This is a genomic window from Rhizobacter sp. P5_A1 (genome assembly GCF_056400745.1).
The window spans coordinates 1-57,176 of record NZ_JBFUKR010000005.1 but is presented as its reverse complement, the minus strand read 5'-3'; the positions used below and the strand labels follow the sequence as shown (position 1 = coordinate 57,176).

Sequence of the window (57,176 nt, the reverse complement as noted above, 5' to 3'; positions counted from 1 at the left end):
CAGTGGCAGTGGATCACGGTGAAAGACACGCCGCCGCAGTTCCCTTTCTGAAGGAGATGACCCATGAGACACGCAATGCCAACTTCATCGCGGCGGGCCGAGCGCCGGGCCGCTCCCAAGCCGGCCCGCATCCCCTCGGGGGATCGGCCGACGTACCCGTCGGACGAGGGGCTGTCATGAACAAGACCATCGTCGTCACTGGTGCCTGCTCGGGCATCGGCGCCGACTTCGCCAGGCTCGCCCGCCTTCAAGGCGCGCGCGTGATCGGCGTCGATCGCAACGACCCCACGCTGACGCTGGACGGCTTCGTCAAGGCCGACCTCGGCGATAGCTCCGCGATCGACGCCGCGGTCGCGCAGCTGCCCGAGCGCATCGACGCGCTCGCCAACATCGCCGGCGTGCCCGGCACCGCGCCGGTCGAGCTGGTGGCGCGCGTGAACTACCTCGGCCTGCGCCACTTCACGGGCCGCGTGCTCGAGCGCATGCCGGCCGGCGGTGCGATCGTCAACGTATCTTCGATCCTCGGCGCCGAATGGCCGGCGCGGCTCGAACCGCACCGCGAACTCGCAGCGACGGCGAGCTACGCCGAGGGCGCGCAATGGCTGCGCGACCACCCGGTGCCGCAGGAGACGTGCTACCAGTACTTCAAGGAAGCGCTGATCGTCTGGACGCTGACGCAATCGCAGAAGATCTTCCTCGACCGATCGGTGCGCATGAACTGCGTCGCACCCGGCCCGGTGTTCACGCCGATCCTCGGCGACTTCGTTCAGATGCTCGGCGAGCAGCGCGTGCAGGCCGATGCGCACCGCATGAAGCGGCCCGCGTTCAGCGACGAGATCGCGCCGGTGATCGCTTTCCTGTGCAGCGATGCGTCGCGCTGGGTCAGCGGCGTCAACCTGGCCGCCGATGGAGGGCTTGCGTCGACCTACACCTGATCGACAGACTGTTCGATGCGCCCGTCAGAGGCGCGCCCGCACTACCCCAAAAGGAGACAACCATGCAACATCGCCGCACTTGGGTGGCGGTGGCGGCAGCGCTCGCGCTGCTGCCCGCCGCTCATGCCACCGAGATCCCGACGTCCGATCCCGATCTGAAGGTTCGACTCGACCTGACGCCGAAGTACAGCGTCGGCTATCGCCTGAAGAACCCGTCGGCCGCGCTCACGCAGCTCGACGTGGCCGTCGACCCGGGCACCGTCAACGAGGACGACGGCGACCACAACTTCAGGCGCGGGCTGATCTCGAATCGCCTGGACTTGCTGGCCGAATTCGATGTCACGGCGAAGAACTTCGGCGGGCGCATCAGCGGCAACGCCTGGCACGACAGCGTTTACCTGCGCGGCAACGACTACCAGGGCACGCCGCTGCTCGCCGGTGGCGTGCCGCTCGGGCCGGTCGTCTCGACCGCCAACAACGACAGCGGCCAGGCGATGGACGTGTTCCTCCCGGCGACCAAGCGCCGGCATGGCCGCGGCAGCGAGTTGCTCGATGCGTTCGTCTACCTGAAGGGCGACATCGGCAACATGAAGGGCACGCTGCGCCTGGGCCGGCACACGCTGCAGTGGGGCGAGAGCCTGTTCTTCGGCCAGAACGGCATCGCGAACGCCCAGGGCCCGGTCGACATCGCCAAGATCCTCTCGGTGCCGGGCTGGCAGTTCAAGGAAGTGCTGCTGCCGGTCGAGCAGGTCTCGGGCTCGCTGCAGGTGGCGGAAGGGCTCTCGCTGGGTGCGTACTACCAGTTCAAGTGGCGGCCGAGCAAGATCCCCGGGGTCGGCAGCTACTTCTCGAACCAGGACTACGTCGGCACCGGCATCGTCAGTTTCGGACCGGGCGTCAACCTCGCCTACGACTCGACCCGGGACCTGAAGCCCAACGACTCGGGGCAGGGCGGCGTGCAGCTGCGCTGGAGCCCGACCGGCAGCGACTACGAGTTCGGCCTCTATGCCGCGCAGTACCACGACAAGACGCCGGCCGTGCCGGTGTTCGACTTCGTCAACGGCAACGTGCACCTGGCCTACGCGAGCAACATCCGCACCTTCGGCGCGAGCGTGACCTCGTCGATCGGCCAGCTCAACTGGGCGCTCGAAGGGTCGGTGCGAACGAACGCACCGCTGACCAGCGACCCGGCCGTGCTCGGTCTCGGGCCCATCCTCACCTGCGGCAACTCGAAAGACGACCCGTGCTTCGCGGTCGGCCGCACCGCGCACCTGCAGCTGTCGGGCATCTACGTGCTGCAGCCCAACGCCTTGTGGCAGGGCGGGGCGCTGGTCGGCGAGCTGGCCTACAACCGCACGCTGAAGGTGACCAAGGACATCTTCGCCGCCTATGCGGGTGCCGGCCTGGGCGGCGCCGATGCGAATACGACCAAGGGCGCGTTCGCCTACCGGATGATCTTCGAGCCGCAGTACTTCCAGGTGCTGCCGGGGCTGGACCTGTCGGTGCCGATCGGGCTTGGCTACAACTTCGGCGGCCGCTCGTCGGCGATCTTCAACTTCGCCGGCGGCGCCTCGAACGCGGGCGACTACAGCATCGGCGTGAAGGGCAAGTACCAGAACGCCTGGAACGTCGCGCTGACCTACACCGACTACTTCGGCGCGGCGAAGACCTTCACCGAGACCACGGTCACCGGCGCCGGCTCGCCGCGCCAGCTCACGTTCGGCCAGTCGCTCAGGGACCGCGCCTACGTGGCCCTCAGCGTCTCGCGCACCTTCTGAATCGGAGTCAACTCATGCATTGCAAACACCTGCTGGCCGCGCTGATCTCTGGCGCGTGCGCGAGCCTCCCCATCGCTCCACCGGCCCAGGCCGCGGTCTCGGCCGAAGAGGCGGCCAAGCTCAAGACCACGCTGACGCCGCTGGGTGCCGAACGCGCCGGCAACAAGGACGCCAGCATCCCCGCGTGGGACGGCGGCATGACCAAGGCGCCGGCCGGCTACAAGGCCGGCGATCCGCGGCCCGACCCGTTCGCCAGCGAGAAGCCGCTGCTCTCGATCAACGCGAAGAACATGGACGCGCACGCCGCGAAACTGAGCGACGGCGTCAAGGCGCTGATGAAGAAGTACCCCGACTTCCGCATCGATGTCTACCCGACGCATCGCACCGCGGCGGCGCCGCAATGGGTCTACGACAACACCTTCAAGAACGCGACGCGTGCCAAGCTCGTCGATGGCGGGCAGGGCACAGAGGCCGCTTACGGCGGCACGCCGTTCCCGATCCCGAAGGACGGCTACGAGGTGTTCCAGAACCACCGCCTGGCCTGGACCGGCACCTACGTGCAAGCGCCGGTGCGGGTCTGGGTCGTCACGGCCGACGGCAAGCGCGCGATGGCCTCGGGCGGCACGCAGAGCTTTCGCAAGCAGTACTACGACCCCGAAGGCAGCCTCGAGAAGTTCGACGGCTACTACCAGCTCGGCAAGTTCCTGGTCAGCGAGCCGGGCTCGAAGGCGGGCGAGGCGATCCTTGCGCACGACAACATCAACGCGACCAACCCGCGCGGCCTGTGGCAGTACCTCGTGGGCCAGCGCCGCGTGCGCAAGGCGCCTTCGGTGGCCTACGACACGCCCGACTCGGTGACCTCGGGCATCGGCCTGTTCGACGAGGCCTTCAACCTGTTCGGGCCGATCGACAAGCACGAGCTCAAGCTGGTCGGCAAGAGGGAGCTCTACATCCCGTACAACAACAACAAGGCCGCGAGCGCGAAGGTCGCCGACCTGGTGACGCCGAACACGCTGAACCCGGCGCAGGTGCGCTGGGAGCTGCACCGGGTGTGGGAAGTCGAAGCCACGCTCGCGGCGGGCAAGCGCCACGTCGTGCCCAAGCGCAAGTACTACATCGACGAGGACAGCTGGCAGATCATCCTGTTCGACGGCTGGGACGCGAAGGGCGAACTCTGGCGCACCAACTACACGCTGACGCTGCTCGCGCCGGACATCCCGGCCATCGTCGGCAACATGGTGTGGGGCGGCTACGACCTGCAGACCGGCGCCTACTTCCTGAACATGGCGTCGAACGAACTGCCGACGCAGTACAAGCCGGTGGCGCCGATCCCGCGCTCGTTCTTCAGCCCTGAAGAGCTGGCCAACGAGGGCACGCGCTGATGGTCCGGCTCGCCGCACTGCTGCTGGCGGTCGTGTCCGCGGCATCGGCGGCGCCCGGCGCGCCGGAAGCGCCGGCCGCGCTGGGCGAGCCGGCGCTGCACAGTCCGAAGGCGCTGAACGCGGCGATGCTCGCGGTCACGCACGCCGGGCCGCGGCTGGTCGCGGTGGGCGAGCGCGGCACCGTGCTGCTGTCGGACGACGGCGCGAAGAGCTGGCGTCAGGCCAGCGTGCCGGTGCAGGTCACGCTGACCGCGGTGCGCTTCGTCGATGCGCGCATCGGGTGGGCGGTCGGCCATCTCGGCGTGATCCTGAAGAGCGACGACGGCGGCGAGAGCTGGGTCAAGCAGCTCGATGGGGTGCAGGCTGCGAGGCTGGTGGCCGCTGGCGGTGACGAGCGCAGCAAGCGCTTCGCCGACGAAGGGCCGGACAAGCCCTTCTTCGACCTCGACTTCATCGACGCGCGACACGGCTTCGCGGTCGGCGCCTACAACCTCGCATTCGCCACCGCCGATGGCGGCCAGCACTGGACGCCGATCCTGAGCCGCCTGCCGAACCCGAAGAGCCTGCACCTGTACGCGGTGCGCGCGGCCGCCGGCCACGTCTACATCGCCGGCGAGCAAGGCCTGCTGCTCGCGTCCGGCGATGGCGGCGCAAGTTTCGGCGCGCTTCCGGTGGCCTACAAGGGCAGCTACTTCGGCTTGCTGGCCGCGCGCTCGGGCTCGTTGATCGCCTACGGCCTGCGCGGCAACGCCTGGCGCAGTGCCGATCAAGGCGCGAGCTGGATTCGGCTCGACACCGGCCTGCAAACCTCGATCAGCGCCGCGCTCGAGCTCGACGGCGGCGAACTCGCGCTGCTGGCCCAGACCGGCGAACTGCTGCGCAGCCGCGACGACGGCCGCAGCTTCACGAAGACGCCGCCGAGTGGTGGCCCGCTGCCGGCCGCCGGCCTCGCTGCCGCCGATGGCGACGCACTCGTCGTCGCCAGCCTGCGCGGGATGCGCCGTCAACCTGCTCCCTGAGCTTTGAATCCCATGCATCCCGACACCTCCCTGGGCGCCCAACCGGTCATCGCCCGCCTCGAAGACTTCGACACCGCCTCGGGCAGCGTCGTCGAGCGCGCGTTCTTCAACCACCGCGTCTGGGCGATGGCGATCTGCCTGCTGCTCACGCTGCTGCTGGGCTGGCAGGCCACACGCCTGCGGCTCAATGCGAGCTTCGAGAAGACGATCCCGACGGCGCACGCCTACATCGTCAACTACTTCGCCAACAAGTCGAATCTCGCCGGACAGACCAACGCGATGCGCATCGCGGTTGAGACGACGGGGAACTCGATCTTCGACAAGGCCTACCTCGAGACATTGCAGAAGCTCAGCGACGAGATCTTCCTGCTGCCCGGCGTCGACCGGCCGTTCATGAAGTCGCTGTGGACCTCGAACACGCGCTGGGTCGCGGTCACCGAAGACGGCCTGGACGGCAACACCGTGATGGGCGACAGCTACGACGGCTCTCCCGCGGCGCTGGCCGAGGTGCGCACGAACGTCGAGCGCTCGGGCGAGATCGGCCAGCTCGTGGCGGGCGACTTCAAGTCCAGCATCATCTTCGTGCCGCTGCTCGACAAGAACTCCAAGACCGGCGAAGCGCTCGACTACGGCGGGTTGTCGCGCCAGGTCGAGGCGCTGCGCACCAAGTACGAGAGCGAGCGCATCCTCATCCATGTCACCGGCTTCGCCAAGGTCGTCGGCGACCTGATCGAAGGGCTGCAACAGGTGCTGATGTTCTTCGGCCTCGCGCTCGCGATCTGTGCCGCGGTGCTGTTCGGCTACGCGCGCTGCTCGCGCAGCACCGCACTCGTCGTGGCGTGCTCGGTGATTGCGGTGGTGTGGCAGTTCGGGCTGCTGGCCTTGCTGCACTACGAGCTCGACCCGTACTCGGTGCTCGTGCCGTTTCTCGTGTTCGCGATCGGCATGAGCCACGGCGCGCAGAAGATGAACGGGATCATGCAGGACATCGGCCGCGGCACGCATCGCGTGGTGGCCGCGCGCTACACCTTCCGGCGCCTCTTCGTCGCCGGGCTGACCGCGCTGCTGTGCGATGCGGTGGGCTTCGCGGTGCTGGCGCTGATCAAGATCCAGGTGATCCAGGACCTGGCCGCGGTCGCGAGCATCGGTGTCGCGGTGCTGATCTTCACGAACCTCGTGCTGCTGCCGATCCTGCTGTCGTACGTGGGCGTCAGCCCGGCCGCGGCGAAGCGCAGCCTGCAGCTGGAAGACGCCGCCGATGACGGCGGCGCCGCGCGGCCGTGGCTGTGGCGCCAGCTCGATCGTTTCACGCAGCGCGGCCCCGCGCTGGCGGCGATCGGCGCGAGCGTGCTGCTCGCCGCCGCGGGCTATGCGATCAGCCTGAACCTGAACGTCGGCGATCTCGACCCGGGTGCACCCGAGCTGCGCGCCGACTCGCGCTACAACCGCGACAACGACTTCATGGCGCGCCACTACGCGGCCAGCAGCGACATCCTGGTCGTGATGGTGGCCACGCCCGAGGACCAGTGCACGCGCTACGACACGCTGGCCCGCGTCGACCGGCTCGCCTGGCGCCTCGAGCAATTGCCGGGCGTCGAGTCGACGAACTCGATGGCGGCGCTGTCGAAGCTGGCGATGGTCGGCTACAACGAAGGCAACCTGAAGTGGTTCGAGCTGATCCCGAACGCCAGCGCACTCGGCGGCGTGCAGACGCGCGCGCCGCGTGAGCTGTTCAACCAGGGCTGCTCCTTCCTGTCGCTGTACGTCTACCTGAAGGATCACAAGGCCGAGACGCTGACACGTGTCGTCGATGAAGTCGAGCACTTCATCGCCGCGAACCCGGCGCCCGGCGGGCGCTTCATGCTCGCCGCCGGTTCGGCCGGCATCGACGCGGCGACCAACATCGTCGTCAAGCGCGCCATGCGCGAGATGCTTCTATGGGTCTACGGCGCCGTCGTGCTGCTGTGCTGGGTCACGTTCCGCTCGTGGCGCGCGGTGGTCTGCGCGGTGCTGCCGCTGGTGCTGACCTCGATCCTGTGCGAGGCGCTGATGGTCGGCCTCGGCATGGGCGTGAAGGTCGCGACGCTGCCGGTGATTGCGCTCGGCGTGGGGATCGGCGTCGACTATGCGCTGTATGTACTCAGCGTGATGCTGGCGCGGCTGCGTGCCGGCGACAAGCTCTCGGCCGCCTACCACCACGCGCTGCAGTTCACCGGCCGCGTCGTGATGCTGACCGGCATCACGCTTGCGCTGGCCGTCGGCACCTGGGCCTTCTCGCCGATCAAGTTCCAGGCCGACATGGGCATCCTGCTCGCGTTCATGTTCGTCTGGAACATGGTCGGCGCGCTCGTGCTGCTGCCCGCGCTGGCCCGCTTCCTGTTGCATCCGCGAGGCGCGGTGCAACCCTCGTTCGCCACGGAGACATCCCATGCTTGACCGGCAACTCGACGCCATGATGAAACAAGCCCAGGCCGCCGGCATGCCGGACCTGTGCGACCTGCCGCCCGGACCCTGTCGCGGCCTGTACCGCGAGATCCTCGCCGCGGCCGACATGCCGCCGGCCGACGTGGCGGTGGACAACCGCCGCATCGCCGCACCAGGCGGTGGCGCGACGACGATCGGCCTGCGCATCTACACGCCGCATGGCGATGGCGTGGCCGGGAGCCGTGCGCTGATCGTCTACTACCACGGCGGCGGCTACGTGCTCGGCGACCTGGACGGCTACGACCGCGTCGCGCGCCAGCTTTGCGCAGACAGCGACGCGGTGGTCGTGTCGGTCGACTATCGCCTCGCGCCGGAGCACCCGTACCCGGCTGCCATCGATGACGCGTGGGCCGCGCTGCAGTGGGCGGCCGAGCAGGGTCACGAGCTCGGCGCCGACCCGGCGCGCCTGGGCGTGGCCGGCGACAGCGCCGGGGCCGTGCTGGCGACCGTGATGACGTTGCTGGCGCGCGATCACGGCGGCCCGCGCATCGGCTTCCAGGCCCTGCTGTATCCACCGGCGGCCGGCGGGCACGACGGCGACTTCCCGTCGCGCACGGCCCACGCGGCAGGTCCGACGCTGACCTTGCGCACGATGGAATACTTCAACCGCCACTATTTCGGCGCGGCGGGCAAGGCCGACGACTACCGCGGGGCGCCCTTGCTCGCCGCCGACCTCGCGGGGCTGCCTCCGAGCCTGCTGGTGCTCGCGCAACACGACCCGCTGCGCGACGAGGCGAAGGCGTATGCCGACGCGCTGCTGAACGCAGGCAATGCCGTGTCGCTGGTCGAGTACCACGGCCTCGCGCACGGCTTCATCAGCATGGCCGGTGGCATCGACGCCGCCCGGCTGGCACAGCTGCAGTTCGCGCAGGCGTTGCGCACGGGTCTGGCGGCACGCCGAGAGGTCTGATCGGCCCCGCGCCGATCACGCGCTGAATACCTACAGGGCTCGCGCCGCGCCCAGCAGTGCCGGTGAGACCGCGGTATGGATCACGAAGGCCGGTATCGCTTCGAGATAGCCGCGGAAGCGGCCCTTGTCCTCGAAGCACGCGCGAAAGCGCGAGCGCATGAATGCATCGCCGAGCCGCGGCACGATGCCGCCGCCGATGTAGACGCCGCCGCGCGCGCCGAGCGTGAGCGCGAGGTTGCCGGCGACATTGCCGAGAAAGCCGCAGAAGAGATCGAGCGCCTCCACGCAGCGCGGATCGGACGACGCCAGCGCGCGCCGGCTGATCTCGGCCGCCGACAGCGGCGGGGCCGCCGGTGCGGCGTCGAGGATCGACAGCGCCGCGTGCAGCGCCTCCAGGCCTTGCCCGGAGACAGCGCGCTCGGCCGACGCGTGGCCGAAGCGGTCGTGCAGAAGCTGTAGCACCGCCGCCTCGCGGGCGTTGCTCGCGGCCAGCGTCACATGGCCGCCTTCGCCTTGCAGCGCGACCCAGCGCCCCGGTTCGGTGCTCGGCAGCAGGCCGGAGACGCCCAGCCCGGTGCCCGGCCCGATCAGCGCCAGCGGCGCGCCGGCGACGGCCGCGCCGCCGCCGAGCTGGCGCAGCTCGGTGGCCGGCAGGTCGGGGAGCGCGAGCGCCAGCGCGGTGAAATCGTTGATTACGACGAAGCGCTCGAAACCGAGCTCGCGCCGCACCGCCTCGATCGAGAAGGACCAGTGGCTGTTCGTCATCTGCACCCGGTCGCCGGTGATCGGGTTCGCAATGCCGATCGCGCACCACGGCGGCGCGGCGTGGCCGGTGCGACGCAGGTAGTCGGCCAGCGCGGCGGCGAGCGTCGGATGGTCGGCAGTGGGGATCGCGACAATGTCGCGCAGCGGCGCGCCGTCGGCGTCCTGCCAGGCGAAGCGCGCGTTGGTGCCGCCGACGTCGCCGAGCAGCCGCGCCGGGCGCACTGCTGCAGAACTGGGCTCGCTCACCGCGCGCTCGTCAGGTGTCGGCCAAGCCGGCGAGCGCCGACTGGCTGAAGCCGCCGTCGACATAGGTGATCTCGGAGGTGACGCCCGCCGCCAGGTCCGACAGCAGGAACGCGGCGACATTGCCGACATCGTCGATCGTCACGTTGCGCCCCAGTGGCGAGCGGCTGGACGCCTCGAGCATCCTGCCGAAGTCCTTGATGCCGGAAGCGGCGAGCGTCTTGATCGGCCCGGCCGAGATGCCGTTGACGCGCACGCCCTTCGGGCCGAGCGAGGCCGCCAGGTAGCGCACGCTGGCCTCGAGCGAGGCCTTCGCCAGACCCATCGTGTTGTAGTGGGGCATGCTGCGCAGCGCGCCGAGGTAGCTCAGCGTCAGCAGCGCCGCGCCGGCTCGCAGGCGCGGGGCGGCGGCCTTCGCCAGGGCCGGGAAGCTGTAACTGGAGATGTCGTGGGCGATGTGGAACGATTCGCGCGACAGACCCTCGAGGAAGTCGCCGGAGATCGCCTCCTTCGGCGCAAAGCCGATCGAGTGGACGAAGCCGTCGAATTCGGGCCAGACCTGGCCGAGGTCGGTGAACATCGCGTCGATCTGGGCGTCGCTCGCGACATCGCAGTCGTAGACCAGCGTCGAGTCGAACTCGGCGGCGAACTCGGAAACCCGCGCCTTGAAGCGCTCCCCGACATAGCTGAACGCGAGCTCGGCGCCCTCGCGGCGGCAGGCTTTGGCGATGCCGTAGGCGATCGAGCGGTTCGAGAGAACGCCCGTGATCAGAAAGCGCTTGCCGGCGAGAAATCCCATGTGGTCACCCCAGTATCGTGTGGGGCCGGATTTTGGCATGCGAGGGAGCGAGGATTCTGCTTCTTGACAGCCCGCTCGCTTGCCTGTATCAGCGGCGCGGAGTACAATCCTTGTTTTGCTGGATAGCTAGAACCGGTGAGGCACTGGCCGTGATGGCAGTGATCAAGCGGCGCGATCTTGGGCGGATTCATCCAGCCCATTTTTTTTGCGCGAATGCCTTTCGGGGCGAATTTTCGCTGAGTCGACTAAGAGGCTGGATCAACTTTTGACGGTGATGACGAATTGGCAAAGTGCGGTGGAACGCACTGTGACGGGCTTGGGTTACGACCTGGTCGACGCTGAAAAGAGCGCCGGCGGCCTGCTGCGCGTGTTCATTGATCATTTGCCGCCGTCGCAAGAAGCCATCACCGTCGACGATTGCGAGAAGGTCACCCGCCAGCTGCAGCACGTGCTCGAGGTCGAAGGCTGCGCCTACGAACGTCTCGAAGTGTCTTCGCCGGGGCTGGATCGCCCGCTGAAGAAGGCGGCCGACTACGCGCGCTTTGCCGGCCAGCAGATCGAGATCACGCTGAAGCTGCCGTTCAAGGGCCGCAAGAAGTTCAGCGGCGAGTTGCAGGCGCTCGGCGACGGCTGGCGGCTCGTGCTCGACGCGCCCAGGCCGACGCGTGGCGTGAAGCGTGCCGCCGCGGCGCCGAATGCGCCCGAGACCGATCAGGCACTGGATTTTTCACTGGACGAAGTACGGGAGGCGCACCTCGTGCCGGTCGTCGACTTCAAGGGCCGGCGTTTTGCCGCTCCCGAGGTCGCCGCCGGTGCAGGGCTCCCCGACGAGAGACAAGACGGAGGTCGTATTCAATGAACCGCGATTTGCTGGATTTTGTGGACGCCATCGCGCGCGAGAAGAGCGTCGACCTGGAGGTCGTCTTCGCAGCCGTCGAGGCGGCGCTTGCGTCGGCCTCGAAGAAGCTGCACGGCGGCGAGGTCGACATGCGCGTGTCGATCGACCGCGACAGCGGTGACTACGAGACCTTCCGCCGCTGGCACGTGGTGCCGAACGAGGCCGGCCTGCAGCTGCCCGACTCCGAGATCCTGCTGTTCGAAGCGCAGGAGCAGATCCCCGACATCGAGGTCGACGACTACATCGAAGAGGGCGTCGAGTCGGTCTCGATCGGCCGCATCGGTGCGCAGGCCGCGAAGCAGGTGATCCTGCAGAAGATTCGCGACGCCGAGCGCGAGCAGCTGCTGACCGATTTCCTCTCGCGCGGCGAGAAGATCTTCGTCGGCACCGTCAAGCGCCTGGACAAGGGCGACATCATCGTCGAGCAGGGTCGCATCGAAGGGCGGCTGCGCCGCAGCGAAATGATCCCGAAGGAAAACCTGCGCTCCGGCGACCGTGTGCGCGCCTACATCGCCGAGGTCGACCCGACCCTGCGCGGGCCGCAGATCCTGCTGAGCCGCAGCGCGCCGGGTTTCATGATCGAGCTCTTCGCGCAGGAGGTGCCCGAGATCGAGCAGGGCCTGCTCGAGATCAAGTCGTGTGCCCGTGACCCGGGTTCGCGCGCGAAGATCGCCGTCGTTTCGCACGACAAGCGCGTCGACCCGATCGGCACCTGCGTCGGCGTGCGCGGCTCGCGCGTCAATGCGGTGACCAACGAGCTCGCCGGCGAGCGCGTCGACATCGTCTTGTGGTCCGAGGATCCGGCCCAATTTGTGATCGGTGCCCTGGCGCCGGCGAACGTGCAGTCGATCGTCGTCGACGAAGAGCGCCACGCGATGGACGTCGTGGTCGACGAGGAGAACCTCGCGATCGCGATCGGCCGCGGCGGCCAGAACGTGCGGCTGGCCTCCGAGATGACCGGCTGGCGCATCAACATCATGACCGCGGAAGAGTCGGCGACCAAGCAGGCCTCCGAGTCCGATCATGTGCGCAAGCTCTTCATCGAGAAGCTCGACGTCGACGCCGAAGTCGCCGACATCCTGATCAACGAAGGCTTTGCGAGCCTCGAAGAAGTGGCCTACGTCCCGATGCAGGAAATGCTCGAGATCGAGAGCTTCGACGAAGACACCGTCAACGAACTGCGCACCCGTGCGAAGGATGCGCTGCTGACGATGGAGCTCGCGAAGGAAGAAGGCGTCGACGATGTCTCGCAGGACCTGCGCGACCTCGAAGGGCTGACCCCCGAGCTGATCGGCAAGCTGGCCGTCGGCGGCGTGCACAAGCGCGACGACCTGGCCGATCTGGCAGTCGACGAGCTGGTCGAGATGACCGAGGTCGACGAGGCGCAGGCCAAGGCGCTGATCATGAAGGCGCGTGAACACTGGTTCACGACCTGAGCGCCGGGCCGCACCGCTAGAACGACAGACTGCAGACAGACAGTAAACGCAAGGAACGCAAACCCATGGCTTCGACCACCGTCGCCCAACTCGCCGCCGAGCTCAATCGCTCTGCCGCGGCGCTGCTCGAGCAGCTGCAGTCGGCTGGCGTCAGCAAGGCGTCGACGGACGATGCGCTGACCGAGTCCGACAAGGAACGCCTGCTCGACCACCTGCGCACCGCGCACGGCACCGTCGCCGGCGCCGAGCGCAAGAAGATCACGCTGACCCGCAAGTCGACCAGCGAGATCAAGCAGGCCGATTCGAGCGGCAAGGCCCGCACGATCCAGGTCGAGGTGCGCAAGAAGCGCACCTTCATCAAGCGCGATGACGCGGCCCCCGTGGTCGAGGAGCCGGCCGAGCCGGTGATCGACGACACGGAACTCGCGCGCCGCGAAGAAGAAGCGCAGAGCCAGGCCGAAGCGCTGCGCCTCCAGGAGGCCGACCTCGCCGAGAAGCGCCGCCTGCGCGAAGAGCAGGAAGCGCGCGATCGCGAGATCGCGGCTGCCGCCGCGCGCGCGGCCGCCGAGAAGCTGGCGGCCGAGCAGGCCGCCGCGGCCGCCGCCGCAGCGAAGCCGAAGACCGCCGAACAGATCAAGGCCGATGCCGCGAAGCCGGCCGAGGCGCCGGTCGCGCCCGCGCCTGCCGAAGCCCCGAAGCCGTCGCTGCGCGTCATCAAGGCCGCGGACGTCGTCGACGAAGAGAAGCAGCGTGCCGCCGATCTGGCGAAGCGCCGCAAGGCCGCCGAAGACGAGGCCTCGGCGATCCGCGCGATGATGAACGCGCCGAAGAAGGTCCTGGTCGCGAAGAAGCCTGAAGAGGTCAAGCCGGCAGCGGTCGAGATCAAGGGCACGATTCACAAGAAGGTCGGCGTGCCGGGCGCCCCGGGCACGACCGCCGCAACGGCCGCGAAGCCGGGCGACAAGAAGGCCGTCAAGTCGGAGAAGCTCTCGTCGAGCTGGGCCGACGACGCGAAGAAGCGCAGTGCGCTGAAGCCGGGGCAGCGTGCGCCTGCCGGCGGCAACCGCCCGGGCTGGCGTGCGCCGCGCGTCGGCCGCCGCGGCGACCGCAACGACGGTGCACCGTCGAGCTTCATCGCGCCGCAGGAGGCGCAGGTGCAGGAAGTGCACGTGCCCGAGACCATCAGCGTCGCCGATCTGGCGCACAAGATGTCGGTCAAGGCCTCCGAGGTCATCAAGCAGCTGATGAAGCTGGGCCAGATGGTCACGATCAACCAGCAGCTCGACCAGGAGACCGCGATGATCGTGGTCGAGGAAATGGGCCACACCGCGCTGCCCGCCAAGCTCGACGATCCGGATGCGTTCCTCGAAGAGGTCGATGCCGATGCCCAGCACGAGATGCTGCCGCGCGCGCCGGTCGTGACCGTGATGGGTCACGTCGACCACGGCAAGACCTCGCTGCTCGACTACATCCGCACCTCGCGTGTCGCGGCCGGCGAGGCCGGCGGCATCACGCAGCATATCGGCGCGTACCACGTCGACACGCCGCGCGGCATGATCACCTTCCTCGACACCCCGGGCCACGCGGCGTTCACCGCGATGCGTGCGCGCGGCGCGAAGGCGACCGACATCGTGATCCTCGTGGTCGCGGCCGACGACGGCGTGATGCCGCAGACCAAGGAAGCGATCCACCACGCGAAGGCGGCCGGCGTGCCGATCGTCGTCGCGATGAACAAGATCGACAAGCCCGAAGCGAACGTCGAGCGCCTGAAGTCGGAGCTGGTGGCCGAGCAGGTCGTGCCGGAAGACTTCGGCGGCGATTCGCCGTTCGTCGCCGTTTCGGCGCGCACCGGCCAGGGCATCGACACGCTGCTCGAGCAGGTGCTGCTGCAGGCCGAGGTGCTGGAGTTGACCGCGGCGAAGGATTCGATGGCCAAGGGCCTCGTGATCGAAGCGCAGCTCGACAAGGGCCGCGGCCCGGTCGCCACCGTGCTGGTGCAAAGCGGCACGCTCAAGCGCGGCGACGTGGTGCTGGCCGGTTCGAGCTTCGGCCGCGTGCGCGCGATGCTCGATGAAAACGGCAAGACGATCACCGAGGCCGGCCCGTCGATTCCGGTCGAGATCCAGGGCCTGACCGAAGTGCCGCAAGCGGGCGACGAGTTCATGGTGCTGGGCGACGAACGCCGGGCGCGCGAGATCGCGACCTTCCGCCAGGGCAAGTACCGCGACGTGAAGCTGGCCAAGCGCCAGGCCGCGAACCTCGAGAACCTGATGGACCAGATGGGTCAGGGCGCGACGCAGACGCTGGCCCTGATCATCAAGGCCGACGTGCAGGGCTCGCAGGAAGCGCTGGCGCAATCGTTGCTGAAGCTCTCGACGGCCGAGGTCAAGGTGCAGATCGTGCACGCCGCGGTCGGTGGCATCAGCGAGTCCGACGTGAACCTCGCGATCGCCTCGAAGGCCGTGATCATCGGCTTCAACACGCGGGCCGACGCCGGTTCGCGCAAGCTGGCCGAGAACAACGGCGTCGACATCCGCTACTACAACATCATCTACGACGCGGTCGACGAGGTGAAGGCGGCGATGACCGGCATGCTGGCGCCCGAGCAGCGCGAAGAGGTCATCGGCACGGCCGAGATCCGCACGGTGTTCGTCGCGTCGAAGATCGGCACGGTCGCGGGCTCGATGGTCACCGCGGGCCTGGTGCGCCGCGGCGCGCGCTTCCGCCTGCTGCGCGAGAACGTCGTCGTCTACACGGGCGAGATCGAATCGGTGCGGCGCATGAAGGACGATGTGCGAGAAGTGGCGGCCGGCTTCGAGTGCGGTATCAAGCTGAAGAACTACAACGACATCAAGGAAGGCGACCAGCTCGAATTCTTCGAGGTCAAGGAAGTGGCACGAACGCTGTAAGGCGGTTTTGGTCTCATCCCCGAACCCCGCCTTCTGCAAAGCTGGCGGGGTTTGTGTTTGGTGGCCCCACGAAAGACACACCATGCGACACAAGCGATCCATACCCAACCGCGGTTTCCGCGTGGCCGACCAGATCCAGCGCGATGTGGCGGAGCTGATCCGCGATCTGAAGGATCCGCGCATCGGCATGGTCACGATCAATGCGGTCGAGGTCACGCCCGACTACGCGCATGCGACCGTGCTGTTCTCGCTGCTGATCGGCGATGCGGGCGAATGCGAGGCGGCGCTGAACGAGGCCGCCGGGTTCATCCGCAACGGGCTGTTCAAGCGGCTGCAGATCCACACGGTGCCGACCTTGCACTTCAAGTTCGATCGGACGACCGAGCGCGCGCTCGAGCTCAGCGAGCTGATCGCGAAGGCGAACTCGACGCGGGCGAAGGAAGACTGAGGATGTTGGGCCCCCACGTCGCTTCGCTCCTGCCCCCCGAGGGGGCGCAGGCCTCCCTTGGGGCGGCCCGGCGGGAGTCCTGATGCACCCGCAACGCGTCCGGATTCCCAAGCGCGCCGTGCATGGCGTGCTCTTGCTCGACAAGCCGATCGGCCTGTCGAGCAACGATGCGTTGCAGAAGGCCAAGCGCCTGTACCGCGCCGAGAAGGCCGGCCACACCGGCACGCTCGATCCGCTCGCGACCGGGCTGCTGCCGCTGTGCTTCGGCGCGGCGACGAAGTTCTCGCAGATCAGCCTGGATGCCGACAAGCGCTACCTGGCCACCCTGAAGCTCGGCGCCACGACGACGACGGGCGACGCCGAAGGCGAGGTGCTCGAAACGCGCGACGTGAACGTCACGCGCGCCCAGCTGCAGGCCGCCTGCGAGCAGTTCACCGGCCCGATTCTTCAGGTGCCGCCAATGCACTCGGCACTGAAGCGCGAGGGCAAGGCGCTCTACGAATACGCGCGTGCCGGCATCGCGGTCGAACGCGAGGCGCGCGCGGTGACGATTCACGCCCTCGACATCGTGGATGTCGAAAATCAGGGCGACCATGACACGTGGACCCTCGACGTGCGCTGCTCCAAGGGCACCTACATCCGCACGCTCGCCGAAGACATCGGCGCGGCGCTCGGTTGCGGCGCGCACCTGAGCGCGTTGCGCCGCACCGGCAGCGGCGCGCTGACCCTCGATGGCGCGCTGACGCTGGAACAGCTCGCCGCGATGTCGGACGCCGAACGCGACGCCGCACTGATGGACGCCGACAGTCTGCTCGCCGACTGGCCGGTCGTGTGCCTCGGCATGGAAGATGCGGGCCGTTTCCTCAGCGGCGTGCGCCGCCGCCTGCCGTTGCCCGACGCGCCGAACGTGCGCGTCTACGGCCCGGCGCCGCAGGCGACCCCCGGCGAACCGGGCGCGAACGTATTCCTCGGCGGCGCGCACATCAGCGCCGGCGAACTGATTTCAACAAGGCTTCTGAGCCCGGTGGAGGTGCAAGGCCTTCTTGTTCAAAAGACATGAACTCCAAAGAAGTGAAAGCTGCCACACCATGACCCGTCAGATCCGCAATATCGCCATCATCGCCCACGTCGACCATGGCAAGACCACGCTGGTCGACCAGCTGCTGCGCCAGAGCGGCACCTTCCGCGAGAACGAGAAGGTCGCCGAGCGCGTGATGGACAACAACGACCTCGAGAAGGAACGCGGCATCACGATCCTCTCGAAGAACTGCGCGGTCGAGTGGAAGGGCACGCACGTCAACATCGTCGACACCCCCGGCCACGCCGACTTCGGCGGGGAGGTCGAGCGCGTGCTGTCGATGGTCGACTCGGTGCTGCTGCTGGTCGACGCGGTCGAAGGTCCGATGCCGCAGACGCGCTTCGTCACGAAGAAGGCGCTGGCGCTCGGCCTGAAGCCGATCGTCGTCGTCAACAAGGTCGATCGCCCGGGTGCGCGTGCCGACTACGTGATCAACGCGACCTTCGAGCTGTTCGACAAGCTCGGCGCGACCGAAGAGCAGCTCGACTTCCCGGTCGTCTTCGCGTCCGGCCTGAATGGCTGGGCGACGATGACGCAGGGCGAGATCGGCACCGACCTGGCGCCGCTGTTCGACACCGTGCTGAGCCACGTGCCCGCGCACGCCGGCGAGGTCGATGCGCCGCTGCAGCTGCAGATCTGTTCGCTCGACTACTCGACCTACGTCGGCCGCATCGGCATCGGCCGCATCAACCAGGGCACGCTGAAACCGATGCAGAACGTCGCGGTCTACAGCGGCCCGGAGAGCACGCCGTTCAACGCGCGCGTCAACCAGGTGCTGAAGTTCGAGGGCCTGGAGCGCCAGCAGGCGACCGAGGCCGGCCCCGGCGACATCGTGCTGATCAACGGCATCGAGAACATCGGCATCGGCGTCACATTGACCGACATCGAGAACCCGGTGCCGCTGCCGATGCTGAAGGTCGACGAGCCGACGCTGACGATGAACTTCTGCGTCAACAACTCGCCGCTGGCCGGCCGCGAAGGCAAGTTCGTGACCAGCCGCCAGCTCTGGGACCGCCTGCAGCGCGAGCTGCAGAGCAACGTTGCGCTGCGCGTGAAGGAGACTGACGAGGACGGCATCTTCGAGGTCATGGGCCGCGGCGAACTGCACCTGACGATCCTGCTCGAGACGATGCGCCGAGAAGGCTACGAGCTGGCAGTCAGCAAGCCGCGCGTCGTGTTCCACATGGAGGGCGAGGAGCGCCTCGAGCCGATCGAGGCGGTCACCGCCGACGTCGAAGACCAGCACCAGGGCGCGGTGATGCAGGCGCTCGGCGAACGCCGCGCCGAGCTGGTCAACATGGAACCGGACGGCATGGGCCGCGTGCGCCTCGAGTACAAGATCCCGGCGCGCGGCCTGATCGGCTTCCAGAACGAGTTTCTCAACCTGACGCGCGGCACCGGCCTGATCAGCAACATCTTCGACAGCTACGAGCCCTTCAAGGGCGAGATCGAAGGCCGCAAGAACGGCGTGCTGATCAGCCAGGACGACGGCGAAGCGGTGACGTATTCGCTCGGCAAGCTCGACGACCGCGGCCGCATGTTCGTGAAGGCCGGCGACCCGTTGTACGAGGGCATGATCATCGGCATCCACTCGCGCGACAACGACCTCGTCGTCAACGCGGTGCGCGGCAAGCAGCTGACGAACTTCCGCGTCTCGGGCAAGGAGGACGCGATCAAGATCACGCCGCCGATCATCCTGACGCTCGAGTACGCGGTCGAGTTCATCGCCGACGACGAACTCGTCGAGATCACGCCGAAGTCGATCCGCATCCGCAAGCGGCACCTGAAAGAGCACGATCGCAAGAAGGCGTCGCGCGTCGGCGCCTGAGCTGGAGAAAAACGGCCCTGCGGGGCCGTTTTGCATGCCGCGGCCGCATGCAAGGCGTGCGGAATATTCGTTTGCGCACGAGGGCGCATGCGACGAGCATCCGCTTCATGCATTCCCTACTCGCATCCCTGCTCGGCGGGCCTCGCCCGACCCTCGGCGGCCGCTGCGTCGAACTGAACGACGGCCGCCGCGTCGAGGTCGACCCGGTGAACCCGCAGGACGCGCCGGCCGAGCGCGCGTTCGTCAACGCGCTGTCGCTGCAGTCGCGCTATCGCCGCTTCCACTTCGGGCTGCGCGAGCTGTCGCCCGAGCAGGCGCGCTCGATGACCGAGATCGACCAGCACCATCACGTCGCGTTCGTCGCTCGGCCGGAAGGCACCGAGGCGATCGTCGCCGACGCGCGCTACGTGCTGCGGGCCGACAGCGCCGATGCCGAGTTCGCGGTCGCGATTGCCGACGACTGGCAGGGCGCCGGCCTCGGCCGCGAGCTGCTGATGCGCCTCGCCGAGCATGCCGGTGCGCATGGCGTGCGGCGGCTGTTCGGCGACGTGCTGTGGGGCAACACCGCGATGATCGCGCTCGCGCGCGGGCTCGGTGCCCAACTGCAGCGCAACGTCGGCGATTCCACCGTCGTGCGCGCCGAGTTCGTGCTCGGCACGAATCCGCCGTCTGCGCTATCCTGCGCGTCCGCGTCGAATTCCTGAACGAGCGTTCTTGAATTTCGGCGTGGCCGAACCCATCTCGCCACCATGCGTACCTGCCGCACCTTTGACAAGCTGATTGCCACGATTCGTGCCCGCCGAAGTGCGGGGAGCTTGCGCTCGCCCTTTGGCGCCACGTCGGCAAGGTGCATCGCCACCGCTTTGCAAGTCAGCGGCTGAGCCTGCGGCGAATCTCGCCTGGGGCCCGGCCCTTCAGGCACTCACGAGATTCGCATGAACACCAACTCGAACAAGCTTCGCGGCACCGCCACGCGGGCGCTGCGCAACATCGGCATCATCGCGCACGTCGATGCGGGCAAAACCACGACTACCGAGCGCATCCTCTTCTACACCGGCGCGAACCACCGCGTCGGCGAGGTCCACGACGGCAACACGACGATGGACTTCGACCCGCAGGAGCGGGCGCGCGGCATCACGATCAACAGCGCTGCGACGACCGTGTTCTGGCACGGCGCGCAGATCAACATCATCGACACCCCGGGCCACATCGATTTCAACATCGAGGTGAACCGTTCGCTGCGCGTGCTCGACGGTGCGGTCGTCGTGTTCGACGGCGTCGCCGGCGTCGAGCCGCAGACCGAGACGAACTGGCGCCTGGCCGACAAGTACGGCGTGCCGCGTCTCGCGTTCATCAACAAGCTCGACCGCGTCGGCGCCGACTACCTGCGCGTCGTGCAGATGCTGCAGGAACGCCTCGGCGTGCGCCCGCTGCTGCTGCAGCTGCCGATCGGCGCCGAAGACACCTTCCGTGGCGTCGTGGACCTGCTCGACCAGCGCGCGCTGCTGTGGGCCGGCGGCGTCGCCGGCGAGCCGTTCGAGGTCGCCCCGATCCCCGACGCTTTGCGCGAGGCCGCGGCAACCTGGCGTGCGCGCCTGGTCGAGGCTGTCGTCGAGCACGACGACACGCTGCTGCAAGGCTGGCTGAACGGCCACGAGCCCTCGGCCGAACAACTGCGCGCGGGCATCCGGCGCGGCACGCTGGCGGGCGCTTTCGTGCCGGTGCTGGCGGGCGCGGCGTTCAAGAACCGCGGCGTCGAGCCGCTGCTCGACGCGGTCGTCGACTACCTGCCGGCGCCCGGCGAAGTCAAGGGCGACGCGACGCAACCCGATGCCGATGCGGACGGGCCGCTGGCCGCGCTCGCGTTCAAGGTCGTCACCGACGACCACGGCGCGCTGACCTTCGTGCGCGTCTACCGCGGCCAGCTGCGCCCCGGCGACACGGTGCTGAACACGAGCACCGGCCGGACCGAGCGTGTCTCGCGCCTTTACGAGGTGCACGCCGACAAGCACGAAGAGCGCGAGTTGCTGCAGGCCGGCGACATCGCGGCGATCGTCGGCCTGAAGGACACGCTGACGGGTCAGACGCTGACCGGCAACAGCGCGGCCGAGCGCAAGCACCCGCTGGTGCTGGAGCAGATCACGATCCCCGAGCCGGTGATCGATGTCGCGATCGAACCCAAGACGCAGGCCGATCAGCAGCAGCTCGGCAAGGCGCTGCACGCGCTCGTGCGCGAGGACCCGAGCCTGCGCGTGCGGCAGGACGCCGAATCGGGCCAGACGATCCTGTCGGGCATGGGCGAGTTGCAGCTCGAGGTGACGATCGAGAAGCTGCGCGCGCGGCACCGCGTCAACGTCGGTGTCGGTCGGCCGCAGGTCGCGTACCGCGAGACGATCACGCAGTCGGTCGCGCTCACGCACCTGCACAAGAAGCAAAGCGGCGGGCCCGGGCAGTTCGCGCAGGTCACGCTGCGCATCGCGCCGCTGGCGCGCGGCGAGGGCGTGCGCTTCGCGAGCGAAGTGGTCGGCGGCGCGATCCCACGCGAGTACATCCCGGCCGTCGAGGCCGGCGTACGGCGCGCGGCCGAGGCCGGCGTGATCGCGGGCTTTCCGGTCGTCGACTTCGAGGCGACCCTGGTCGATGGCGCCTTCCACGAGCGCGACTCGTCGACGCTGGCGTTCGAGCTCGCGGCCGCTGCGGCGTTCCGCGAGTCCGCGGCGCGCGCCGCGCCGCAGTTGCTTGAGCCAGTGATGGCCGTCGAGGTGATCACGCCGGCCGAGTACCTCGGCGATGCGATCGGCGACCTGCACCGCCGGCGTGGCTCGGTGCATGGCCAGCAGCCGCGCGGCAATGCGGTCGCGGTCGAGGCGCAGGTGCCGCTGAAGGAGATGTTCGGCTACATCGGGCAGCTGCGCGCGCTGTCGTCCGGCCGTGCGCAGTACTCGATGCAGTTCGATCACTACGCGCTCGCGCCGACCAGCGTCTCGGCGCAACTGCTGGCCGCGTGACGCGCTGATTCGGCGTGGGGGCAGGGCGCAACAAGCGCTCTGCCCCAATCCCGCACGCCAGATCCGACCCGACCGCGCAGCCAGCGCGGCTTCTTCTCGTCGTTCCGGTCATCGTGATGCTGCAGCAGTTTCTCGACGAGGCCGAGCTGAAGGCCTGGGGCTGGCGCATCCCGTTCGTGATCGGCGCCATCACCGCGGTCATCGCGCTGGTGCTGCGCCGCACGCTGCAGGAGACCTCGACCGCGGAGACGCGCGGCAACAAGGGCGCCGGCACCATCGGCGAGCTGTTCCGCCACCACAAGGCGGCGTTCTTCACGGTGCTCGGCTACACGGCCGGCGGTTCGTTGATCTTCTACACGTTCACGACCTACATGCAGAAGTACCTGCACCATGACCACTGACGGCCTGCTTCGGCCCGCGTAGGCCCGCTCCTACCGGTGGCACCGCAGCTAGCCGACAGACGCCCGCGAGAGGCTTGCCGAGACTGGGTTGACATGCACTCGCAGGAGAGACGCCATGTTGCAAAACCTGAAGGATCTGCAGGGCTACGCGCTGCGCGCGACCGACGGCGATATCGGCAGCGTCAAGGATTTCTACTTCGACGATGACCGCTGGGTCGTGCGCTACCTGGTCGTCGAGACCGGCGGCTGGCTCTCGAGCCGCAAGGTGCTGATTTCGCCGGTGTCGATCGGCACGCCGAACCACGACGAGAAGGTCTTGCCGCTGTCGATCACCCGCGAGCAGGTCAGGAACAGCCCGGACATCGACACCGACAGGCCGGTCTCGCGGCAGCATGAGATGGACTATCTCGGCTACTACGGTTACCCCGCCTACTGGGACAGCGTGGGTGCCTGGGGCGGCGGCACGATGCCGGGGCTGATGACGCCGGATGCCGGTATCGCGGGAACCGGCGCCGGCGTGCTCGAGACCGATCGTGCGGTCGCCGCCGAAATGGCGGCGCGCCACCGCAACGACGACCCGCACCTGCGCTCGTGCAAGGCCACGACCGGCTACCACATCAAGGCGCAGGACGGCGAGATCGGCCACGTGCGGGACTGGATCGTCGATGAGGAAGGCTGGGCGATCCGCTACCTGATCGTCGACACCAGCAACTGGTGGCTGGGCCACAAGGTGCTGATCGCGCCACAGTGGATTCAGGAGGTGAGCTGGTCCGACAAGATCGTCGCGGTCAACATGAGCCGCGATGCGATCCAGCACGCCCCCGAGTGGGATGCGTCGATGCCGCCGAGCCGCCTCGAGGAGATCGACATCTACCGCCACTACGACCGCACCGGCTACTGGTGACCGTCGTCGGGCAGCGGCCGCAGCCGCAGGCGGCTCTCGAAGTGACGCGGTGCGCCGGTCAGCGGGTCGGTGAACGCGAGCGAGCGCGCCAGCAGCTGCAGCGGCAGCGCCGCGTCGTCGGTGCCCGGCGGCAGCAGCTCCGGGTAGATGCGGTCACCGACGATCGGCAAGCCCAGTGCCGCACAGTGCACGCGCAGCTGATGGCGCCGGCCGGTCAGCGGCACGAGCCGATAGCGTGCGAAGTCGCCGCGGCGTTCGAGCAGCTCGATGCGGGTCTGCGCATTCGGTTCGCCGAGCGTCTCGCGCATGCGCATGAAGTGCACCGGATCGTCGACGACGCGGCTGCGGTGCAGCCGCGGCAGCGCGAGCTCGGCGCGCCATGGCGCGATGCATTCATAGACCTTGTGCACTTCGCGCTGCGCGAACAGCTGCTGATAGCGCCCGCGTGCCGCGGGGTCGATCGTGAACAGCACCAGCCCGGCGGTCTCGCGGTCGATGCGGTGCACTGGCGCCAGCGTGTCCAGCCCCAAGCTGCGCTTCAGACGCACCAGCAGTGTCTGCTGCAGATGGCTGCCCGAGGGTGTGACCGGCAGGAAGTGCGGCTTGTCGGCGACGACGATGTGCGCGTCGCGATACAGCACGGTCTCGAGGCATGGCAGCGGCGGCTCGTCGACCAGCGAGCGGTAGTAGTAGATGCGCAGATGCGGCTGGTGTGGCCGCGTCAGGGTGACGCGCACGCCGCGTTCGTCGACGACCTCGCCGGCGCCGATGCGCGTCGCCCAGACCGACGCAGCGATGGCCGGGAAGCGATCCGCCAGGCACGCGGCGATCGTCACCCACGGCCCGGCAGGCAGTGCGACGCAGCTCGGACCGACGCCGTCGCGGGTCGGCAAGGGCAGGGCGGCGAGGCTCACGTCACGCCGGCCAAGCGTTGCGCGCGTTGCAGGCGCCAACCCTCGTCGGCGTCGCCAGCGTAGACCTCGGCCGCGGTCGTCGCGGTCTCTTGCAGGCGCGCGTCGAGCGCGATGCGGTTGTCGAAGACGAAGCACTCGCCCTGCCAGTCGCCCTCGGCGCGGGGCGCATCGTTCGCAGTCTCGGCGAGGTGGCGCAGGATGCCGCCTTCGAGCTGCTGCACCTGCAGCCCGAAGGCATCGTGCATCCACGCCGCGGTCTTCTCGCAGCGGATGCCACCGGTGCAGTACATCGCGACGCGCTGGCCCTGCTCGCGCCAGGCCGGCGCATGTGCCGCGATGAACGCCGGCAGGTCGCGGAAGTTGCCGACCTGCGGGTCGACCGCGCCGCGAAAGCGCCCGAGCCGGTGCTCGAAGTGGTTGCGGTTGTCGATCACGACCGCGTCGGGATCGGCGAGCAGCGCACGCCACTGCACCGGGTCGAGCTGCAGGCCGCGGCGTCCGACCGCGTCGACGCCGTCGATTCCGAGCGGCAGGATCTCGGCGCGCAGATGCACCTTGATGCGCCCGAACGGCGGCGTGCGGCAGGCGCTGCGCTGGAACGCGAGGCCGGCGAATGCACCGCTGAAAGCCGCGTCGTTGCGCAGCGCATGCTCGAAGCGATCGAGCGCGGTTGCCTCGCCGGCGAGCACGCCGTTGATCCCTTCGCCGGCGACCAGCACGCTGCCGAGCAGCTCGTGCGTCAGCGTGCGCACGGCCTGCGCGATACGCGCCGGCTCGGGCAGCCGCACGAAGCGGTAGAACGCGATGTGGAACAGGGCAGGGCTCGTCATGGTGCGGCCCGCATTGTCGCGTGCCGAGGCGCCCGCCGCGGAACTCATGCGAGCGGCGCGAGCAGGCCGCGCAGATCCTCGGCACTGAACTTCACCGCCCCGGCGGCGTCCGAGCCGAGCACGCCCTCGGCGAGCGCGGCCTTGCGCTCCTGCAGCGCGAGCATGCGTTCCTCGATGCTGCCTTCGACCACGAGCTTGTAGACGAACACCGGCCGGTCCTGGCCGATGCGGTGCGCGCGGTCGGTCGCCTGGCGTTCGACGGCCGGGTTCCACCACGGGTCGAGGTGGATCACGGTATCGGCCGCGGTCAGGTTCAGTCCCACGCCGCCGGCCTTCAGGCTGAGCAGGAAGACCGGCACCGCGCGCGCCTGGAACTGTGCGACGACGGCGCCGCGCGCGCGCACCGGCGTGTCGCCGGTCAGCGCGAGGAACGGCAGCGCGAGCGCCTCGAGCTCGGCCGCGACCAGCGCGAGCATCTCGGTGAACTGCGAGAACACCAGCACGCGCCGGCCTTCGGCGACGAGCTCGGGCAACATGTCGCACAGCAGCGCCATCTTTGCGCGCTCCATCGTCGCCGGCATCTTGCTGCCCTTGACGAGGTAGGGGTCGCAGCAGACCTGGCGCAGCTTCAGCAGCGCATCGAGGATCGTGATCTGCGCGCCGGCGAAGCTCTGGCGCTGCAGCACGCGGCGCACTTGCTCGTCGGCCGCGACGCGCACGCTCTCGTACAGCGCGCGCTGCTGACCCTGCAGCTGCACGCGCCGGATCACCTCGGTCTTGCGCGGCAGCTCGGCAGCGACGTCGTCCTTGCGGCGGCGCAGGATGAAAGGGCGCACGCGCTGCGCGAGCAGCTCGGCACGCAAGGTCTCGCCGTTGGTCTCGATCGGCTTGCGCCACAGGCGCTGAAAGCTGCGTGCGTCGCCGAGAAAGCCCGGCATCAGGAAATCGAAGTGCGCCCACAACTCGCCGAGGTGGTTCTCGAGCGGCGTGCCGGTCACGCACAGGCGATGCCGTGCGTCGAGCCGGCGCAGCGCGGTCGCGGCGCGGCTCGCGGCGTTCTTGACCATCTGCGCTTCGTCGAGGATCAGCAGGTGCCAGGGCTGCGCCTGCAGCGCGTCGATGTCACGCCACAGCAGCGGGTAGGTCGTGAACACGAGGTCGTGTTCGGCGATGCGCGCAAAGTCGCGGGCGCGCTGCGCGCCTTGCAACGTGATCACGCGCAGGTCCGGCGCGTGGCGCGCGGCCTCGGTCTGCCAGTTCGCGATCAGCGAGGTCGGCAGCACGACCAGCGCTGGCCGGTCGAGCCGCCCAGCGTGCTTCTCGACCAGCAGATGCGCGAGCACCTGCGCGGTCTTGCCCAGCCCCATGTCGTCGGCGAGGATGCCGGCGAGGCGATGCTCGCGCAGGTACTGCAGCCAGGCCAGCCCGTGCAGCTGGTACGGGCGCAACGTCAGACTCAAGCCCGCCGGTGCGGCAACCCCCGGCGGCGTGCCCGCGGCGCGCAGGCGCTGCGCGAGCACGCTCAGGCCGGCATCGCCCTGCAGCTGCCACGCGCCGTGCGTGCCGGCGCGCGCAGCCTGCGTGTCGAGCAGCGACAGCCGCAGCGCCTCGACGCGCTGTGCCTCCCAGCTCGACAGGCGCAGCGGCCCTTCGGCGTTGCGGCGCGGATCGGTCAGCAGCTCGAGCATCGCGCCGACGATCGCCTTCAGCGGTCCCGCGGGAGCTTCGATGCGGCGGCCGCCGGGCGCGCGCAGCGCAATCGTCGCGGCGTCGTCGATCGCGGCCAGCGCGCGCGCATCGAGCCAGCGCGCGTCGCGCTTGAGCAGGTCGGCGAGCAGCGGCGCAAGGTCGAGCGTTTCGCCGTCGACCTCGACGCCCAGACTCAGCATGAACGAGCCCTCGCGCACCGGTTGGCGCAGCGCCTTGATCGATGCCGCGGTCGGCGCCGCCGAGCCGAGCGGCTCGGCGAGTTCGCGGCCACGCTCGCTGCCGTCGATCGGGTCGATCAGCAGCCGCCAGCGATCGACCGGCACACTCAGGTGCGCGAAACCCGGCTGCACGACGATGGCCCAGCCGAGCGCCTGCAGCCGCGGCACCTGTTCGGCCCAGAAGTCGCCGAACTGCGCTTCCTGCGGCAGCGACCACAGATCGGTGTGACTCGCGCCGGCCTCGCGGTCGCGCCACTGGATCGCCTGCGGCGGCAGCGGGCGCAGGCCGGTCGCGGCGAGTGCATCGCTGGCGTCGGCTTCGCCCGCGAGATCGCGCTGCAGCAGCACGCGTTCGTTCCAGGCCCCGCGCAGCAACTGCGTCGGCTGCGGGCGCTTGCCCAGCACGCCGGTCGGCGCCGGCGTTTCCCAGTGCAGGCCGTTGTTGGTCGCGTAGGTCCAGCTGACGCGTGCCACCGTCAGCTGCGCGCCGCGCGGGCCGAAGCCGTTCATCGCGCGCAGGCCCAGCAGGCCGTCGCCGCGGGTCAGTGTCTGCAGATCGAGGCGCGGGACGAGTTGGGCGGGAACCGGCGTGTCGCCGCTCGATGCGCGTGCCGCCGGCCGGGCAGGCGGCGGCTTCGCCGCGGCGGGCACGGCCGCTGGTTCGCGCAGCAGCGCCATCACGCGGGCTGCATCCTCATCCGGCAGCGCGGGCAGGGCGCGCAGCTCGGCGGCATCGGCGCCGCGGCGCAGCGCATCGAGCCACAGGTGCAGCGTGGCCTCGCGCGACGTCGCGGAGGCGGGCGCGTCGCGGCGGCGCTTCGGTAGGGTCATGCGGTGATTCTCGGGCCAGCGCATGGCAACTCTCGAGGCGCGCCTTGTAGGAACAGACAGCACGTGCAAGCGAGCCCGCCTCGGGCGTGGACCCGGGCCCGGCACCGACGATGCGCTGATCGCGTTCGACTCAACTACCGAGCCCAAGCCGCTGCTGCTCGTCGACCGAGGGCGGATCGTCGGGCGGAACCTGCGCAGGGAATACCTGACCCGCGACGACCTGGAATCCCAGCTGCGCGAAGCCGGCGTCACCGACCTGCGACAGGTACGCAAGGCCTACCTGGAGGGCGACGGCAAGTTCTCGGTGCTGAGGTTCGACGAGGGCAGGGGCAGGCCCAAGGCCGACACCCGGGGAACGCCAGGCGCCGGCTGAGCGGAAGGGTTTCCCGCCTTGCGCGCCTGCGACGACTGTTGTTCGTCATGCGCATTAGGGATGGACTTCGTGAACTGCTTGGCTAACTATCCAACATTGTGATACATATTGGTATACAAACCGGTATTAGGTCTCAGTGGAAGTGGTGGCGAGCCAGCCTGGCGACCCGCCTGCTTCGTGTCAAACAGGATTTCGGCCCCCAGCGGCCGGCCATTGGAGAGTGAAATGTCCGTTCCCGAAACTCGAGCGCCGATCGCGAAGCGCTCTGCGTGGTCAAAGGCTATGGCGGCTGCGGTCACAGCTACGACCGTCTGCCTCGCACCGGCTGCATGGGGCGCCGCCGCGTCAGACCTCTTTGTGACACTTGACGTGAAGCCTGCGGGTTCGGTTTCGGTCAGCCGAACCGACCTGAACACGTACGTGGCATACAGAGCGACGTTGACAAATCGCGGTGGCAACACCATCAATCAAGTCGTATTCACCCTAACGACGACCGTCGTGGGGGCCAGCGATGTCGCCCCGTATAACAGCACCCTGAACCTTGGCTCTGTCTCTCCGAAGTGCTCCGCCGCCTCTGCTGCCTCGGTGGTTTGCCAGATCGGCCAGCTCAAGAGCAATGACTCGCGCGACTTCTTCCTGTTCTTCCAAGCGCCGAAGAGCGGGACATCGATCCATTTCGATGAGGTGACAGACTTCTCTGAAGGCGCCAGCAGTGGCGCGCCACCGGCTCACTTCAGCCTGCCGATAAGTGGCGATACGGGACTCACTGAAACCTTGGACGTGAAAGGGCATGTGAACACTGTACTGAAGCCGGGCGGAGGCGACTTCTTCACCGGGGTGAGCGGCAAAGCGGATTCCACGAATCCGTTCGCGACAAAGGTGACCGTTCCGGCAGTGGCAGGCCTTGTTACCGACAACGCGATCACCGAAAACATTGCTGGCTCCACGACCCCCTGCGCACCAAATATCGATGCGAGCTATTTCTGCTATGGCCTCGAATCAGACATCACCATCAACAAGGCAATCGATGGGTCGAAGGTCTATCTTCCTCTCGACAGCCCAGTGATAACGATCTTCCTGCGTCAGGACGCATCATCGCTCGCAGCCAAGAAGCCGATTCCGCCAATAGGCCAGATAAAGATCTTCTACACGCCGACACTCCCGACCTTCCCGACCGATCCGCCCAACACCGGAGCGCAGATCGAGGTTCCTCCATGCGGAGCTGGCCTTCCTAAGCCCGACAAGCCCTGCGTCGCCGAAAGAAATGACTTCCTCAAGGGATCGAAGGGCTACTACGAGTACGTGATCCACGCTCTTGACAACGGCAAGTTCGGCGCCTGACGGTCGTCGACTTTCGTTCTCCACACCGCGCCGAAGTGCAGTCAACTGCACTTCGGCGTTGTTCCTTGTATCGCTATGCCAACTGGTCGGCCAGCCGCTCGATCTTGCCCGCCGACACGACATCCCCCTTCGTCGCATAGAGCGTCCGCGCCTGCGCCAGCACCTGACGCGCCTCGTCGTCGCGGTCAGCCAGCGCAAGCACGCTCGCGAGTTCGGACAGCGTGTCCGCACGGCACACCGGGTCTTCGGTCTGCTCGGCCAGCTGCAGAGCCTCGCGTGCCATCGCCTCGGCAGCGGCTGCGTCGCCGGCTCGCGCCAGGATCGGCGCGCGAAACGATCGCCACAAAATCTGCGCGTCGATGTCGTCTGGCGCGGCGGCGTCTTCGGCCGTTTTCGAGACGAGCAGGGCCTCGTCGTCGCGGCCCTGGTCGCGTATCAGACGTGATAACAACGCAGCCACGTTCGACAGATAGAAGGTCTCGCCGATCGCCGACAGGTAATCGCAGTCGACACGCAGTTCCCGCTCTGCACCGGCGAGATCCCCCGCGAGCAACTCGACCCGCGCGAGGGCGATGCCGGTGGCGGCGGCGCGCACGCCTTGCCCCAGGTCACTCAGCAGCGAGCGCCCCTGCCGATAGAGCGAGCGGGCGACTTCGAACTCGGCATTCATGGCCCGCAGCTGCGCCAGTGCGCACATGATGCTGCCCTCGACATGCCGATCTGTCAGGCCCTCCGCGATCAGCTGCTCGCATTTCGCAATGGCCTGCGGCACCGGAGTCGGGCCGAAGAGCGCGCTGTTCGCCATAGCCATGGCTGCGCGCGCGACAAGCCGTTCGTTCGCCGCTTGGCGCGCATGGATCAACAGCTTTTGCGCCGCCTCGTCGACCTGCGCGTAGCGACCCGCTACCCCGTGCACCAACACGATCAACCGCCACGCGGTAGCCAACTCGTTGTGCGCACCGGCCCTTTCGAGCACGGGGATCGCCTCGGTGGCGACCTGCAATGTCTGCGAACTCCACTCCCCCGGCTCGGCGCTGTGCATGCGCACCAGCATGCGCACGAGCTGCGCCGCGGCCTTCTGCCGCTCATCGCCGAGCTGCTGCGCGACCTCGGTCGCGCCGTCGAGAACGGTTCGCGCGGCGGCGAAATCGCCGCGCTCCATCAGCGCCTCGGCGAGCTGCGGCTGAAGCGCCAGCCGCTCCGGGTCGTTCACAGAGAGCAGGGCGCTGGCCCGCTGGTAGAGATTGGAGGCCGCATGCATGTCGCTGCGCGCGAACGCGCGTCTGCCGGCGCGCCCGAGGCGGCCCGCCGCATCCTTACCGATCGCGACGCCGTCGGCGTCGAGGGGCCCGAGCTCGGAGAGGTAGCGGTGTGCTTGCTCCAGGTGGTAGCCGAGAATTTCCTCGAACTCGAGGCCGCGATCGCGTTCCGCGTTGACCCGGTCGGCCCAACGCACAAAGTCGGCGTGCAGCGTGGCGCGCGCGCGCTTCAGCAAGCCGTTGTAGACGGTCTCGCGCACCAGATGATGGTCGAAGCGGTAGCGCGCTTCGGTCTGCCCCGGCGCTTCGGTGGGCCGGATGAATTGCTTGCTGGTCAGCGCCGTCAGCTGCTTGTCGATGGTCGGGCGCAGGCCTGCCGGCGCAAGCGCTTCGAGTGCGGGCTGCGCGAACTCCAGGCCGATCACCGACGCCGGATCGACCGCCGCGCGTTCCTCGCGTTGGAGCCTGTCGAGCCGGGCCTCGAGCAAGGCCTGGATCGTCGGCGGCACGGTGATCTCGCCGTACTTCTCGCCGCGCACCCAGCGCCCGTCCTCGAGGTGCAGCGCACCGGTGTCGATCAGCATCGACAGCATCTGCTCGACGAACAGCGGGTTGCCTTCCGCGGCGGCGACGATGCGATCGAGCACCTCGGGCGCCAGCCCGGCCGCACCCAGCAGATTCGTGACCACCTGGGCGCTCGCTTCCTGGCTGAGCGGCAGCAGCACGAGCCGGATGGCCCCAGCGCGCTCGCTCCATTGCGGGCGTTCCTCGATCAGGTCGTGTCGCGTCGTCGCGAGCAAGAGCATCGGCGCATCGGACGATGCGTCGAGCAGGTGCTCGATCAGGTCGAGCAGGGCAGCGTCGGCCCAGTGAATGTCGTCGAGCAGCGCGACGACCGGTCGATCGGCAGCGAGGCCCTCGAGGAACTTGCGCGCCGCCCAGTAGAGCTCGACCAACGGAAACTGCGTCGCGCTGAGGCCGACCGCCGAGCTCAGTCGATCGGCCACGTCGGGGTCGGCGACGACACGCAACACCTTCGCGCGCGCGGCCTCGGGCAGGTCGTCGGTCCGGATGTCGGCCACCTCGTTGAGCATGCCACGCAGGGGCCAGAAGGTGACGCCTTCGCCGTACGGCAGGCAGCGGCCGCGCAGCACGCGCGAGCCGACGGCGACGCGCTCGAGCACTTCATGGACCAGGCGTGACTTGCCGACACCCGCGTCGCCGACGATCGTCGCCAGGCGTGCGACCCGGTGCGTCGACACATCGTCGTAGAGCGCTTCGAGTGCGGCAATCTCGGCGTCGCGGCCGACGACCGGCGTGTCGATGCGCCGCACGTTTCCGTCGAGGCCCGGCACCGAGATCAGGCGGAAGGCCGGCAGGCGCTGGCTCTTGCCCTTCAGCTCCAGCGGCTCGACCGGCTCGACCTTGACGGCGTCGCGCACGAGCCGATAGGTGGTCTCGCCCATGTAGACCTGGTTCTCCGGCGCGGCCTGCTCGAGCCGGGCGGCGACGTTGACGGCATCGCCGGTGGCGAGCTTCTGGTCGACGGTCGGATCATCGTTGGCGACGACTTCACCGGTGTTGACGCCGGTGCGATTGGCGAGGGCGACGCCATAGCGCTTCATCAGGTCTTCGTTGACCTGCTGCAGCGCGGTCTGCATGCCGGCGGCGGCGCGCACCGCGCGCAGCGCGTCGTCTTCGTGCGCCCGGGGCAGGCCGAAGACTGCCATGATCGCGTCGCCGATGTACTTTTCGATCTTGCCGCCGTGGCGCGTGATTTCCGCGGCCATCGCGCGGAAGTAGCGATCGGTGACTTCGCGCATCGTCTCCGGGTCGAGGAGTTCGGTCAGCGCGGTCGAGCCTTTCAGGTCCGAGAAGACGATCGTGACGGTCTTGCGAATCTCATGCGCAGGAATCGGCGGTGGTGCCGCCGCGAGCGGCGTGCCACAGTACCCGCACAGCCTGAACTTCGGCGGGTTTTCTTCACCGCAACCGGGGCATTTCACCATCCAACGAGTCTACCTCCCGGTATGCAACACGGTATTGCATCACCGAGTCGTATCGCATCCCCAACAGTTGGGGTGTAGGAAGGGCTGAGACCTGCAAACCACGTCTCCTCGGTGGGCGCCGAATGTAACGGGGCAAGTTACCCCTCGCCGCAACCTGGCGGAGCAAACACCCGACCCGCGGCAAGATTGGCCGCCTGTCGGAGAGCGGCTACCTCGAGCGTGTCGGCCGATCTAGACATCACGCTCGGCCACCACCGGGTTCCGCAGCACGCCGATTGCCGGAATCTCGATTTCCACCGTGTCCCCGACGGAGATTGGTCCGACACCTGCCGGCGTCCCGGTCATGATGAGGTCGCCCGGTAGCAGCGTCATGTACTTGCTCAGATGGGCGACCAGATAGGGCACGCTGAAGAGCAGGTCGCGGCTGTTGCCATCCTGGCGGACGACACCGTTGACGCGGGTGATGATCCGCTGGTTCGCAGGGTCCAGCCCGGTCGCAATGTACGGGCCGATCGGCGCGAACGTATCGTAGCCCTTGCCCGCCAGCAGGCAGCCGAAGGTACTCTCCTGGCGCTGCAGCACACGGTCGCTGACGTCGTTGCCGCAGGTGTATCCGAACACGCAGTCCAGCGCGTCCTCTTCGCGCACGTGGCGCGCACGCCTGCCGATGACGGCGGTCAGTTCGCCCTCGTAGTGAATGATCTCGCCATCTCGCGGATAGACGATTGCGTCATCGGGGCCGATGGCTGAGGTGCTGGGTTTCATGAACAAGACCGGTATCTCGGGCACGGCCTTGCCGACTTCTTGCGAGTGCGCCTTGTAGTTGTAGCCCAGGCCGAAGATGCGCGGCCGGTCGATCGGCGCCAGCAGCTTCACCGTTTCGAGCGGGTCGAAGTGGCCGCTTTCAGTCAGGCTGTCGAACGGGTGGCCGGCCAGGCGCTTGAGCACCCTGCCGTCCAGGATGCCGAATTGCGTGGTGTCGCCTAGCGCATAGCGCGCGATCAACGTACTCATGGTGTCTGTGCGTGCGGGTGTCAGTCGAGTGCTAACGTTAGCCAGCGATTCTAGACCTGTCAATCAGGGGAGCCGCGGCTTAATGAACGCTTGACGAGAGGCATTGATGTGCACACAATGTGCTAACGATAGCACTAGGAGACAAGCAACATGAAGGATCCCGCCGCCACGCGTTTCCCGGCGCGGCCTCATCGTGCGAGCGGATGCCGGTCGTGCGCAATGCAGGGGGCATCGACGTGAGCTTCACGCTGCTTGCCCAATCCGCGCTGGGCGGCATGCTGCTCGGTGGCGTGTATGGGCTGCTGGCGATGGGCCTGAGCCTGAGCTGGGGGCTGCTCCGGCTCGTCAATCTCAGCCACTTCGCCCTGGCGTTTCTGGGTGCCTACCTCACGTACCAGCTCGGCACGCAATTCGGCGTTCCGCCGTGGGCTGCGCTGCTCTTGATCGCGCCGGCGTTCTTTGTCGTGGGTGTCGCCTTGCATGCGGTGTTCGTGCACTTCAAGGTCACCGAGTTCGCGTCGATGCTCGTGACCTTCGGTGTCACCGTGCTGATCGAGTCGCTGATCCAGTGGGTCTGGTCGGCCGACTTCCGCAAGTTCGAGACACCTTACGCGCAGACCTCCATCCGGATCGGACCGATCTTCGTGCCGGTGCTCGAACTGACGGCCTTCGTCTGCGCGGCTTTGCTCGCAACGATCGCGTGGCTCTGCCTGCACCGTACGCTGCTCGGCCGGGCGCTGCGCGCGGCAGCGCAAGACGGTCCCATTGCCGCCGCATTCGGCATCAATGCCGGGCGCTTGTCGTACGGGCTCGCAGGTCTGTGCTCTGCGTCGGCCGGCGTCGCCGGTGTGTTCATCGCGCTCACATCCACGCTCGCTCCGTCGCAGATCGAAGCCTGGATCGGCGTGGTCTTCGCGGTCGTGATCATCGGCGGCCTGGCCAATCCGCTCGGCGCCCTCGCGGCCGGTGTGCTGATCGGCGTGTCGGAGTCGGTCACGATGGCGACGGTCAATCCTGCCTGGGCGCCGCTGGTGGCGTTCTCCATCTTGATCGGCTTGCTGATCTGGAAGCCGAAATGGCTCTGAACACCAAACTCCTGCAAGCAGCGGCGGCGGTCGGCGCGATTGCATTGTTCGCCTTGCCGTACTTGGGCGCCGCCGACTTCTACCTGTCGTACCTGTACATCGTCTTCTTCTGGGTGGCGCTGGCGACAAGCTGGGGCATCCTGAGCGGCTACGCGGGCTACTGGAGTTTCGGGCACGCCGCGTTCTTCGGCGCCGGGGTCTACACGTCGGCGACCCTCGCTGCGAAGGCAGGGTTGCCCTTCCTGCTCACGATCCCATTGGCCGCGGGCATGGCCGCATTGCTCGCTGTGGGCATCGGCTTGGTCGTCTTTCGCATCAAGTCGCTGCGCGGGGAGTTCTTCGCGCTGCTGACGCTGTCCGTCACGTTCGTGCTCGCCGCCATCGTCTCGAACACGCCCATCGACGGCGGCGCCGGGGTCAATCTGAGCAGTGTCTCGCTGCCCCAATTCGGGACCTCGGTGCCCGGCACGATCTACCTGCTCGGGTTGGTGCTTGCGGTCGTCGCGCTGGCCGTGTCCCGATGGATCTACCGTTCCAGGCTCGGGCTCGGCCTGCTCGCCATTCACGACGACGAGGATGTCGCCGAGGTCAAGGGCGTCCCCACGTTGCGCTTCAAACTCGTGGCCTTCGGCATCTCGGCGGCGATCGCAGGAGCGGCAGGGGCTGTCCAGGCAGCCTACGTGGGCTATGTGACGGTGGCGGACACGTTTTCGATCACGGTACCGCTGTATGTCGTCTTGATGAGCATCCTCGGGGGTGCCCGCCATTGGGCGGGGCCAGCCATTGGCGCAACGCTGATCACCGTCGCGCTCAGCATGTTCGTCGGCGGCAACCATGCGGAGCTCGGCAAAGCCGGTGTCGCGCTCGCGCTGATCGTCGTGATCCTGGTGCTGCCGCAGGGGATCGCGCCGCGACTGCTCGCGTTGTTCAGCGGGCCGCCGACAGCCCCGCGGGCTCGGGGCGACGGTGGTCCGGCACTCGTCGTTGCGACACCGCCAGCCTCAACGCGTGCCGTCGGCGCCCAGCCGCTGCTCGAGTGCCGCGATGTAGAGAAGCGCTTCGGGGGACTTCAGGCGCTCGGTGGCGTGAGTCTCAGCGTGATGCAAGGCGAAATCCTTGCACTCGTCGGCCCGAACGGGTCGGGCAAGTCGACCTTGATCAACATGATCAGCGGCCACTTCCCGCTGTCGGCCGGCAGCATCGCGCTGAGCGGCCAGTCGATCTCGTCGCTCGAGCCGCACGAGGTGGCGCGCAGGGGCGTCGCGCGGACCTACCAGATTCCGCGCCTGTTCGAACACCTGACCGTGCTGGACAACGTGCGCCTGTGTGCAACATTCGGTCGAGCCGATGGCGCGATCGAGGACAGCACGCAAGCGCGACATTGGCTCGCCTTCGCGGGGCTCGCGGAAAAGGCCGATCAGTTTCCCGCCACTCTGAACCTGCACGAGCGAAAGTTCGTGGAGTTCGCGCGGGCCTTGGCCGCACGTCCGAAGCTGCTGTTGCTCGACGAGGTGCTGTGCGGGCTGACACCGTCGGAAGTGGATCAGGCGATCGATCTCATACGAAAGATCCGCGCCGGCGGGACCACCATCGTCTTCGTCGAGCATGTGATGCGCGCGGTGGTTGCACTGGCAGACCGCGTGGCGGTGCTCGACCAGGGCAAGCTCCTCGCCCTGGGCGACCCGCACGAGACCATGCAGAACCCCGAGGTCATCGGCGTCTACCTGGGAGTCGCCCATGCTGCTTGAGGTTCGCGACGTTCACGTCGCCTATGGCGACGCGCCGGCGGTCTGGGGCGCTTCCCTGGACATCGACGCAGGGCAGATCGTCTCGGTCGTCGGGCCCAACGGCGCCGGCAAGAGCACGCTGATCAATTCGATCGCAGGCATTCTTCGACCGAGCCGGGGCAGCATCAAGATCGACGGGGTGGACGTCACGACGATGCCCGCTCATCGCATGTGCGATCACGGGGTGGCGATCGTTCCGGAAGGGCGCCGCCTGTTCACCCAGATGACGGTTCTCGAGAACCTCGAGTTGGGTGGCTATCGCGCCGAGGCTCGTGCCAAGTACCGGGACACGTTGCAAGAGGTTTTCGCGCTGCTGCCGGTGCTTCGGGAGCGCAGCGCCCAGATCGCCGGCACGATGTCGGGCGGTCAGCAACAGATGGTGGCCATCGGCAGGGCGTTGATGGCGCGGCCACGGCTCTTGTTGATGGACGAGCCCTCGCTCGGTTTGTCGCCACTCATCGTCGCGGACATGTTCCGGATCATCCAGCGCATCAACGAGCGCGGCGTCGCGGTCATGCTGGTCGAGCAGAACATCCATCAGGCACTCGCGGTGGCGCACCACGCCTATGTCATCGAGCAGGGCCGAATCATCACGTCCGGTAAACCGGAGCGCCTGCTGAGCAATCCGCAGATCAAGGAGGCCTATCTTGGCGTCTGACACTTCCTCCATCTCCGGCGTTCCCATCGAGATCAACCGCCTGGTGACCGGCCATGGTGAGGACGGGTCCAGCTGCGTTGCAATGCAATCGGTCCCGCCGCGCACCGACGCCTTTCAGCACATCCCCGGGATGGTGTCGCGACTGGTCTGGGCCACCGCGGCGCCGCCCCGATTGCCCTTCGATGGCGCCGACCCGACACCCGGGGTCACGAGTTTCGTCCCCGGGCCGGCAGAGACACGCTTCATCGTCGTGACGTTCCCGCCCGATTCCGTGTTCGCGGATCCTGGGTTCGACCCTGCCGCTGCGGTGCGAGAGAACCTCGCGATCAGCCCGGGTTTGGCTGAGCGCTTCGAGCCCGATGGAAAGCACACGACGCCGACCGTCGACTACGCGATCGTGCTCGACGGCGAGATCTGGCTGGAACTGGATGAAGGCCGCCCCACGCTGCTGCGCCAGCACGACGTGGTCGTGCAGAACGGCACTCGGCATGCATGGCGCAACAAGACCGAGCGAGCGGCCACGGTGGCATTCGTGCTGATCGGTGCCCGATCCGAATGACGTCGCACACCACACCCACTGAGCACACCGACATGAGCATGGAACAGCGATGAGCGACACCAGAATCAAACAAGTTCACGGCCGCCGAGTGTGGGACTCCCGCGGCCGCCCGACCGTCGAAGCGGAAGTGGAGTTGCGCAATGGCGTGATCGCGCGCGCCATCGCTCCCGCGGGCGCCTCGACCGGCAGCGGCGAAGCCCTTGACCTGCGAGATGGTGGCACGCGCTTCGGCGGCATGGATGTCGGCCAGGCGTGCGCGGCCGTCAACGGGCCGATCTCGGATCACCTGGCAGGACTGGAAGTCGGTGACCAGGCGCATCTGGACGGTCGGCTCGTCGCGCTGGACGCCACGAGCAACCGCAGCCGCCTCGGTGGCAACGCGATGGTCGCCACCTCGATGGCCCTGCTGCATGCGGCTGCGGCTGCCGCGGGACAACCGCTCTGGCGTCATCTTGCCGGAGCGAGAAAGGTCCGCCTGCCGCTGCCGGAGATCCAGATCTTCGGCGGCGGAGCGCATGCGGCGCGACGTGTCGACGTGCAGGACTTCATGATCATGTGTCCCGCTGCTCGGTCGTTCGGCGAAGCGCTTGAATGGACGGCCGAGGTCTACCTGGCCGCCGGCGCGTTGCTCAAGAAAGCCGGCAAGCTGCAGGGCGTGGCGGACGAGGGCGGCTACTGGCCCGCCTTTGCGTCCAACGAGGAGGCACTCGACACGTTGATGCAGGCCATCCTCGATGCCGGCTTGCGCGCGGGTGAACAGGTCGGCATCTCGCTCGACATCGCGGCCTCGGAGTTCGGGCGCAGCGGCCGCTACGACCTGGCACTCGAGAGTCGAACACTCGACTCGGACGGCATGATCGACATGCTGGGCGGATGGCTCGACACCTACCCGATCCTGTCGATCGAGGACCCGCTGGCCGAGGACGACCCGGATGGATTCCGGCTCTTCACCGAAGCGTACGGCTCGCAGTGCCAGATCATCGGAGACGACTTCCTCGTGACGAATGCGTCGCGCGTGGTTGAGGCAGCCGAGAAGGGCAGCGCGAATGCCGTGCTGATCAAGCCCAACCAGGCCGGGACGCTGACCGAGGCGCATGCGGCCCTGCAAGCCGGCAAGAAGGCGGGCTTCGGGACCATCGTCTCGGCCCGATCCGGGGAGACCGAGGACGTGACGATTGCGCACCTCAGCGTCGGTTGGGATGCGGGTCAGCTCAAGGTCGGCTCGTTCTCGCGTTCCGAGCGCATGGCGAAGTGGAACGAAGTCCTTCGCATCGAGGAATCCCTGGGCAGCGACGCCGGCTACTGGGGATGGGACGCGTTGCCGTTCAAGCGTGCTGCTGAACTCGGCGTCAAACGGAGTTGACCATGGCCCTGCTTCTTCGAGTGTTGCGAGACGTCCGGAGTCTGTCCGGCGATCTCGACCTGATTCCGCCCCTGGGCGAAGGCGTTGGAAATCCGGCGCAGCGACGCCACCCGACATCGTTTTTGAAAGGAAAGACAGATGCGTCAACTTCGACTGGCAGGCATTTCGGGAAGCCTGCGGAAGAACTCCAACAACACGGCGATTCTTCGAACCTTGCGGGAGCGCCTGCCGGAGGCGATCGAGCTCTCGCTGGTGCCGCTGGATGGAGTGCCCTTGTACAGCGGTGACCTCGAGGGGGCCGAACTTCCCGCGGGCGTGGCTGAATTCAGGGCCGCCGTCGAAGCGGCAGACGGGCTCGTCGTCTGCTCACCCGAATACAACGCCGGCACGTCGGGTGTCCTGAAGAACGCCCTGGATTGGGCGTCGCGACCTGCGAATGCTTCATCGCTCAAGGGCAAGCACGTTTTGATCATGAGCAGCTCACCCGGCTTCATGGGAGGCGTGCGCGCGCAGGCCCAGCTCCGCGAAACCTTCGCCAGCACGCTGTCACGCGTCGTTGTTCGCCCGCCGGTGGTCATCGCCGGCGTCCACGAGAAAATCAAGGATGGCCGGCTCGTCGACGAGTCGAACATCCAGTTCGCACTCGATGCGATCGCCGCGCTCGCGTCCGAGATTCGGGTCGATCGCGCCTGCTGATCAAGTTCGCCACTGGAGGTATCCATGCTGCCCGCCGTCAATCTGCGTCCACCTTTCAACATTACCCGCACCAGCCATGTGGTCCTGCACGTCGCGGACCTCGAGAAAAGCCGCGACTTCTACGTGAAGATCGTCGGGCTCGTCATCACCGAAGAGACGCCGACCGAGTGCTATCTGCGCGGACTCTCCGAAGCCTGCCATCACAGCCTCGTACTGATTCAGACCCGCGGCGAAGCCACGTGCAAACGCATCGGCTTTCGCGTCTTCTTCGAGGAAGACCTCGATCTGGCGTATCAATACTTCAAGGGCCAAGGGCTGCCCGCCGAATGGGCCGATGTGCCGCACCAGGGCCGTACGCTGCACGTGTCCGACCCGATCGGCACGAAGATCGAACTCTGCGCGCAGATGAAGACCTGCGAGCGCATGTACCTGAAGCGCGAACTGTTCACCGGTGCGCATGCGCAGCGCCTGGACCACTTCCAGATCTTCGCGCCTGACTGCTACGCGCTGTGTGATTTCTACAGCCAGCTCGGTTTTCGAAATTCCGAGTACCTGGAGCACGGCGACAAGTTGCTCGGGGCCTTCATGTACCGCAAGGGCACCTGCCTGGATCTGGCCATCGTCGAGAACGCCGGCCCGAAGCTGCATCACTTCGCCTACACGATCCCCGAATCGCATCACATCTTCACGGCCTGCGACCTGGCCGGCAACTACGGCTACTCCGACTCGGTGGAGCGCGGGCCGGGGCGACACGGGCCTGGCGGAATGCTGTTCGTGTACCTGCGCGACCCGGACGGCCATCGCATCGAGCTCTTCGGCAGTCACTACCAGACGATCGACATCGAGATCGAGCCCGTGCGCTGGGACGCCGCATCGCTCAGCACGAACGTGCGCTGGGGTTTGCCGGCGTCCGAGCGCTGGTACGTCGAGGCCACGAGTTTCGAAGCCACACCCACCATCAAGCCCGAAAAGATGCCGAACCCCGAAACGCTGGAGACGTACATCCAGAAGCGGATCGCGGCCAAGGCTGCGGCCACTGCAAGTTGATACGGCAGCAAGGACACCCATGGCACGAATCAAATACCTGCGACGCACCGACAGCCCGAATCAAGCGATCTTCGATCGCCTGGAGCGCGAGCGGAAGCTTCCCACCGCCAACATCTTCCTGGCGCTGACGCAGACGCCGGACTTGCTGGACGGCTTTCTCACGTACGCGAACGCGCTGCGCAGCTCGCCGTTGAGCCCACGCCTGCGCGAACTCGCCATCCTGACCGTCGGGCATCTGACGAAGTCGGAGTACGAGGTGGCGCACCACCAGTCGCACGGCCTGAAGGCCGGGCTCACGCAGGCGCAGCTCGATGCGGTTCCGGACTTCGAAACGTCGTCCCTGTACAGCGTCGAGGAGAAGGCGGTCATGGCGCTGGCCAAGGAGTCGACGCTGAACGTTGCGGTCAGCGACCAGACCTGGCGCAACGCCGCGGCGTTCCTCGGCGAGCCGGAGATGATCGCGCTGGTGCTCGTCGTCGGTTGGTACAACTCCGGCGTGCGAATCATGGCGGGTCTCGACATCGAGCTCGAAGACAGCCATCGGTGAGTGCATCGCGAGCCAAACCATGCGCTCGTGCAACGGGCGCTCAACCAAAAAACATCGGAGACATCAATGACTGATTCGGCACTGGACAACAGCCGTCGCGGATTCGTTCTAGGCGCAGGCGGCCTGATGCTGGCCGCCGGGCTGCCCGCCTTCTCGCAGCCGGCAACCGGCGCTCCGATCCGCGTCGGCGGCACGCTGCCCCTGACGGGGCCCCTCGCTTCGGTGGGCATGATCCACAAGATCGCCGGCGAGGTCTTCATCGACGCCGTCAACAAGCGCGGCGGCGCTCTGGGGCGCAAGCTGGAGTGGGTGCTGCTCGACGACCAATCCCAGCCCTCGAACGCGCGCACGCTCTACGAGCGCCTCATCACCGCCGAGAAGGTGGATCTGCTGATGGGGCCGTACGGCACGAGCGCAATCATCGCGTCCATGGGAGTTGCCCAGCGGTTCAACAAGCTGTTCATCCAGAGCAGCCTCGGCGACCCCAGCCTCGCGCCCTACGACATGCAGTTCCCGGCCCTGCCTCTGGGCCCGGAGCCGCGCCTCGCCGATACCGAGACCGTGCTCGCCGCCTACGCAAGCCTCCCCAATCCGCCCAAGACGATTGCCTTCGTCACCAGCAAGTTCCCGTCGGCGCTCGACCTGGCGAAGGGCGGCCAGGAGGTCGCCGGCAAGCAGGGAATGAAGACCGTGCTGTCGCTCGAGTACGAGTTCGGCACGCGCGAGTTCGGCGGAATCGCCGCGCGCATCAAGGACGCAAACCCTGATCTGCTGTGGTCCGGCGCGATCGGCATGGAGGCCGTGCAACTGCTCGACGCGATGAAGCGCCTCGACTACCTGCCGAAGCGCCACTTCTATCTCTTCCCGGCGCCGGGCCCGACGGCGGCTCATCCAAACGCGAATGGCCTCACGAGCCTGACCTGGTTCGAAGACCACGAGCCGTTCAGCCAGAACGCCGGTGCGTCGGAGTTCGTCGCGGCCTACACCCAGCGCGCGACTGCGGCAGGGCTGCCCTATCCGCGCGCCGACTATCAGGCGGCTGCCGAGTTCGCCGCCTGGCAGATGCTCGAGGCAGCGGCGATCGGCGCGGGCCGCATCGAGGACAAGGCCATGGCCGCCTGGCTCAAGGCGAACTCGGTCAAGACCGTGCTGGGCACCCGCAGCTTCGAAGGCAAGTTCAACAGCAGCACCCCCGACACCAAGCTGAAGCAGGTTCAGGAGGGCAAGTGGGTGACGGTCTGGCCCGCCAAGTACCGGCCGAAATCAAGCGCCTTCGTCACCCAGTAGGCGGGCCGCGCACACGTTCCAATCTCCAGCCGTGCACGAAGCCACGGCGATCCAGGCTTCAACAGAGGATCTCTCATGAGCAAGACAATGACCGCGGCGCGCCTGCATGCACTCGGCACGCCGATGACACTCGACACCATCCCGGTGCCCAAGCCACGGCCGAACGACGTGCTGGTGCGCGTCAAGGCGTGCGGGATCGTCCCGAACATGGCCAACGTCATCAACAACTGGCCGACCTGGTTCCCGCATCAGCCGCTGCCGAAGTTCCCGGCGATCTTCGGGCTCGATCCGACGGGTGTCGTCGAGGAGGTGGGCGAGGCGGTCATCAACGCCAAGCCGGGCGATCGTGTCTACGTCAGCCCGCTGCGGTCCTGCGGGTCGTGCAAGGCCTGCCGGGCCGGACACCGCAGCCAGTGCCGCTACTACACGTTGAATGGCTACTTCAGCACGAGCACGGATGGCCAGCGCATCTTCGATCTCTATCCCTACGGCGGCTTCAGCGAGTACATGACCGCGCCCGAGTACGCGCTCGTCAACATCCCGGACAACCTGAGCTTCGAGCGAGCGGGGCGGTTCGGATACCTCGGTACGTCGTACGGTGCGCTGAAGAACGCCGGTGCGGGCCCGGGCCAGGTGGCGCTGATCGATGGCATCACCGGCACGCTCGGTGTCGCAGCAACCGTGCTCGGCTTGGCGATGGGGCTGTCGCGCATCCTCGGGACAGGGCGGGATGCCGAACTGCTGAAGCGTGTGAAGGCGCTGGCTCCCGACCGGATCGAGGTCATCCCGCTGGGCGAGCGCTCCACCGGCGAATGGGCCAAGTCGCTGACGGGCGATGAAGGCGCGGACTTCGCCATCAGTGCGCTGGGCGCCCAGGCCCCGGTTGCGACGATGCTCGACTCGATGAAGGGCGTGCGGCGCGGCGGCAAGGTTGTCAACGTCGGCGGGGTGGCCGACCATCTGCCGATCGACGTGAAGTGGTTGATGGACGAGCAGATCCAGCTGATTGGCTCCAACTGGTTCAGCGCCGCACAAGGGCAGGAGATGGCCGAGATGGTGCGCACGGGCACCATCGATCTGTCCTACCTCGAGAACCGTGTCTTTCCGCTCGACCGGGTCAACGAAGCCATCTCGGGTCTGAAGGATCGCGACGGCGGCTTCTCGAACTACGTTGTTTGTCCCTGACGGCCGTCTTCCCGAACATCGCAATGCATTGATCGAACTGATCGAGAGCGTGACGGCAAGTCGTGCTCGGCGGAGACTCCTCGGAGGTTTTGCGCAGTTGGCTCGGGTTGACCGAGTCCGAGACTCGCCGCATTGGGGGCGACCGGCATTGGCTGGCGCCGTCGGCATCCAGGGTGCGAATGCCGACGGTCCGCAGACTCGGTTCAGAAGAAGTGACGCACCCCGACCTCGTAGCCCCGCGACGACTTGCCCGCCGCGGCCGCAGGAGGGGTGCTGACGGCAAAGGCTGCGGCGCCGTCGTTCTTGATCGCGGAGTACGTGCCGTAGAGCGCGGTGCGCTTGGACAAGTTGTAGACGTAGCCCAACGCGATCTGACGCGCATCGTTGCCGTCGGTGCCGGCGCCCGACGCATCGGTACGCTGGTAGCTGGCTTTCAGCTCGGCTACGCCGAAGGGCACGATCACGCCAACTTCCCAGTTGGTCTGCTTCTTGGCTGCGTACTTCGCCACATTCGCCAGCGCCATCGCGGTGGCGACGCCGAAGTTGTAGGACACGCCGGCGTTCATCACCTTGAACTCGTCGGACGTCGCGGTCTTCGTGGTGGCGTACGCGGCGGCCACGTTCAGCGGTCCCTGCTGGTAGCCGAGCCGGCCAGCCTTGTAAGCGTTGCCCGGAACGCCTTCACCGGCTGCGACCTCGAGTTGGCCGTAGAAGCCGCCCAGATTGGATGGCAGGTAGTAGCTGATGGCGTTGTCGGCACGAATCAACGTGGCCGCACCGCTGCCGAGGCCGGAGGCCAGATTGAAGCCTGAACCGACGCCGCATGTGCCGAACGGATCGAAGATCGACAGATTCCAGAACGATGCGTCGAGGTCCCGCCCGATTCGCAGTTCACCGAAGGGGCCATACAGACTCACCGTCGAACGGCGGTGCCAGAACTTGCCGGAGGCACTGATGGTGCCCGTGTCGGGGTTGACGGCGCTTTCGAGCCATGCGCCGGCGCGGAACCCTCCACCGAGGTCTTCCTCTGCCCTGAATCCAAGACGGGAATTGTTCAGCCCGTCGGTCCCGAGTTGCCGCACGGTGTTGCCGCCCGTGGTGACCGAGCGGGCACTGGCGTCCAGGGTGCCGAAGATCGTGACCGACTGGGCCTGTGCACCGGCCGCCGACGTCGCGAGTACCGCGGCCGCCCAAATTTTGCTGTTCATGTTGTCTCCAATGGTGAGTTGTTCAGTCACTGTTCCGGTTGGGGCCGGTGACTGCGGAAATTCAAGGCAAACGATCCCCCTTGGCGCGTCCGACGCGACGGCCACGAGCAGTTCTCGCTGCGCCCGGGAGGCGCTGCGCAAGGAGCGGGCGCTCCGGGGTTACGAAGGGAAGAGGGGCACGCCGAGCGCTCGCAGACGCATCCACGGTTGCCCGAATCGGAAACCGCTGTCAGCGGGGGTCTGGTGCGCGTTCAAGATTTGTGCTATCGTTAGCACAACTTTATAGATCGACCTCGCGAATGTCAGTACAGAGTAACCCTGTGGCTCATCAGAGCGTCATGCTATCGTTAGAGCAAATCTCTCGAAGGATGGTCATGGTGACGATCAAAGACATTGCCGCACGACTGGGCGTTTCGGCTTCTACGGTGGGGCGCGCGCTGGCCGACGATTCGCGGATCAGTGGCGCAATGAAGCAGAAGGTGCAGGAGGTGGCCGACGAGATCGGCTACGTCGCGAACCGTGCTGCACGGATGATGCGAGGCGTCTCCAGCAATCTGGTCGGGCTCGTCGTGCCCGATATTCGCAACAGCTTCTACTCCACCATCGCCCACGCTCTGTCGAAGTGCCTCGAGCAGGACGGATTCCAGCTGACGCTGTCGGAAACCGACGATGACCGCGCCGTGGAGCTTCGCCACGTGCGCGAGCTGGTCAGCGCGAACGTTGTCGGGATGATCCTGGTACCCAGCGCAAAGCCGTTGCCGGAGACAGTGCGCCTGCTCAAGGCGATGCCTCACGTTCAGCTGCTGCGCCAGCATGCCGTGCTGGGCGAGCAGTGGTTCGGCATCGACGATCCCAAGGCGCTGGCTCTGGCGGTCGGACACCTCCTTGAACTGGGCCATCGACGCATCGCGTACGTGGGCCCGTCGACCGATCTGCCTACCGGAGCGGCTCGCATTCAGGGTTACCGCGAAGCGCTTGCGTCCGCCAAGGCATGGGACGGGGCGCTCGAGGTTTGCGGCTCGCCGTCGGCAACCGACTTCGGACGTGATGCGCTGCGCCGCCTGCTCGCATTGGCGAAACCGCCCACCGCGCTGGTGCTCGGTGCGGTTCAGCACACGCACAGCGTGCTCGACGAGTGCATCACGCGCGGCATTCGCGTTCCCGACGAACTCTCGGTCGTCGGCTTCGGCGACGAGCCGGGTTTTCGGTGGTGGGGGCCGGGGCTCACGACGATCGGCCTGCCGGTATCCGAGCTTGCGACAGCGTGTGGCCTGTGGTTCTTGCATCAGCTGCGCCAGCGACCGACCACGTTGCCCAACTACACATCGATGTCGTCTCCAACCCTGGTGGTCCGCGGAAGTACCCGGGCGCAAGTGCCGGTGGCGACGAGTGCGGCGCCGAAGCGGGTGCGCGCAAGGTCCGCGACGGCCTGACACGAATCATGAGTCCCGTGCTGTTGAACGTCTCGGTTGCCGGCTGCCGTCCTTTCCCGGCGTGGCTGCACGATGGCAGGGTGCTGGCGCTTGCATGGTGGGACGTTGCCGAACTTCGTGAGATCGAGAGCACCGAACAGCTGGTGAAGCGCTGGCAGTACGTCGTACCGGCATTGCGCGAGGTCACCGAGTCGCCCGACACGGCTGCCTTCATCGCGGCACATGGCGTGGCACTCGATGCCTGCCGAGTCCATGCGCCGGTCGTTCCGCGCCAGGTGTACTGCACGATCGGGAACTACCGTGCGCAGGTGATCGAAGCCGCGGCCGACGCCGAGGACGGACCCTCGGGGCCACGGGCCGCGGCGCGCCGGGAAGCAGCCGGGGCGGCGCTCGACCGCCGGCACAAAGAAGGCGTGCCGTACATCTGCGTCAAGCCCACATCAAGTGTTGCGGACCCGTTCGCCGAACTGGTTGTGTCGCCGGTCCTGCCGACCCTGGATTGGGAGGTGGAGGTCGGCGTGATGATCGGCCGTGCGGCTTGGCAGGTCGACGCCGAGCGTGCCCTCGAACATGTCGCCGGCTATTGCGTCGTCAATGATCTGACCTTGCGCGAGCGCGTGTTCCGCGCCGATCCGCCGCTGCTGGGCACCGATTGGCTCCAATCCAAGGGCGGGCCCGGCTGGCTACCGGTGGGTCCTTGGTTCGTGCCCGCCTGGAACATCGAGGATCCAGGTTCGCTGCGTCCATGGCTGCGGCTGAACGGCGCAGCGATGCAGCAGGGCTGTGCAAGCGACATGGTCTTCGGGATCGCCGAGCAGATCTCCTATCTCTCGCAGCACACCCGGCTCGAGCCCGGCGACTTGCTGTGCACTGGATCGCCGGCCGGCTTCGGCAGTCATCACCGCCGTTTCCTTCGCGCCGGCGACGTTGTCGAGGCCGGCGTCGATGGGCTCGGCAGTCAAAGGATTCGTTGCGTCGACGAAGGCGTTCCACTCCACTGAACTCGGACAACATGATCGATACCGTTCTGCTCACTGACTATGCCTGGCCCGACGACTCGATCGAGAGGGAGGTTGTCGAAGCCGCAGGCATGCGACTGGTCGCCGGACCCGCGGCGCCGTCGGCGGCCAAACACATCGAGGAGCTCGTCGCCGCTCATCAGCCCGCCGGCATCATGACCTGTTGGGCCGAGGTGTCCGCCGCTGCCATTGCGGCGAGCAAGCCGCTCAGGATCGTGGCCAGGCTCGGTGTCGGTCTGGACAACATCGCGGTGCCGGCCGCGACGGCTCGCGGGGTGTGGGTCACGAACGTGCCGGACTATTGCGTCGACGAAGTGTCCGATCACGCCATCGGCTTCGCCCTCGCCTGGACCCGCGGGCTGGTCCACTTCGACCGCGAAGTGCGCGCGGGCCGGTGGGCGCCGGCAAGCGCCAAACTGCGGCGCCTTGCCGCGCTGACCTGCGGCATCGTCGGCTTCGGTCGCATCGGGCGCGCGACGGCTCGCAAGCTGACTGCGTTCGGTTGCCGCCTGCTCGCACACGACCCCAACCTCAGCGGCGAAGTGGCGGGCGTTCCGTGCGTCGACCTGCGCACGCTGCTGTCGCAAAGCGACATCGTCATCGTGCATGCGCCGCTCCTGGCTGCCACGCACCACCTGATCAATCGTGCGAGCCTGGCGCTCATGCCGAAGGGCGGATTGCTGATCAACGTCAGTCGAGGCGGCGTGGTCGACACCGATGCAGTCATCGAGGCGCTGCAGAGCGGGCAACTCTCGGCGGCGGCGCTCGACGTTCTGGAGTCGGAGCCGAATGTTCCCTCGGCGCTGCTGGCGCAGCCGGGCGCGATGCTGACGCCGCACGTCGCGTTCTCGTCCGACGCCTCGCTCGCGGAGTTGCGCCGCCGCGCAGCAGAGGAAGTCGTCCGGGTACTGCAAGGCCGCCCGCCCGAGGAACCCCGCAACGTGCCTGTGATGCAGCCGTGAGACGACAAGCCCACGAGATTGCGAGAGAGACATGACGACCGAATCGAGCTGCCCCGATCCCTCACTCGACATGTTTCTCGTCGAGAAGTTGCTGATCTCACCGGGCGAGCAGGCTTGTTGGCAACCGTTGTCCGGCGGCGTGTCGTCCGACATCTGGCAAGTCGACCTTGCGGGGCGTTCGCTTTGCGTCAAGCGCGCCCTGGCCCAATTGAAGGTCGCCGCCGAATGGAAAGCGCCACCTTCGCGCAACGCGTACGAGTGGGCTTGGCTGAAGTTCGCCGCACGGCACTGCCCGGCCAACGTGCCCGAGCCGCTCGCCCACGACGAGAAGGTCGGCCTGTTCGCGATGTCTTTCCTGGATCCTCGACGCTATCCGGTCTGGAAGGCGCAACTCATGGACGGCCTGGTGGTTCCCGACACCGCACGTGCCGTCGGCGAGGTGCTGGGGCGCCTGCACGCCGCGAGCGCGAGAAGTCCGGAAGTCGCTTCGCAGTTCGAGACCATCGACAACTTCTACGCGCTGCGGCTCGAACCCTACCTTGTCGCCACGGCGAATCGCCATCCTGAAGTTGGATCGGAACTGATCAAGCTGGTAGCCCGGACTGCCGGGACCCAGCGGGCACTGGTGCATGGCGACGTCAGCCCAAAGAACATATTGGTCGGTCCGTTCGGCCCGGTCTTTCTCGACGCGGAGTGCGCCTGGTACGGCGACCCCGCCTTCGATTTGGCTTTCTGCCTCAATCATCTGCTGCTCAAGTGCCTCGTCCTGCCTGCTCAGCGGGAAATGCTTCTCGCGTCGTTCCAGTCGATGCGGACAAGCTACCTTTCGCAGGTTGATTGGGAGCCGCAACCGGCGCTGGAGCTGCGCGCGGCGCAGCTGTTGCCTGCCTTGCTTCTGGCCCGCGTCGACGGGAAGTCTCCGGTCGAATACCTTGCGCACGAAACACATCGGGCGCTTGTCCGCACTGTCGCCGTTCCCCTGCTCAAGACTCCCGCGGCGAGGCTCTCGGATGTGATGGAGGCGTGGGCATGCGCGCTGACGACCGGGTAGCGGACGGAGCCGCTCGAACCGTGACCGTACGCGCATGGGGAACCGTCCTGATGCTGTTGACGCTGCTGGCGAGACCTGCCGTCATGGCCGCTGAACCGATCCTCGCGCCGACAGGCACGCTGCGAGCCGCATACATCGTCGCCAACCTCGCTCAGGCGCGGCGCGATCCGGCGACCGGCGTCGTCTCGGGCGTGGTCGCCGACATCACGCGCGAGTTGGGTCGCCGAGCGGGCGTCCCGGTGACGATATCGCCCCTTCCCACTGCGGCCGATGTGCTGGAGGCGGTGCGAAGCGGGTCGGCAGACATCGGATTCGTCGCCCCGAATCCGCAGCGAAAGGGCGTGGTGCTGTACTCCCAGACCTACATGCTGGTGCAGCAGAGTGCGCTGGTGCGCGCCGACTCCGATCTGCAGTCCGTCCGGGACATGGATCGCCCCGGACAGGTGATCGGTGTGAACACCGACGACAGCGTGGGCGTGTGGCTTCAGGAGCGGCTGACCGCGGCACGCGTTCGTGCAACGCCCGACTACACGCTGCAAGAGGCCGTCCAGTGGCTCAAGGATGGAACGGTGATCGCCTTCGCCGGCAATCGACAGCGACTGGCAGCGAACATCCGAGACGTGACGGGACTCCGGCTGCTGCCCGACAACCTCTATGGTGTGCCGCAAACCATCGCAGTACCTCTGGACCGCGGTGATCGGCTGAAGTGGATCGACGCGGCGCTGGACGACCTGCGCGCGGCCGGCTTCCTTGCGGACTCGGTGTCACGCAGCGGCGTGGATGGGCTCGACGTTGCACCGACCGAGCCGCGCGCGATCGACGGTGCGACGAGGCAGGCTCAGCACAGCGCTCCGCAAATGACCGGCGCAGGCGGGCAGTGAAGAGGCTCCCGAGCGGCAGGCATAACCCCGGGCGGACTAGGGTAAACCCGTAGTAAGCGCTTAAGATTGCTGCAGTGCACAACAGGCTCGCTCAGAGCTGGTCGATGTGCTGCAACCAAGGATCCAATGCATGGCCACACGTACCAAAGCAACGAGCCTTCTTCACGCGACCCCACTTGCCGTCCCGAAGTCCGACACGTTTCCCGCAGCGGATCCCGCAAACGACGCCTCTGCAAGTCCCTCGCGTCGCCTGAACCTTGCATTGCAAGGGGGTGGCGCACACGGCGCATTCACGTGGGGCGTGTTGGACAGACTACTGGACGACGCGGACCTGCAGTTCGAAGGTCTGAGCGGCAGCAGCGCCGGCGCAATGAACGCAGTGGTGTTGGCCGATGGCTGGCTCAAGGGAGGGCGCTCCGGCGCCCGCAATGCACTGGCCGGCTTTTGGGCCGAGATCGCGAAGCTGATGCCGCCCGGCATGGTTGTACAGGGCGCAGGTGAATCGATCCACCTGTCGGCGGCGAGCAAGCTCTTCGCGAGTTGGGCGGGTCACTTCTCTCCTGCGCAGCTCAACCCGTTGGAGCTGAACCCGTTGCGCGATCTGCTGGTGCGACTCGTCAACTTCGCGGAGTTGCGCGCGCGCAGCCCGTTCAAGTTGTTCGTCGCGGCCACACAGGCCAGCACAGGAAGGCTGCGCATCTTTCGCGAGCATGAACTGACGGTCGACATGGTCATGGCATCAGCGTGTCTACCGAAGATTCATCACCCCGTCGACATCGACGGCGTGCCTTACTGGGATGGCGGCTACTCCGCGAACCCTGCGGTCTTTCCTCTGTTCTACGAATGCGACGCGCAAGACGTGCTGCTCGTGCTGTTGAACCCGCTGCAGCGCAACGATGCGCCGCGGACAGTCAAGGAAATCGACGAGCGCATTACCGAGTTGTCGTTCAACGCAACCTTCATGCGCGAGATGCAGACCTTCGCCCGCGCGGCCGAGTTCTCCGACCACTCCCCCAGCACGAACGGTGAGCTCGAGTTGAAGTTGCGCTCGATGCGATTTCACATGATCGACGTGCGACGCCTCGCAAGCCTGGAGCGCACCGAGACCAAGGCACTCGCACATGCACCGTTCCTCGAGATGCTCTGGGGCCAGGGGCGCAGGCGTGCAGCGAGCTGGCTCCGAAAACACGCGGCCGACGTTGGCAAACGATCGTCGATCGATCTGCAGAAGTGGTTCCGCTAGCTGCGGCGAACCCTCGACGCACGGCGGCGCTTCCACTTCAGCCCGGCGGCGAAATCGACTGCAAGACGTCACTGAAAACGCCGCACCGCATTGAGCCGGGAGCGCCATCGAGGTGCTTGACCTTGCATGCGGAGACGGGCATCTGTGCCGCCATCAACCGCGATCGAAGGACCCGTCGCGACCAAGCTCGGTCGGTCCGCGCTGGTCGTCGCGGTAACTGCGAACCTGCACCTGCAGCCAGGCGCCAAAGGCCTTGAGGGCGGCGCCGCCGGCCTTGTGTTCAGGAGAGATCAGGTGATAACCGCGGTCACTGCGCATCGGCTGTTTGCTCACCGTGACCAGCAGCCCGCGTGCCAGTTCGTCCTCCACCAGAAAGGGTGGTACCAGTGCGACGCCGATGCCATGGATCGCCGCCTCGGTCAGCATCGAGAACAACTCCAGCCGCGGGCCGATCATGTCGCCGTCGACGTGCAAGCCTTGAGCCGCGAACCACTGGCGCCACGCATAGGGCCTGGTGCTTTGCTGAAGCAGCGTCTGACGCGGCCAATCGCTGCGTGTGAAGGGTCGTCGTGCGCTTGCCAGTTTCGGGCTGCACACGGCGACCAGATATTCGGGCATCAGAAACACGCTCTCGGTGCCGGGCCATGCACCATCTCCTGCGTGGATGGCGGCATCGAAAGGCGTGTCGTCGAACATGAAAGGCCGGGTGCGCGCCGTCAGGTTCACCTGGATGCCAGGGTGTTGCTGCGTGAACGCGGGCAGCCGCGGCAACAGCCACTTGGTGGCAAAGGTTGGCACCACGCCGAGCTCCAGCGTCCCGCCAGGCGTGCCGCGCGACATCAGATCCAACGCGTCGCGCTCGACCTCGTCCAGGCGCGACCGGACCAGGCGGCTGTAGCCCACCCCGGCCTCGGTCAGCGCCACGCCGCGCCGGCTGCGCTGGAACAAGCGCACGCCCAGAAAGTCTTCGAGCGAAGCGATCTGCCGACACACGGCGCTCTGCGTGACGGCCAGTTCGTCGGCGGCCTTCGTGTAGCTCTGATGGCGCGCCGCGGCCTCGAAGACAGCGAGCGCGGCGGTCGAAGGGATCTTGCGGCGCATGGCTGTATTGTGCATTTCACGCACAAGTCTGTGCAAACAAATCGGTTGTGATGGATCGTTCTCGTTCGTAGAGTGCGCAGCATCCGATACGACTCCATCTGCACCCATGACTTCCGATCACAAGAAGGCCTCCTTCCACTGGGACGACCCGCTGCTGCTCGACCTGCAGCTCAGCGACGACGAACGCGCGGTGCGCGATGCGGCGGCCGCGTACTGCCAGGAGCGCCTCGCGCCGCGCGTGACGATGGCCTTCCGCGACGGCACGACCGATCCGGCGATCTTCCGCGAGATGGGCGAGCTCGGCCTGCTTGGCGCGACGATCCCCGAGGCCTACGGCGGCGCGGCGCTGAACTACGTCTGCTACGGCCTCGTCGCGCGCGAGGTCGAGCGGGTCGACTCCGGCTACCGCTCGATGATGAGCGTGCAGAGCTCGCTGGTGATGGTGCCGATCAACGAGTTCGGCACCGAGGCGCAGAAGCAGAAGTACCTGCCGAAGCTGGCGCGCGGCGAGTGGATCGGCTGCTTCGGCCTGACCGAGCCCGACCACGGCTCCGACCCGGGCAGCATGGTCACGCGCGCGAAGAAGGTGCCGGGCGGCTACGCGCTCAGCGGCGCGAAGATGTGGATCACGAACTCGCCGATCGCCGACGTATTCGTCGTCTGGGCCAAGGACGACGAAGGCGCGATCCGCGGCTTCATCCTCGACAAGGGCGCGAAGGGCCTCTCGGCGCCGGCGATCCACAGCAAGGTCGGGCTGCGCGCCAGCATCACCGGCGAGATCGTGATGGACAACGTGTTCTGCCCCGAGGAGAACGCCTTTCCCGAGGTGCGCGGCCTGAAGGGCCCGTTCACCTGCCTGAACAGCGCGCGCTACGGTATCGCCTGGGGCGCGCTCGGCGCGGCCGAGGACTGCTTCCACAAGGCTCGCCAGTACACGATGGACCGCAAGCAGTTCGGCAAGCCGCTCGCCGCGAACCAGCTGGTGCAGAAGAAGCTCGCCGACATGCAGACCGAGATCACGCTCGGCCTGCAAGGCTGCCTGCGCCTCGGGCGGATGAAGGACGAGGGCACCGCCTCGGTCGAGATCACGTCGATCATGAAGCGCAACTCCTGCGGCAAGAGTCTGGACATCGCCCGCGTCGCGCGCGACATGCTCGGCGGCAACGGCATCAGCGACGAGTTCGGCATCGCGCGGCACCTGGTGAACCTCGAGGTGGTCAACACCTACGAAGGCACGCACGACGTGCATGCGCTGATCCTCGGGCGGGCGATCACCGGCATCGCGGCGTTCTGACCACCATGACGGCACTCCCTGCTGCCGGGGCCCTGGCCGGGCTGCGTGTGCTCGACCTGTCTCGGGTGCTGGCCGGCCCGTGGGCGGGTCAGCTGCTCGCGGACCTGGGCGCCGACGTCGTCAAAGTCGAACGCCCTGGCCAAGGTGATGACACCCGCGCCTGGGGCCCGCCGTGGCTGGATGACGGCGAAGGTCGCGCCACCAGCGAGGCCGCCTACTACCTCAGTGCCAACCGCAACAAGCGATCGATCACCGTCGACCTCTCGCAGCCCGAAGGCCAGCGCCTGGTGCGCGAGCTGGCGGCGCAGGCCGACATCGTGATCGAGAACTTCAAGGTCGGCGGCCTCGAACAATACGGCCTCGACCACGCCAGCCTGCGCGCTCGGAACCCGCGACTGATCTACTGCTCGATCACCGGCTTCGGCCAGACCGGCCCGTATGCGCCGCGCGCGGGCTACGACTTCCTGATCCAGGGCATGGGCGGCCTGATGAGTCTGACCGGGCGTTCCGACAACGAAGCCGGTGCAGGTCCGATGAAGGTGGGCGTGGCACTTACCGATGTGATGACCGGCCTGTATGCCACGGTGGCCGTGCTGGCCGCGCTGAGCCACCGCGAGCGCACGGGCGAGGGCCAGCACATCGACATGGCGCTGCTGGACGTGCAGGTCGCCTGCCTCGCGAACCAGGCCAGCAACTACCTGGTGGGCGGCACGGTGCCGCGTCGCATGGGCAACGCGCACCCGAACATCGTGCCGTACCAGGAGTTCCCCACCGCCGATGGCTACATGATCATTGCGGTGGGCAACGATGGCCAGTTCGGCAAGCTTTGCGCCACGCTCGGCCATGCCGAGTGGGCCAGGGACGAACGCTTCACGACCAACCCGCAGCGCGTGAAGCACCGTGCGGAGCTGATCGACCTGCTGCGTGAGGTCGCGATGACGCGCAACACGGCCGATTGGGTGGCAGCGATGGAAGGCGCGGGCGTGCCCTGCGGTCCGATCAACGCCCTTGACCGCGTTTTCGACGACCCGCAGGTGCAAGCGCGTGGCCTGCGCATCGAGATGCCGCACCCACTGGCCGGGACGGTGCCGCTGGTGGCCAACCCGATCCGCCTGTCCGGCACGCCGGTGCAATACCGCCGCGCGCCGCCGACGCTCGGCCAGCACACCGACGAGGTGTTGGCGCAGTGGTTGCAACTCGACGCAGCAGCGCTGGCCGCGCTGAAGCACGATCAGATCCTCTAACAACCGCCTGACAAGGAGCAGTTCAACATGCGCCACAACTACATCGGCGGTGAATGGGTCGCCGGCATCTCATCGCGACCGAACCTGAACCCGTCGGACTTGTCCGACGTCATCGACCACTACGCGCAGGGCGACGAGCAGCAGACGCTCTGCGCCATCGCCGCCGCCAAGGCGGCGCTGCCGGGTTGGGCCAGCGGCGGAATCCAACCCCGGGCCGACGCCTTGGAGAAGGTGGCCACCGAGCTCCTTGCGCGCCGCGAAGAGCTGGGCAACCTGCTCGCCCGTGAAGAAGGCAAGACCCTGCCCGAGGCCGTCGCCGAGGTCAACCGGGCCGGCCAGATCTTTCGCTTCTTCGCCGGCGAGGTGCTGCGCGCCAGCGGCGAGAAGCTCGCATCGGTGCGCCCGGGCATCGAGGTGGAGATCACGCGCGAGCCGGTGGGAGTCGTCGGGTTGATCACGCCCTGGAACTTCCCCATCGCGATCCCCGCGTGGAAGATCGCACCGGCGCTGGCCCACGGAAACTGCGTCGTCTTCAAGCCGGCCGACTTGGTACCTGGCTCGGCCTGGGCGCTCTCGGAGATCATCGGCCGCGCCGGCTTTCCGCCCGGCGTGTTCAACCTCGTGATGGGCCCGGGCAGCCGCGTGGGCCAGACGCTGATCGACAGTCCGGACGTCGATGCCATCAGCTTCACCGGTTCGGTGTCCACGGGCACGCGCGTGATGGCCGGCGCAGGCCAGCGCTTTGCCAAGCTGCAGCTCGAGATGGGTGGCAAGAATCCGATGGTCGTGCTCGACGATGCCGACCTGTCCGTGGCAGTGGACTGCGCGCTGCAGGCGGCCTTCTTTTCCACCGGCCAGCGCTGCACTGCGACCAGCAGGTTGATCGTCCAGAAGGGCATCCTGCCGCGCTTTGTCGACGCGCTGAAGGAGCGCATGAACGCGCTGGTGGTCGATGACGCGCGCCGGCCCGGCACGCAGATCGGCCCGGTGGCCGATGCGAGCCAGTTGCAGACCGACCTCGACTACATCGCGCTCGGCGTGCACGAAGGCGCCAGGCTGGCGTGCGGCGGGCGCCGTGTGCAGCGCACCACCGAAGGCTACTTCCTCGAACCGGCGCTGTTTGTCGATGCTGAGGCCGGCATGCGCGTGGCGCGCGAAGAGATCTTCGGCCCGGTGGCCTGCGTCATCGCAGCCGACGACTACGAGCACGCGCTGACGCTGTCCAACGACACGCCGTTCGGGCTCACGTCGGGCATCTGCACCACATCGCTGAAGCACGCCACGCACTACAAGCGCCACTCGGCCTCGGGCATGGTGATGGTCAATGTGCCCACCGCGGGCGTCGACTACCACGTGCCGTTCGGCGGCCGCAAGGCGTCGAGTTACGGCCCACGCGAACAAGGCCGCTATGCCGCCGAGTTCTTCACCACTGTGAAGACGGCCTACACGGCCGCGTGAGGAGTTCAAAGATGAAAGTTCTTGTCCCGGTGAAGCGGGTGGTCGACTACAACGTGAAGGTTCGCGTGAAGTCCGATGGCACTGGTGTCGACATTGCCAACGTCAAGATGAGCATGAACCCGTTCGACGAGATCGCCGTCGAAGAGGCCGTGCGGCTGAAAGAGAAGGGCATCGTGACCGAGGTGATCGCCGTCTCGTGCGGCGTCACGCAATGCCAGGAGACGCTGCGCACCGCGATGGCGATCGGCGCCGACCGCGCGATCCTGGTCGAGACTGCCGACGAGCTGCAGCCGCTCGCAGTTGCCAAACTGCTGAAGGCGCTCGTCGACAAGGAGCAGCCGGGC

General features: G+C 67.3%; 47 protein-coding genes and 1 pseudogene (1 of these 48 running past the window's edge). 39 read left to right on the top strand and 9 right to left on the bottom strand.

Annotated elements, in window-relative coordinates:
- The 7 genes from AC1DTW_RS06895 to AC1DTW_RS06865 all read left to right on the top strand — a co-directional run.
- Positions 1-51, top strand: partial view of a benzaldehyde dehydrogenase gene (locus tag AC1DTW_RS06895; protein ID WP_477980295.1) — the 3' end only. It extends 1,428 nt beyond the left edge of the window; 51 of the gene's 1,479 nt are visible here — the last part of the coding sequence; its start codon lies off the left edge, out of view; its stop codon occupies positions 49-51.
- A gap of 125 nt (positions 52-176) precedes the next feature.
- Positions 177-935, top strand: coding sequence for a coniferyl-alcohol dehydrogenase (locus AC1DTW_RS06890; protein WP_477980294.1), 759 nt, complete (start codon positions 177-179; stop codon positions 933-935).
- Positions 936-997: 62 nt separating this feature from the next.
- Positions 998-2,713 (top strand): DUF1302 domain-containing protein, encoded by a 1,716-nt coding sequence (locus tag AC1DTW_RS06885; protein ID WP_477980293.1) that lies wholly within the window; start codon positions 998-1,000, stop codon positions 2,711-2,713.
- Positions 2,714-2,727: 14 nt separating this feature from the next.
- Complete coding sequence (locus tag AC1DTW_RS06880; protein WP_477980292.1) at positions 2,728-4,095, top strand: DUF1329 domain-containing protein; 1,368 nt, start codon at positions 2,728-2,730, stop codon at positions 4,093-4,095.
- Positions 4,095-5,114, top strand: a complete 1,020-nt coding sequence (locus AC1DTW_RS06875; RefSeq protein ID WP_477980291.1) for a WD40/YVTN/BNR-like repeat-containing protein — start codon at positions 4,095-4,097, stop codon at positions 5,112-5,114. Before AC1DTW_RS06880 ends, AC1DTW_RS06875 begins: the two co-directional genes overlap by 1 nt.
- Positions 5,115-5,126: 12 nt before the next feature.
- Positions 5,127-7,550: an efflux RND transporter permease subunit gene (locus AC1DTW_RS06870; RefSeq protein ID WP_477980290.1), complete on the top strand. Its 2,424-nt coding sequence runs from the start codon at positions 5,127-5,129 to the stop codon at positions 7,548-7,550.
- The gene (locus tag AC1DTW_RS06865) at positions 7,543-8,508 is read left to right on the top strand and encodes an alpha/beta hydrolase (protein ID WP_477980289.1); all 966 of its coding nucleotides are present in this window, start codon (positions 7,543-7,545) and stop codon (positions 8,506-8,508) included. Before AC1DTW_RS06870 ends, AC1DTW_RS06865 begins: the two co-directional genes overlap by 8 nt.
- Before the next feature lie 30 nt (positions 8,509-8,538).
- Here AC1DTW_RS06865 and AC1DTW_RS06860 read toward each other — a convergent pair whose 3' ends face one another.
- Together AC1DTW_RS06860 and fabI are read right to left on the bottom strand one after the other, a co-directional pair.
- Complete coding sequence (locus AC1DTW_RS06860; RefSeq protein WP_477980288.1) at positions 8,539-9,519, bottom strand: glucokinase; 981 nt, start codon at positions 9,517-9,519, stop codon at positions 8,539-8,541.
- A 10-nt stretch (positions 9,520-9,529) separates the two neighbouring features.
- Entirely contained in the window at positions 9,530-10,315 is a 786-nt protein-coding gene (gene fabI, locus AC1DTW_RS06855; RefSeq protein WP_477980287.1) for an enoyl-ACP reductase FabI, read from the bottom strand.
- A 274-nt stretch (positions 10,316-10,589) separates the two neighbouring features.
- Between fabI and rimP the strand changes: the two genes are divergently transcribed.
- The 10 genes and pseudogenes from rimP (at position 10,590) to AC1DTW_RS06805 (ending at position 23,225) form a co-directional block, all read left to right on the top strand.
- Entirely contained in the window at positions 10,590-11,174 is a 585-nt protein-coding gene (gene rimP / locus AC1DTW_RS06850) for a ribosome maturation factor RimP (RefSeq protein ID WP_477980498.1), read from the top strand.
- Positions 11,171-12,649: a transcription termination factor NusA gene (gene nusA / locus AC1DTW_RS06845; protein WP_477980286.1), complete on the top strand. Its 1,479-nt coding sequence runs from the start codon at positions 11,171-11,173 to the stop codon at positions 12,647-12,649. Before rimP ends, nusA begins: the two co-directional genes overlap by 4 nt.
- A gap of 65 nt (positions 12,650-12,714) precedes the next feature.
- A complete protein-coding gene (infB, locus tag AC1DTW_RS06840; RefSeq protein ID WP_477980285.1) occupies positions 12,715-15,558 on the top strand; it encodes a translation initiation factor IF-2 in 2,844 nt (947 codons plus the stop codon).
- A gap of 82 nt (positions 15,559-15,640) precedes the next feature.
- On the top strand, positions 15,641-16,006 hold the full coding sequence (gene rbfA / locus AC1DTW_RS06835) for a 30S ribosome-binding factor RbfA (protein ID WP_477980284.1): 366 nt from the start codon (positions 15,641-15,643) through the stop codon (positions 16,004-16,006).
- An 82-nt stretch (positions 16,007-16,088) separates the two neighbouring features.
- Positions 16,089-17,066 (top strand): tRNA pseudouridine(55) synthase TruB, encoded by a 978-nt coding sequence (gene truB, locus AC1DTW_RS06830; RefSeq protein ID WP_477980283.1) that lies wholly within the window; start codon positions 16,089-16,091, stop codon positions 17,064-17,066.
- 28 nt (positions 17,067-17,094) lie between these two features.
- Positions 17,095-18,912, top strand: coding sequence for a translational GTPase TypA (gene typA, locus AC1DTW_RS06825; protein WP_477980282.1), 1,818 nt, complete (start codon positions 17,095-17,097; stop codon positions 18,910-18,912).
- Positions 18,913-19,019: 107 nt separating this feature from the next.
- The gene (locus AC1DTW_RS06820) at positions 19,020-19,616 is read left to right on the top strand and encodes a GNAT family N-acetyltransferase (RefSeq protein ID WP_477980281.1); all 597 of its coding nucleotides are present in this window, start codon (positions 19,020-19,022) and stop codon (positions 19,614-19,616) included.
- A 231-nt stretch (positions 19,617-19,847) separates the two neighbouring features.
- Positions 19,848-21,920 (top strand): elongation factor G, encoded by a 2,073-nt coding sequence (gene fusA / locus AC1DTW_RS06815; protein WP_477980280.1) that lies wholly within the window; start codon positions 19,848-19,850, stop codon positions 21,918-21,920.
- A gap of 92 nt (positions 21,921-22,012) precedes the next feature.
- Positions 22,013-22,306: pseudogene (locus AC1DTW_RS06810) on the top strand (alpha-ketoglutarate permease); the annotation flags it as partial.
- 130 nt (positions 22,307-22,436) lie between these two features.
- The gene (locus tag AC1DTW_RS06805) at positions 22,437-23,225 is read left to right on the top strand and encodes a PRC-barrel domain-containing protein (protein ID WP_477980279.1); all 789 of its coding nucleotides are present in this window, start codon (positions 22,437-22,439) and stop codon (positions 23,223-23,225) included.
- Here AC1DTW_RS06805 and AC1DTW_RS06800 read toward each other — a convergent pair.
- The 3 genes from AC1DTW_RS06800 to AC1DTW_RS06790 are packed head-to-tail and all read right to left on the bottom strand — an operon-like array spanning position 23,216 to position 27,728.
- Positions 23,216-24,139, bottom strand: coding sequence for a pseudouridine synthase (locus tag AC1DTW_RS06800; protein ID WP_477980278.1), 924 nt, complete (start codon positions 24,137-24,139; stop codon positions 23,216-23,218). The two genes, AC1DTW_RS06805 and AC1DTW_RS06800, sit on opposite strands and share 10 nt — an antisense overlap.
- Positions 24,136-24,969 (bottom strand): oxygen-dependent tRNA uridine(34) hydroxylase TrhO, encoded by an 834-nt coding sequence (gene trhO / locus AC1DTW_RS06795; protein ID WP_477980277.1) that lies wholly within the window; start codon positions 24,967-24,969, stop codon positions 24,136-24,138. Before trhO ends, AC1DTW_RS06800 begins: the two co-directional genes overlap by 4 nt.
- A gap of 44 nt (positions 24,970-25,013) precedes the next feature.
- Complete coding sequence (locus tag AC1DTW_RS06790; RefSeq protein WP_477980276.1) at positions 25,014-27,728, bottom strand: DEAD/DEAH box helicase; 2,715 nt, start codon at positions 27,726-27,728, stop codon at positions 25,014-25,016.
- Positions 27,729-27,750: 22 nt separating this feature from the next.
- Here AC1DTW_RS06790 and AC1DTW_RS06785 point away from each other — a divergent pair, with 22 nt between their 5' ends.
- Both AC1DTW_RS06785 and AC1DTW_RS06780 read left to right on the top strand, forming a co-directional pair.
- Complete coding sequence (locus AC1DTW_RS06785; RefSeq protein ID WP_477980275.1) at positions 27,751-28,101, top strand: YetF domain-containing protein; 351 nt, start codon at positions 27,751-27,753, stop codon at positions 28,099-28,101.
- 225 nt (positions 28,102-28,326) lie between these two features.
- Entirely contained in the window at positions 28,327-29,442 is a 1,116-nt protein-coding gene (locus tag AC1DTW_RS06780) for a hypothetical protein (protein ID WP_477980274.1), read from the top strand.
- A gap of 73 nt (positions 29,443-29,515) precedes the next feature.
- Here the strand turns inward: AC1DTW_RS06780 and AC1DTW_RS06775 are convergent, their stop codons facing one another.
- On the bottom strand, positions 29,516-32,710 hold the full coding sequence (locus AC1DTW_RS06775; protein ID WP_477980273.1) for an AAA family ATPase: 3,195 nt from the start codon (positions 32,708-32,710) through the stop codon (positions 29,516-29,518).
- A gap of 231 nt (positions 32,711-32,941) precedes the next feature.
- A complete protein-coding gene (locus AC1DTW_RS06770; RefSeq protein ID WP_477980272.1) occupies positions 32,942-33,724 on the bottom strand; it encodes a fumarylacetoacetate hydrolase family protein in 783 nt (260 codons plus the stop codon).
- Positions 33,725-33,936: 212 nt separating this feature from the next.
- On the opposite strand from AC1DTW_RS06770, the gene AC1DTW_RS06765 reads away from it, so the two are divergent.
- The 10 genes from AC1DTW_RS06765 to AC1DTW_RS06720 all read left to right on the top strand — a co-directional run bounded on the left by AC1DTW_RS06765 (position 33,937) and on the right by AC1DTW_RS06720 (position 43,938).
- Positions 33,937-34,809, top strand: a complete 873-nt coding sequence (locus tag AC1DTW_RS06765) for a branched-chain amino acid ABC transporter permease (protein WP_477980271.1) — start codon at positions 33,937-33,939, stop codon at positions 34,807-34,809.
- Positions 34,800-36,557, top strand: a complete 1,758-nt coding sequence (locus tag AC1DTW_RS06760) for a branched-chain amino acid ABC transporter ATP-binding protein/permease (protein WP_477980270.1) — start codon at positions 34,800-34,802, stop codon at positions 36,555-36,557. Before AC1DTW_RS06765 ends, AC1DTW_RS06760 begins: the two co-directional genes overlap by 10 nt.
- Positions 36,547-37,254: an ABC transporter ATP-binding protein gene (locus tag AC1DTW_RS06755; RefSeq protein ID WP_477980269.1), complete on the top strand. Its 708-nt coding sequence runs from the start codon at positions 36,547-36,549 to the stop codon at positions 37,252-37,254. Before AC1DTW_RS06760 ends, AC1DTW_RS06755 begins: the two co-directional genes overlap by 11 nt.
- 82 nt (positions 37,255-37,336) lie before the next feature.
- Complete coding sequence (locus AC1DTW_RS06750; protein WP_477980268.1) at positions 37,337-37,813, top strand: cupin domain-containing protein; 477 nt, start codon at positions 37,337-37,339, stop codon at positions 37,811-37,813.
- 49 nt (positions 37,814-37,862) lie between these two features.
- Positions 37,863-39,176, top strand: coding sequence for a phosphopyruvate hydratase (eno, locus tag AC1DTW_RS06745; protein WP_477980267.1), 1,314 nt, complete (start codon positions 37,863-37,865; stop codon positions 39,174-39,176).
- Between the two features lie 138 nt (positions 39,177-39,314).
- Positions 39,315-39,872: an NADPH-dependent FMN reductase gene (locus AC1DTW_RS06740; RefSeq protein WP_477980266.1), complete on the top strand. Its 558-nt coding sequence runs from the start codon at positions 39,315-39,317 to the stop codon at positions 39,870-39,872.
- A 24-nt stretch (positions 39,873-39,896) separates the two neighbouring features.
- Positions 39,897-40,919 (top strand): VOC family protein, encoded by a 1,023-nt coding sequence (locus tag AC1DTW_RS06735; RefSeq protein WP_477980265.1) that lies wholly within the window; start codon positions 39,897-39,899, stop codon positions 40,917-40,919.
- Between the two features lie 19 nt (positions 40,920-40,938).
- Positions 40,939-41,466, top strand: coding sequence for a carboxymuconolactone decarboxylase family protein (locus AC1DTW_RS06730; protein ID WP_477980264.1), 528 nt, complete (start codon positions 40,939-40,941; stop codon positions 41,464-41,466).
- A gap of 126 nt (positions 41,467-41,592) precedes the next feature.
- Entirely contained in the window at positions 41,593-42,753 is a 1,161-nt protein-coding gene (locus tag AC1DTW_RS06725; RefSeq protein WP_477980263.1) for an amino acid ABC transporter substrate-binding protein, read from the top strand.
- 168 nt (positions 42,754-42,921) lie between these two features.
- Positions 42,922-43,938: an alcohol dehydrogenase catalytic domain-containing protein gene (locus tag AC1DTW_RS06720; protein ID WP_477980262.1), complete on the top strand. Its 1,017-nt coding sequence runs from the start codon at positions 42,922-42,924 to the stop codon at positions 43,936-43,938.
- A gap of 203 nt (positions 43,939-44,141) precedes the next feature.
- Here AC1DTW_RS06720 and AC1DTW_RS06715 read toward each other — a convergent pair whose 3' ends face one another.
- Positions 44,142-45,146: a porin gene (locus AC1DTW_RS06715; RefSeq protein ID WP_477980261.1), complete on the bottom strand. Its 1,005-nt coding sequence runs from the start codon at positions 45,144-45,146 to the stop codon at positions 44,142-44,144.
- 374 nt (positions 45,147-45,520) lie between these two features.
- Here AC1DTW_RS06715 and AC1DTW_RS06710 point away from each other — a divergent pair, with 374 nt between their 5' ends.
- The 6 genes from AC1DTW_RS06710 (at position 45,521) to AC1DTW_RS06685 (ending at position 51,735) form a co-directional block, all read left to right on the top strand.
- Positions 45,521-46,579: a LacI family DNA-binding transcriptional regulator gene (locus tag AC1DTW_RS06710; protein ID WP_477980260.1), complete on the top strand. Its 1,059-nt coding sequence runs from the start codon at positions 45,521-45,523 to the stop codon at positions 46,577-46,579.
- An 8-nt stretch (positions 46,580-46,587) separates the two neighbouring features.
- Positions 46,588-47,580 (top strand): fumarylacetoacetate hydrolase family protein, encoded by a 993-nt coding sequence (locus AC1DTW_RS06705; protein WP_477980259.1) that lies wholly within the window; start codon positions 46,588-46,590, stop codon positions 47,578-47,580.
- A gap of 11 nt (positions 47,581-47,591) precedes the next feature.
- On the top strand, positions 47,592-48,560 hold the full coding sequence (locus AC1DTW_RS06700) for a C-terminal binding protein (protein ID WP_477980258.1): 969 nt from the start codon (positions 47,592-47,594) through the stop codon (positions 48,558-48,560).
- Between the two features lie 31 nt (positions 48,561-48,591).
- The gene (locus tag AC1DTW_RS06695) at positions 48,592-49,611 is read left to right on the top strand and encodes a phosphotransferase family protein (protein ID WP_477980257.1); all 1,020 of its coding nucleotides are present in this window, start codon (positions 48,592-48,594) and stop codon (positions 49,609-49,611) included.
- 50 nt (positions 49,612-49,661) lie between these two features.
- Positions 49,662-50,492 (top strand): transporter substrate-binding domain-containing protein, encoded by an 831-nt coding sequence (locus AC1DTW_RS06690; protein WP_477980256.1) that lies wholly within the window; start codon positions 49,662-49,664, stop codon positions 50,490-50,492.
- A 130-nt stretch (positions 50,493-50,622) separates the two neighbouring features.
- Complete coding sequence (locus AC1DTW_RS06685; RefSeq protein ID WP_477980255.1) at positions 50,623-51,735, top strand: patatin-like phospholipase family protein; 1,113 nt, start codon at positions 50,623-50,625, stop codon at positions 51,733-51,735.
- A gap of 153 nt (positions 51,736-51,888) precedes the next feature.
- Here the strand turns inward: AC1DTW_RS06685 and AC1DTW_RS06680 are convergent, their stop codons facing one another.
- Entirely contained in the window at positions 51,889-52,836 is a 948-nt protein-coding gene (locus AC1DTW_RS06680) for a LysR family transcriptional regulator (RefSeq protein WP_477980254.1), read from the bottom strand.
- Between the two features lie 106 nt (positions 52,837-52,942).
- Here AC1DTW_RS06680 and AC1DTW_RS06675 point away from each other — a divergent pair, with 106 nt between their 5' ends.
- The 4 genes from AC1DTW_RS06675 to AC1DTW_RS06660 all read left to right on the top strand — a co-directional run.
- Positions 52,943-54,130 carry an acyl-CoA dehydrogenase gene (locus AC1DTW_RS06675; protein ID WP_477980253.1) on the top strand — a complete coding sequence of 396 codons (1,188 nt, stop codon included), beginning with the start codon at positions 52,943-52,945 and terminating at the stop codon, positions 54,128-54,130.
- Between the two features lie 5 nt (positions 54,131-54,135).
- On the top strand, positions 54,136-55,374 hold the full coding sequence (locus AC1DTW_RS06670; protein WP_477980252.1) for a CaiB/BaiF CoA transferase family protein: 1,239 nt from the start codon (positions 54,136-54,138) through the stop codon (positions 55,372-55,374).
- 27 nt (positions 55,375-55,401) lie between these two features.
- Positions 55,402-56,832, top strand: a complete 1,431-nt coding sequence (locus AC1DTW_RS06665; RefSeq protein ID WP_477980251.1) for an aldehyde dehydrogenase family protein — start codon at positions 55,402-55,404, stop codon at positions 56,830-56,832.
- A gap of 11 nt (positions 56,833-56,843) precedes the next feature.
- On the top strand, positions 56,844-57,176 hold a 333-nt coding region (locus tag AC1DTW_RS06660), incomplete at its 3' end, for an electron transfer flavoprotein subunit beta/FixA family protein (protein WP_477980250.1).

What these genes read in the sequence shown, in the direction of transcription:
- AC1DTW_RS06770 (WP_477980272.1), bottom strand. Translation starts at nt 33,724, where the DNA reads ATGAGTACGTTGATCGCGCGCTATGCGCTAGGCGACACCACGCAATTC.
- AC1DTW_RS06880 (WP_477980292.1), top strand. Translation starts at nt 2,728, where the DNA reads ATGCATTGCAAACACCTGCTGGCCGCGCTGATCTCTGGCGCGTGCGCG.
- AC1DTW_RS06670 (WP_477980252.1), top strand. Translation starts at nt 54,136, where the DNA reads ATGACGGCACTCCCTGCTGCCGGGGCCCTGGCCGGGCTGCGTGTGCTC.
- AC1DTW_RS06685 (WP_477980255.1), top strand. Translation starts at nt 50,623, where the DNA reads ATGGCCACACGTACCAAAGCAACGAGCCTTCTTCACGCGACCCCACTT.
- AC1DTW_RS06665 (WP_477980251.1), top strand. Translation starts at nt 55,402, where the DNA reads ATGCGCCACAACTACATCGGCGGTGAATGGGTCGCCGGCATCTCATCG.
- AC1DTW_RS06715 (WP_477980261.1), bottom strand. Translation starts at nt 45,146, where the DNA reads ATGAACAGCAAAATTTGGGCGGCCGCGGTACTCGCGACGTCGGCGGCC.
- AC1DTW_RS06690 (WP_477980256.1), top strand. Translation starts at nt 49,662, where the DNA reads ATGCTGTTGACGCTGCTGGCGAGACCTGCCGTCATGGCCGCTGAACCG.
- infB (WP_477980285.1), top strand. Translation starts at nt 12,715, where the DNA reads ATGGCTTCGACCACCGTCGCCCAACTCGCCGCCGAGCTCAATCGCTCT.
- AC1DTW_RS06735 (WP_477980265.1), top strand. Translation starts at nt 39,897, where the DNA reads ATGCTGCCCGCCGTCAATCTGCGTCCACCTTTCAACATTACCCGCACC.
- AC1DTW_RS06755 (WP_477980269.1), top strand. Translation starts at nt 36,547, where the DNA reads ATGCTGCTTGAGGTTCGCGACGTTCACGTCGCCTATGGCGACGCGCCG.
- AC1DTW_RS06740 (WP_477980266.1), top strand. Translation starts at nt 39,315, where the DNA reads ATGCGTCAACTTCGACTGGCAGGCATTTCGGGAAGCCTGCGGAAGAAC.
- typA (WP_477980282.1), top strand. Translation starts at nt 17,095, where the DNA reads ATGACCCGTCAGATCCGCAATATCGCCATCATCGCCCACGTCGACCAT.
- AC1DTW_RS06695 (WP_477980257.1), top strand. Translation starts at nt 48,592, where the DNA reads ATGACGACCGAATCGAGCTGCCCCGATCCCTCACTCGACATGTTTCTC.
- eno (WP_477980267.1), top strand. Translation starts at nt 37,863, where the DNA reads ATGAGCGACACCAGAATCAAACAAGTTCACGGCCGCCGAGTGTGGGAC.
- AC1DTW_RS06675 (WP_477980253.1), top strand. Translation starts at nt 52,943, where the DNA reads ATGACTTCCGATCACAAGAAGGCCTCCTTCCACTGGGACGACCCGCTG.
- truB (WP_477980283.1), top strand. Translation starts at nt 16,089, where the DNA reads ATGCACCCGCAACGCGTCCGGATTCCCAAGCGCGCCGTGCATGGCGTG.
- AC1DTW_RS06775 (WP_477980273.1), bottom strand. Translation starts at nt 32,710, where the DNA reads ATGGTGAAATGCCCCGGTTGCGGTGAAGAAAACCCGCCGAAGTTCAGG.
- AC1DTW_RS06780 (WP_477980274.1), top strand. Translation starts at nt 28,327, where the DNA reads ATGTCCGTTCCCGAAACTCGAGCGCCGATCGCGAAGCGCTCTGCGTGG.
- AC1DTW_RS06885 (WP_477980293.1), top strand. Translation starts at nt 998, where the DNA reads ATGCAACATCGCCGCACTTGGGTGGCGGTGGCGGCAGCGCTCGCGCTG.
- AC1DTW_RS06865 (WP_477980289.1), top strand. Translation starts at nt 7,543, where the DNA reads ATGCTTGACCGGCAACTCGACGCCATGATGAAACAAGCCCAGGCCGCC.
- AC1DTW_RS06750 (WP_477980268.1), top strand. Translation starts at nt 37,337, where the DNA reads ATGCAATCGGTCCCGCCGCGCACCGACGCCTTTCAGCACATCCCCGGG.
- AC1DTW_RS06790 (WP_477980276.1), bottom strand. Translation starts at nt 27,728, where the DNA reads ATGACCCTACCGAAGCGCCGCCGCGACGCGCCCGCCTCCGCGACGTCG.
- rbfA (WP_477980284.1), top strand. Translation starts at nt 15,641, where the DNA reads ATGCGACACAAGCGATCCATACCCAACCGCGGTTTCCGCGTGGCCGAC.
- AC1DTW_RS06820 (WP_477980281.1), top strand. Translation starts at nt 19,020, where the DNA reads ATGCATTCCCTACTCGCATCCCTGCTCGGCGGGCCTCGCCCGACCCTC.
- fusA (WP_477980280.1), top strand. Translation starts at nt 19,848, where the DNA reads ATGAACACCAACTCGAACAAGCTTCGCGGCACCGCCACGCGGGCGCTG.
- AC1DTW_RS06805 (WP_477980279.1), top strand. Translation starts at nt 22,437, where the DNA reads ATGTTGCAAAACCTGAAGGATCTGCAGGGCTACGCGCTGCGCGCGACC.
- AC1DTW_RS06785 (WP_477980275.1), top strand. Translation starts at nt 27,751, where the DNA reads ATGGCAACTCTCGAGGCGCGCCTTGTAGGAACAGACAGCACGTGCAAG.
- fabI (WP_477980287.1), bottom strand. Translation starts at nt 10,315, where the DNA reads ATGGGATTTCTCGCCGGCAAGCGCTTTCTGATCACGGGCGTTCTCTCG.
- rimP (WP_477980498.1), top strand. Translation starts at nt 10,590, where the DNA reads ATGACGAATTGGCAAAGTGCGGTGGAACGCACTGTGACGGGCTTGGGT.
- AC1DTW_RS06705 (WP_477980259.1), top strand. Translation starts at nt 46,588, where the DNA reads ATGAGTCCCGTGCTGTTGAACGTCTCGGTTGCCGGCTGCCGTCCTTTC.
- AC1DTW_RS06680 (WP_477980254.1), bottom strand. Translation starts at nt 52,836, where the DNA reads ATGCGCCGCAAGATCCCTTCGACCGCCGCGCTCGCTGTCTTCGAGGCC.
- AC1DTW_RS06890 (WP_477980294.1), top strand. Translation starts at nt 177, where the DNA reads ATGAACAAGACCATCGTCGTCACTGGTGCCTGCTCGGGCATCGGCGCC.
- AC1DTW_RS06760 (WP_477980270.1), top strand. Translation starts at nt 34,800, where the DNA reads ATGGCTCTGAACACCAAACTCCTGCAAGCAGCGGCGGCGGTCGGCGCG.
- AC1DTW_RS06870 (WP_477980290.1), top strand. Translation starts at nt 5,127, where the DNA reads ATGCATCCCGACACCTCCCTGGGCGCCCAACCGGTCATCGCCCGCCTC.
- AC1DTW_RS06725 (WP_477980263.1), top strand. Translation starts at nt 41,593, where the DNA reads ATGCTGGCCGCCGGGCTGCCCGCCTTCTCGCAGCCGGCAACCGGCGCT.
- AC1DTW_RS06700 (WP_477980258.1), top strand. Translation starts at nt 47,592, where the DNA reads ATGATCGATACCGTTCTGCTCACTGACTATGCCTGGCCCGACGACTCG.
- AC1DTW_RS06875 (WP_477980291.1), top strand. Translation starts at nt 4,095, where the DNA reads ATGGTCCGGCTCGCCGCACTGCTGCTGGCGGTCGTGTCCGCGGCATCG.
- AC1DTW_RS06730 (WP_477980264.1), top strand. Translation starts at nt 40,939, where the DNA reads ATGGCACGAATCAAATACCTGCGACGCACCGACAGCCCGAATCAAGCG.
- nusA (WP_477980286.1), top strand. Translation starts at nt 11,171, where the DNA reads ATGAACCGCGATTTGCTGGATTTTGTGGACGCCATCGCGCGCGAGAAG.
- trhO (WP_477980277.1), bottom strand. Translation starts at nt 24,969, where the DNA reads ATGACGAGCCCTGCCCTGTTCCACATCGCGTTCTACCGCTTCGTGCGG.
- AC1DTW_RS06710 (WP_477980260.1), top strand. Translation starts at nt 45,521, where the DNA reads ATGGTGACGATCAAAGACATTGCCGCACGACTGGGCGTTTCGGCTTCT.